The organism is Pseudoxanthomonas sp. PXM01, assembly GCF_014851815.1.
Lineage (GTDB): Bacteria > Pseudomonadota > Gammaproteobacteria > Xanthomonadales > Xanthomonadaceae > Pseudoxanthomonas_A.
The window spans coordinates 170057-227727 of record NZ_JACVAJ010000003.1 but is presented as its reverse complement, the minus strand read 5'-3'; the positions used below and the strand labels follow the sequence as shown (position 1 = coordinate 227727).

The 57671-nt window shown below is 67.6% G+C and carries 45 protein-coding genes, 1 pseudogene and 2 riboswitches (2 of these 48 running past the window's edge); of the genes and pseudogenes, 23 read left to right on the top strand and 23 right to left on the bottom strand.

Features of this window, described 5'->3' with window-relative positions:
* Nucleotides 1-243 carry the 5' portion of a hypothetical protein gene (locus IB230_RS17595; protein ID WP_192274166.1) on the bottom strand. The gene continues 198 nt to the left of window position 1, outside the view, so the window shows 243 of its 441 coding nt (coding positions 1-243); its start codon is at nucleotides 241-243; its stop codon lies beyond the left edge, outside the window.
* 1513 nt (nucleotides 244-1756) lie between these two features.
* On the opposite strand from IB230_RS17595, the gene IB230_RS17590 reads away from it, so the two are divergent.
* The 5 genes from IB230_RS17590 to IB230_RS17570 are packed head-to-tail and all read left to right on the top strand — an operon-like array spanning nucleotide 1757 to nucleotide 6890.
* Complete coding sequence (locus IB230_RS17590) at nucleotides 1757-2431, top strand: ABC transporter ATP-binding protein (protein WP_192274165.1); 675 nt, start codon at nucleotides 1757-1759, stop codon at nucleotides 2429-2431.
* On the top strand, nucleotides 2418-3392 hold the full coding sequence (locus tag IB230_RS17585) for an HlyD family efflux transporter periplasmic adaptor subunit (protein WP_192274164.1): 975 nt from the start codon (nucleotides 2418-2420) through the stop codon (nucleotides 3390-3392). The genes IB230_RS17590 and IB230_RS17585 overlap by 14 nt, the downstream gene beginning before the upstream one ends.
* On the top strand, nucleotides 3389-4360 hold the full coding sequence (locus IB230_RS17580; RefSeq protein ID WP_192274163.1) for an HlyD family secretion protein: 972 nt from the start codon (nucleotides 3389-3391) through the stop codon (nucleotides 4358-4360). The genes IB230_RS17585 and IB230_RS17580 overlap by 4 nt, the downstream gene beginning before the upstream one ends.
* A 5-nt stretch (nucleotides 4361-4365) precedes the next feature.
* Nucleotides 4366-5643: a hypothetical protein gene (locus tag IB230_RS17575; protein WP_192274162.1), complete on the top strand. Its 1278-nt coding sequence runs from the start codon at nucleotides 4366-4368 to the stop codon at nucleotides 5641-5643.
* Nucleotides 5640-6890, top strand: coding sequence for an ABC transporter permease (locus tag IB230_RS17570; RefSeq protein WP_192274161.1), 1251 nt, complete (start codon nucleotides 5640-5642; stop codon nucleotides 6888-6890). The genes IB230_RS17575 and IB230_RS17570 overlap by 4 nt, the downstream gene beginning before the upstream one ends.
* Nucleotides 6891-7131: 241 nt before the next feature.
* Here the strand turns inward: IB230_RS17570 and IB230_RS17565 are convergent, their stop codons facing one another.
* The 10 genes from IB230_RS17565 to IB230_RS17520 form a co-directional block, all read right to left on the bottom strand.
* A complete protein-coding gene (locus tag IB230_RS17565) occupies nucleotides 7132-7479 on the bottom strand; it encodes a hypothetical protein (RefSeq protein WP_192274160.1) in 348 nt (115 codons plus the stop codon).
* A 63-nt stretch (nucleotides 7480-7542) separates the two neighbouring features.
* Nucleotides 7543-7944 carry a hypothetical protein gene (locus IB230_RS17560; RefSeq protein ID WP_192274159.1) on the bottom strand — a complete coding sequence of 134 codons (402 nt, stop codon included), beginning with the start codon at nucleotides 7942-7944 and terminating at the stop codon, nucleotides 7543-7545.
* A gap of 13 nt (nucleotides 7945-7957) precedes the next feature.
* Nucleotides 7958-8515, bottom strand: a complete 558-nt coding sequence (locus tag IB230_RS17555; protein WP_192274158.1) for a dihydrofolate reductase family protein — start codon at nucleotides 8513-8515, stop codon at nucleotides 7958-7960.
* Between the two features lie 53 nt (nucleotides 8516-8568).
* Nucleotides 8569-9000, bottom strand: a complete 432-nt coding sequence (locus IB230_RS17550; RefSeq protein ID WP_192274157.1) for an antibiotic biosynthesis monooxygenase family protein — start codon at nucleotides 8998-9000, stop codon at nucleotides 8569-8571.
* Nucleotides 8982-9365, bottom strand: a complete 384-nt coding sequence (locus tag IB230_RS17545; protein ID WP_192274156.1) for a GFA family protein — start codon at nucleotides 9363-9365, stop codon at nucleotides 8982-8984. Before IB230_RS17545 ends, IB230_RS17550 begins: the two co-directional genes overlap by 19 nt.
* A gap of 97 nt (nucleotides 9366-9462) precedes the next feature.
* Nucleotides 9463-9888 (bottom strand): hypothetical protein, encoded by a 426-nt coding sequence (locus IB230_RS17540; protein WP_192274155.1) that lies wholly within the window; start codon nucleotides 9886-9888, stop codon nucleotides 9463-9465.
* Nucleotides 9889-9962: 74 nt separating this feature from the next.
* Nucleotides 9963-10397: a hypothetical protein gene (locus IB230_RS17535; RefSeq protein WP_192274154.1), complete on the bottom strand. Its 435-nt coding sequence runs from the start codon at nucleotides 10395-10397 to the stop codon at nucleotides 9963-9965.
* A gap of 130 nt (nucleotides 10398-10527) precedes the next feature.
* The gene (locus IB230_RS17530) at nucleotides 10528-11010 is read right to left on the bottom strand and encodes an MgtC/SapB family protein (RefSeq protein WP_192274153.1); all 483 of its coding nucleotides are present in this window, start codon (nucleotides 11008-11010) and stop codon (nucleotides 10528-10530) included.
* A gap of 58 nt (nucleotides 11011-11068) precedes the next feature.
* The gene (locus IB230_RS17525; RefSeq protein ID WP_192274152.1) at nucleotides 11069-11908 is read right to left on the bottom strand and encodes a PhzF family phenazine biosynthesis isomerase; all 840 of its coding nucleotides are present in this window, start codon (nucleotides 11906-11908) and stop codon (nucleotides 11069-11071) included.
* Nucleotides 11905-12582, bottom strand: coding sequence for a hypothetical protein (locus IB230_RS17520; RefSeq protein ID WP_192274151.1), 678 nt, complete (start codon nucleotides 12580-12582; stop codon nucleotides 11905-11907). The genes IB230_RS17525 and IB230_RS17520 overlap by 4 nt, the downstream gene beginning before the upstream one ends.
* A 72-nt stretch (nucleotides 12583-12654) precedes the next feature.
* On the opposite strand from IB230_RS17520, the gene IB230_RS17515 reads away from it, so the two are divergent.
* On the top strand, nucleotides 12655-14094 hold the full coding sequence (locus tag IB230_RS17515) for a PLP-dependent aminotransferase family protein (RefSeq protein WP_225589653.1): 1440 nt from the start codon (nucleotides 12655-12657) through the stop codon (nucleotides 14092-14094).
* A 10-nt stretch (nucleotides 14095-14104) separates the two neighbouring features.
* Here the strand turns inward: IB230_RS17515 and IB230_RS17510 are convergent, their stop codons facing one another.
* Both IB230_RS17510 and IB230_RS17505 read right to left on the bottom strand, forming a co-directional pair.
* The gene (locus tag IB230_RS17510) at nucleotides 14105-15256 is read right to left on the bottom strand and encodes a hypothetical protein (protein WP_192274149.1); all 1152 of its coding nucleotides are present in this window, start codon (nucleotides 15254-15256) and stop codon (nucleotides 14105-14107) included.
* Nucleotides 15257-15327: 71 nt separating this feature from the next.
* Nucleotides 15328-16242 carry an AEC family transporter gene (locus IB230_RS17505; RefSeq protein WP_062358186.1) on the bottom strand — a complete coding sequence of 305 codons (915 nt, stop codon included), beginning with the start codon at nucleotides 16240-16242 and terminating at the stop codon, nucleotides 15328-15330.
* Between the two features lie 129 nt (nucleotides 16243-16371).
* On the opposite strand from IB230_RS17505, the gene IB230_RS17500 reads away from it, so the two are divergent.
* The 5 genes from IB230_RS17500 (at nucleotide 16372) to IB230_RS17480 (ending at nucleotide 20318) form a co-directional block, all read left to right on the top strand.
* Nucleotides 16372-17031: an alpha/beta fold hydrolase gene (locus tag IB230_RS17500; protein ID WP_192274148.1), complete on the top strand. Its 660-nt coding sequence runs from the start codon at nucleotides 16372-16374 to the stop codon at nucleotides 17029-17031.
* A gap of 17 nt (nucleotides 17032-17048) precedes the next feature.
* Nucleotides 17049-18182 (top strand): cell division protein ZapE, encoded by a 1134-nt coding sequence (zapE, locus tag IB230_RS17495; protein ID WP_192274441.1) that lies wholly within the window; start codon nucleotides 17049-17051, stop codon nucleotides 18180-18182.
* 4 nt (nucleotides 18183-18186) lie between these two features.
* Nucleotides 18187-18978 (top strand): NAD-dependent deacylase, encoded by a 792-nt coding sequence (locus tag IB230_RS17490; protein WP_343227357.1) that lies wholly within the window; start codon nucleotides 18187-18189, stop codon nucleotides 18976-18978.
* Between the two features lie 26 nt (nucleotides 18979-19004).
* Nucleotides 19005-19571, top strand: coding sequence for a hypothetical protein (locus IB230_RS17485; protein WP_192274147.1), 567 nt, complete (start codon nucleotides 19005-19007; stop codon nucleotides 19569-19571).
* Between the two features lie 75 nt (nucleotides 19572-19646).
* Nucleotides 19647-20318, top strand: coding sequence for a hypothetical protein (locus IB230_RS17480; RefSeq protein WP_192274146.1), 672 nt, complete (start codon nucleotides 19647-19649; stop codon nucleotides 20316-20318).
* 130 nt (nucleotides 20319-20448) lie between these two features.
* On the opposite strand, the gene IB230_RS17475 is transcribed toward IB230_RS17480, so the two are convergent.
* The gene (locus IB230_RS17475; protein WP_192274145.1) at nucleotides 20449-21363 is read right to left on the bottom strand and encodes an alpha/beta hydrolase; all 915 of its coding nucleotides are present in this window, start codon (nucleotides 21361-21363) and stop codon (nucleotides 20449-20451) included.
* A gap of 186 nt (nucleotides 21364-21549) precedes the next feature.
* On the opposite strand from IB230_RS17475, the gene IB230_RS17470 reads away from it, so the two are divergent.
* Complete coding sequence (locus IB230_RS17470) at nucleotides 21550-22863, top strand: VOC family protein (RefSeq protein ID WP_225589651.1); 1314 nt, start codon at nucleotides 21550-21552, stop codon at nucleotides 22861-22863.
* Between the two features lie 130 nt (nucleotides 22864-22993).
* Here the strand turns inward: IB230_RS17470 and IB230_RS17465 are convergent, their stop codons facing one another.
* Nucleotides 22994-23770: a DOPA 4,5-dioxygenase family protein gene (locus IB230_RS17465; RefSeq protein ID WP_192274144.1), complete on the bottom strand. Its 777-nt coding sequence runs from the start codon at nucleotides 23768-23770 to the stop codon at nucleotides 22994-22996.
* Between the two features lie 225 nt (nucleotides 23771-23995).
* Nucleotides 23996-24219, top strand: a riboswitch (cobalamin riboswitch).
* Nucleotides 24220-24493: 274 nt separating this feature from the next.
* On the opposite strand from IB230_RS17465, the gene IB230_RS17460 reads away from it, so the two are divergent.
* Nucleotides 24494-26830, top strand: coding sequence for a ribonucleoside-diphosphate reductase subunit alpha (locus tag IB230_RS17460; RefSeq protein WP_192274439.1), 2337 nt, complete (start codon nucleotides 24494-24496; stop codon nucleotides 26828-26830).
* A gap of 319 nt (nucleotides 26831-27149) precedes the next feature.
* On the top strand, nucleotides 27150-28169 hold the full coding sequence (locus IB230_RS17455; RefSeq protein ID WP_192274143.1) for a ribonucleotide-diphosphate reductase subunit beta: 1020 nt from the start codon (nucleotides 27150-27152) through the stop codon (nucleotides 28167-28169).
* A 183-nt stretch (nucleotides 28170-28352) separates the two neighbouring features.
* On the opposite strand, the gene IB230_RS17450 is transcribed toward IB230_RS17455, so the two are convergent.
* Entirely contained in the window at nucleotides 28353-30398 is a 2046-nt protein-coding gene (locus IB230_RS17450) for a S9 family peptidase (protein WP_192274142.1), read from the bottom strand.
* A 257-nt stretch (nucleotides 30399-30655) separates the two neighbouring features.
* On the opposite strand from IB230_RS17450, the gene IB230_RS17445 reads away from it, so the two are divergent.
* Nucleotides 30656-31063, top strand: a complete 408-nt coding sequence (locus tag IB230_RS17445) for an acyl-CoA thioesterase (RefSeq protein WP_192274141.1) — start codon at nucleotides 30656-30658, stop codon at nucleotides 31061-31063.
* 119 nt (nucleotides 31064-31182) lie between these two features.
* Here the strand turns inward: IB230_RS17445 and pncA are convergent, their stop codons facing one another.
* The 4 genes from pncA to IB230_RS17425 form a co-directional block, all read right to left on the bottom strand.
* Nucleotides 31183-31815, bottom strand: coding sequence for a bifunctional nicotinamidase/pyrazinamidase (gene pncA, locus IB230_RS17440; RefSeq protein WP_192274140.1), 633 nt, complete (start codon nucleotides 31813-31815; stop codon nucleotides 31183-31185).
* Nucleotides 31816-31914: 99 nt separating this feature from the next.
* Complete coding sequence (metE, locus tag IB230_RS17435) at nucleotides 31915-34206, bottom strand: 5-methyltetrahydropteroyltriglutamate--homocysteine S-methyltransferase (RefSeq protein ID WP_192274139.1); 2292 nt, start codon at nucleotides 34204-34206, stop codon at nucleotides 31915-31917.
* 197 nt (nucleotides 34207-34403) lie between these two features.
* Nucleotides 34404-34640: riboswitch (cobalamin riboswitch) on the bottom strand.
* A 73-nt stretch (nucleotides 34641-34713) separates the two neighbouring features.
* Complete coding sequence (locus tag IB230_RS17430; protein ID WP_192274138.1) at nucleotides 34714-38928, bottom strand: DUF11 domain-containing protein; 4215 nt, start codon at nucleotides 38926-38928, stop codon at nucleotides 34714-34716.
* A gap of 792 nt (nucleotides 38929-39720) precedes the next feature.
* The gene (locus IB230_RS17425) at nucleotides 39721-45486 is read right to left on the bottom strand and encodes a GEVED domain-containing protein (RefSeq protein WP_192274137.1); all 5766 of its coding nucleotides are present in this window, start codon (nucleotides 45484-45486) and stop codon (nucleotides 39721-39723) included.
* A 508-nt stretch (nucleotides 45487-45994) separates the two neighbouring features.
* Here IB230_RS17425 and IB230_RS17420 point away from each other — a divergent pair.
* Nucleotides 45995-47257 carry a serine hydrolase domain-containing protein gene (locus IB230_RS17420; protein ID WP_192274136.1) on the top strand — a complete coding sequence of 421 codons (1263 nt, stop codon included), beginning with the start codon at nucleotides 45995-45997 and terminating at the stop codon, nucleotides 47255-47257.
* On the opposite strand, the pseudogene IB230_RS19955 reads toward IB230_RS17420, so the two are convergent.
* Nucleotides 47258-48314: pseudogene (locus IB230_RS19955) on the bottom strand (linear amide C-N hydrolase).
* Nucleotides 48315-48403: 89 nt separating this feature from the next.
* Between IB230_RS19955 and IB230_RS17410 the strand changes: the two are divergent.
* Together IB230_RS17410 and purU are read left to right on the top strand one after the other, a co-directional pair.
* Complete coding sequence (locus IB230_RS17410; protein ID WP_192274135.1) at nucleotides 48404-48721, top strand: hypothetical protein; 318 nt, start codon at nucleotides 48404-48406, stop codon at nucleotides 48719-48721.
* 16 nt (nucleotides 48722-48737) lie between these two features.
* On the top strand, nucleotides 48738-49589 hold the full coding sequence (gene purU / locus IB230_RS17405) for a formyltetrahydrofolate deformylase (RefSeq protein ID WP_192274134.1): 852 nt from the start codon (nucleotides 48738-48740) through the stop codon (nucleotides 49587-49589).
* Between the two features lie 154 nt (nucleotides 49590-49743).
* Here the strand turns inward: purU and IB230_RS17400 are convergent, their stop codons facing one another.
* The gene (locus IB230_RS17400) at nucleotides 49744-51081 is read right to left on the bottom strand and encodes an APC family permease (protein WP_192274133.1); all 1338 of its coding nucleotides are present in this window, start codon (nucleotides 51079-51081) and stop codon (nucleotides 49744-49746) included.
* A gap of 150 nt (nucleotides 51082-51231) precedes the next feature.
* Here IB230_RS17400 and IB230_RS17395 point away from each other — a divergent pair, with 150 nt between their 5' ends.
* Entirely contained in the window at nucleotides 51232-52536 is a 1305-nt protein-coding gene (locus IB230_RS17395; RefSeq protein WP_192274132.1) for an amidohydrolase, read from the top strand.
* 97 nt (nucleotides 52537-52633) lie between these two features.
* Here the strand turns inward: IB230_RS17395 and IB230_RS17390 are convergent, their stop codons facing one another.
* Nucleotides 52634-53422 carry a TSUP family transporter gene (locus tag IB230_RS17390; RefSeq protein WP_192274131.1) on the bottom strand — a complete coding sequence of 263 codons (789 nt, stop codon included), beginning with the start codon at nucleotides 53420-53422 and terminating at the stop codon, nucleotides 52634-52636.
* Between the two features lie 93 nt (nucleotides 53423-53515).
* On the opposite strand from IB230_RS17390, the gene IB230_RS17385 reads away from it, so the two are divergent.
* From IB230_RS17385 to IB230_RS17370, 4 genes are all read left to right on the top strand, one after another.
* A complete protein-coding gene (locus IB230_RS17385; protein ID WP_192274130.1) occupies nucleotides 53516-54397 on the top strand; it encodes a DUF6624 domain-containing protein in 882 nt (293 codons plus the stop codon).
* Between the two features lie 43 nt (nucleotides 54398-54440).
* Complete coding sequence (locus IB230_RS17380; protein ID WP_192274129.1) at nucleotides 54441-55766, top strand: M20 family metallopeptidase; 1326 nt, start codon at nucleotides 54441-54443, stop codon at nucleotides 55764-55766.
* 247 nt (nucleotides 55767-56013) lie between these two features.
* Nucleotides 56014-57327, top strand: a complete 1314-nt coding sequence (locus IB230_RS17375; protein WP_192274128.1) for a serine/threonine-protein kinase — start codon at nucleotides 56014-56016, stop codon at nucleotides 57325-57327.
* Between the two features lie 101 nt (nucleotides 57328-57428).
* Nucleotides 57429-57671, top strand: partial view of a hypothetical protein gene (locus tag IB230_RS17370; RefSeq protein ID WP_192274127.1) — the 5' end (the start) only. The gene runs 1230 nt beyond the window's last position; 243 of the gene's 1473 nt are visible here — the first part of the coding sequence; it begins with the start codon at nucleotides 57429-57431; its stop codon lies off the right edge, out of view.

Genomic DNA, 57671 nt, shown 5'->3' with positions numbered 1-57671 from the left:
TACTAGCCTGGTCCGGTCGGATAGACAGCGGGTAAAAAGCTTGGCAGCGATGTCCTTCTCGGATGCATCGAAGCAATCAAGATCCCATCTATCGAAACCCACGCAGTAACGGCCATCTACCAGCAAGATGGAGACATCAAAGCCTTCGATGGATGTGGCTGGAACGATAATTCCATCGGGATGTTCCCGGACCGCGACAGACATCTCGGCCAGGCCCTCCCTCAATTGTTCGATCACCGTCATCCTGGGCCCTAACGCCTGAATTAAGCCAACTCGCGAAGCGGGTTCGGCTTGAATGAATTGTTAGCCCGCATCACCGCCACCAACGACGCTCCGGCGGATAGTCGGCCTTGGCCTCTGCATCTGCAGGTCCGTGACACTTTATATCCCAAGCCTCTTGGAGAGTCAGGATGCGGACTCCGCACATGCGAAGGTCACAGGATCGCGGCTGTGACCCGTCAATAAGCGATATGCCCCACACCTGCCCATCTTCCGCGCCCAGGCAAAGGCATGGGTGATACGCGCAGTCCTCATAGATCTCGCCCGGCGAGATGATGAGATCTCCAAATTCGTTGCGCTCCGACATGCGGCCTAACGCCTGAGTTAAGCCGGCCCGCCCGGGCCAACTGTCCGATCAATGCCGTAACGATGCGGGCTCGGCTTGAATGAATTGCTAGGCTGCTGCCTCACCTGTCCAACGCACGATGAGTCCAGTAGCCCGAAGCTCTTGAACCAAGGCAGCAGGATCAATGCCGATCTTGCCAAGTTTGTTTGTCCTGAAGCTGATGCCTCCAGGCGAATTGAGGATTGCATGTGACAACTCAGCGCTATCCTCGCGCCCAAACCCAGACCTGATAAGGGCGCCCTCAATGTCCCCGACTACGCCACTGGCAAGTTCGATTGTCATGTAAGCCATGATGCCCGCCTCAGCAGCCTAACGCCTGAGTTAAGCCGACCCGCGAAGCGGGTTCGGCTTGAATGAATTGTTAGGCCTGCACCTCGGGCTGAATCGGCGGCTCACGCCAAAACTGACCCTCAGTGGTGACCTTGCAGTGATAGCAGCCGGAATGTAGCCCATCTTGGTTGTACCAGCGATGCCAGCCGCCGCGTCTCTCGCAGTCGGAAGCTTTGGGAAAGAGGTCTGAAACCAAGCCGGGCATATGGACACGTAGCCAGGTCCGTAGCCGATGCGGATGACCGGCATCCCAAAAATCTTCCGGCATTTGGTGATTGGCAGAGTTGATAGACATTCCAATCCCTGGATGCTGCTGTGCAGGCCTAACGCCTAATAGACCCCAAACAGGGGTGATAACGCGGATGTTCACTTTCCACCCCACACCCGTCAAGTCAGCTCGGGCATTGCGGGGCAAGGGTCTTGCGGTGGTCGCCGGACTGAAGGCCGGCGAGCGTCATATGCATTCTTGTCATGCGCGTTAGCACCGCAGGTCACGGCGATAACGCGCTTGTGCGTACGAACGTCATCCTCCCCCGGCTGGCGGCTCCGTCTCCTGCACGACGGGTCCGCGGCGCGGTGATCGGGCGAAGCGGGCGGCGAGCCGCCCACGCGGCGCATCGCGTTCGTGGCTCGGCGTGCCGTGTCATGGGCATGACGTGGCGCGGTTGCAACCTCGCGCGTGCATCTGGGATGCTCGCCGTCCGGCCATCAGGACGGTCGACCCGCACCCGCATCGCCCTCCATGGGGGAACCTTGGCGGATCGCGGTGGTCGACAGGTACGAAGGAACGAAGGGGACACGATGATCGAGTTGCAGGGCGTGCAGCGCCACTACGCCATGAGCGGGCAGACCGTGCGCGCACTGGCGGGGGTGGACCTGCACATCGGCCAGGGCGAGTTCGTCGCCATCACCGGCGCGTCGGGCTCGGGCAAGTCCAGCCTGCTGAACATCCTCGGCTGTCTGGACCGTCCCAGCACCGGCACCTACCTGTTCGAAGGCCGCGACGTGGCCACCTTCGACGATGAAGCCAGCAGCGACCTGCGCAACCGGCGCATCGGCTTCGTGTTCCAGAGCTTCCACCTGCTGCCGCGGCTGACCGTGCTGGAGAACGTCATGCTGCCGCTGCGCTTCCACCGCCAGCCGCCGCCGGGCACGCACGACCGCGCGGTGGCCCTGCTCGACCGCGTCGGCCTGGGCGAGCGCCGCGACCACCGACCCAGCGAACTGTCCGGCGGCCAGATGCAGCGCGCCGCGATCGCCCGCGCCCTGCTGCTGCAGCCGGCGCTGCTGCTGGCCGACGAACCGACCGGCAACCTCGATTCCAAGAGCGCCGCCGACGTGCTGGCGCTGATCGACGAAGTGCATGCCGGCGGCCAGACCGTGGTGCTGGTCACCCATGACAACGACATCGCCGCGCGTGCGCCCCGCCAGGTGAAGCTGCGCGACGGCAAGGTGGAATTCGATGCCCTCCAGTAAGACCTACGCGATCGCCCTGGTGCTGGCGGCCGTTGCGCCCGCGCAGGCCGTGGTGCTGACCGGCGAAGTGCGCGCCATCGATGCGCAGCAGATCCTCACCCCGCAGTCGAACAGCGCACCGGTGGTCATCCGCTATTACGTGCCCGAGGGCGAACGGGTGAAGAAGGGCGAGGTGGTGCTGCGCATCGACCCCGGCCAGTCCGCCAGCCGCATCCCCGACCTGGAAGCGCAGATCGAACAGGGCCGCGCCAAGGACGCCAAGGAAGTCGCCGAACTGCAGGTCAAGGCGGTCACCGCCGAGATGGCGCTGGTCGATGCCGAGGCCGAACTGGCCACGGCGAAACTCGACGCCACCATTCCGCCGGACCTGATTTCCGGCCTGGACTACGACCGCTACCAGGGCGAGCTGGACCGCACGACGCGCGAGGTCGCATTGAAGCGCAAGGACCTGGACGCCGCGCGCACCGCCGTGCAGCGGCGCATCCACGATGGCCGCCTGCAGATCGACAAGCTGGTGCTGCAGCGTGATTACCATGCCGCGCTGGTGCGCACGTCGGAAGTGGTCGCCGACCGCGACGGCGTGGTGGTGCATGGCTTCAACAACAACTGGATCGGCGGGCGCATCGACGAGGGCTCGTCCACCATGCCGGGCAGCAAGGCCGGCGAGGTGGTCAGCAGCGGACGCATGAACGTGCGCGCGTGGGCACTGGAGCCCGACCGCCGCGGCCTGGGGATCGGGCAGCCGGTGGAGCTGGCATTCGATGCGGTGCCGGGGAAGAAGATCGGCGGGCGCATCGCCTTCATTTCCGGCGCACCCGACCGCCGTCCCGAGTGGGGCGAAGGCCGCTACTTCACCGTCGACATCACGCCGGACGATCACGCGCTGGCCCTCATGCCGGGCATGAGCGTGCGCGTGATCGCGAAGCCGGCGGCCGCGCCGGCGCAGGGGAAGGCACCATGACGTTGCGCGTGTCCATTCTTTCGCTCGCGCTGGTCGCCGCCATGCCACTGGCGCATGCCGCCACCCTGCGCGTCGACGGCGAGGTGTATGCCCAGCGCAGCGCACAGCTCGTGCCGCCGGCGGTGGACCGCATGTGGCAGTTCAACCTGACCCAGCTCGCACCCGACGGCAGCACGGTGAAGAAGGGCGACATCGTGGTCGCCTTCGACACCAACGACCTGGTGCGCCAGCTGGCGGAGAACCAGAGCCTGCTGCAGGAGAAGAAGCGCGAACTGGAGAACCTGACCCTGGACGTGGCCGAACGCGAGCGCAGTCAGCAGCTGGCGACCGCCGAGGCCGAGGCCGAACGCGACAAGGCCGGCCGCAAGACGCAGCAGCCGCGCGATCTGATCGCCGCGCTGGAGTACGACAAGCTGGTGGAGGACCGCCGCCGCACCGAGCGTCGCGCCCTGCTCGCGCAGCAGGCCGAGCGCGCCGCCACCGAACAGCGCCGCGCAGAACTGCAGCTGGTCAACGCGGAGCTGCAGCAGGCGCAGGCCGATGTCACCCGCCTGCAGGCGTCGATCGCCGCCCTCAGCCTGGCGGCGCCGCGCGACGGCGTGATCATGCACAAGAGCAACTGGAACGGCGAGAAGTTCGATGTCGGTTCGCAGGTGTGGCGCGGCCAGACCGTGGCCGAGATCCCCGACCCCGCCACGCTGGCGGTGCGCGCGCAATTGCCCGAGCGCGACCTGCAGCGGGTGAAGCAAGGCGTGCGCGCGCGCATCGTGGTGGAAGGCGGCGGCGGCAGCGCGTACCACGGCAGGGTGGCCGGGGTGGGCCGCGCCGTGCGCAGCAAGTCGCAGGTGCAGCCGGTGCCGGTGCTCGACCTGGAGATCCGCCTGGACGACGCGAAGGCGAAGCTTCGTCCCGGCCAGGCCGTGCGCGTGGAACTGACCGTGCCCGATATCGCCGGAGGTGCGAAATGAAGCGCATGACACGACGCGCCGTCGTGCTGGCGCTGGCCATGACGCTGGCCGCCTGCGGCAGCGACGAGATGCCGGTCGCCAGCGAGACCGTGGCGCAGGGCCCGCTGACGATCAGCGTGCGCGGCGAGGGCGAGCTGCGTTCGGCCAAGCCCACGCCGTTGACCGTACCGGGCAAGAACTGGGCGCAGCGGCAGGTGGTGGAGATGGTGCCGGAAGGCAGCCTGGTGAAGAAGGGCGACGTGCTGGCGCGCTTCGTCTCGCCGGAGGGCGAACAGCAACTGGCGCAGGCGATGATCGACCTGCAGCGCAACGCGCTCGCGCGCGCCGCGAAGGAAAGCGGGCTGGAATCCACCCGGGGCCGCGTGGAGGTCGACCTGTCGCGGGTGGCCGTGCAGCTTGGCATCGCGCAACGCTATGCCGACGCCGACCTCAGCACCGTCGCGCGCAACCAGGTGCTGGATGCGGTCGAGGACAAGGAATACCTGCAGGTGCGGCAAGGGGTGCTGCAGTGGCAGCGCGACCAGTCCGGCGTGCGCGGTGGCGCCGAACTGGCGGTGCTGGACGCGCAGCGCGCCACCTTCGACATGACGGCGAAGACGCGGCGGGACGACATGGACGCGCTGGAGCTGCGCGCACCGAACGACGGCGTGCTGCTGCTGGCGGCCAACTGGTCGGGCGACAAGCCGATGGTCGGCGCCAACCTGCGCGCCGGTTTCGAGTTCGGCAGCCTGCCCGACACGTCGGCGATGGAGGTCGAGATCGACCTGCCGCAGATCGAGGCGCAGGGCGTGCAGGCCGGCGATGCGGTGGTGCTGCATCCGCTCGGCCGCCCGGACCAGCGCATCGACAGCAAGCTCTCGTGGGTGGCCAGCGCGGCGAAGGTGCGCAACCGCGAGAGCCCGGTGAAGTTCCTGTCGATGCGCGCGCCAGTGCCGGCCGCCGCGATCGAACGCTACCGGCTCATCCCGGGCCAGCGCTTCGCGGCGTCGGTGGTGCTGCTCGACGCGAAGGACGCGATGGCGGTGCCGAATGTCGCCATCGAACAGCGCGACGACCGCCATTGGGTGCAGGTGAAGCAGGGCGGCGACTATGTCGCACGCGAGGTGACGCTGGGCGTGCGTGGCACGGCACGCTCGCAGGTGGTGAAGGGCCTGAAGCCCGGCGACCAGGTACGGCTGTCGCAAGTCGAGGTACCCGCGCCCGGTGACGATGCCGACGACAAGGACAAGACCGACGCCGAAGGCCGCGAAGCCGACGCCGCCGCTGAAGGAAAGAGTGCATGACCGGCCTGTTCAACCGCCTGCCCACCGTCTGGCGCGAAGCGGTGGAGGAACTGTGGCGCCGTCGCCTGCGCACGCTGCTGACGCTGCTCGGCATGATCTTCGGGGTGGGCGCGATCGTGGCGATGCAGGCGGTCGGTGAAGGCAGCCGGCGCGAAGCGCTGCGGCTGGTCGAAGGCCTCGGCCTGCACAACCTGATCGCCGAGGCCAAGCCGCAGGACGAGGACACCATGAAGGAGACGCGCGAGCGCAGCCTGGGCCTGACCGTCGCCGACGCGGACGCCGCGCTCAGCGTGGTGCCCGGCGCCGAGCGCCATGCCGCCGAGAAACAGGTGCGCACACACACCGTCTTCAGCGACAGCGGCCGCAGCGATGCGCAGGCGAGTGGCGTGAGCGCCAGCTGGTTCGACCTGTCGTCGCTGAAGATCGCCCAGGGCCGCGCGTTCACCGCCGACGACGAAGCCGCGCTGGCGGCGGTCGCGGTGCTCGGCCACCAGGCCGCGGCGGACCTGTTCCCGAAGGGCGATGCCATCGGCGGGCTGATCAAGGTCAACCATGTGTGGCTGGAAGTGGTCGGCGTGCTGACCGACCGCGACCTGGGCCAGGACGATTTCGAAGGCGTGCAGCTGGGCTCGGAGAGCAACCGCATCTACGCACCCCTGGCCAGCGTGCGCGCGCGCTTCCGCTTCCAGCCGCAGGAAGACGAGGTGGACCGCTTCCTCCTGCGCCTCGACGATCCGCAGCGGCTCGCCGCTGGCGCCGGCGTGCTGTCGGCGGTGCTGGACCAGCGCCACGCCGGCATGGCGGACTACCAGCTGATCGTGCCGCAGCAGTTGTTCCAGCAGCACCAGCAGACGCAGCGCATCTTCCAGGTGGTGATGGGCGCGATCGCCGGCGTCAGCCTACTGGTCGGCGGCATCGGCATCATGAACATCATGCTGGCCAACGTGCTGGAGCGCCGCCGCGAGATCGGCCTGCTGCGCGCGCTCGGTGCGCGCCGCCGCGACGTGATCGCGCAGTTCCTGCGCGAGGCCACCGTCATCTGCATCGCCGGTGCGGTGCTGGGCCTGGTGTTCGGCGGCGTGCTGGCCTACCTGATCGCCACGTTCGCCGGCTGGCAGGTCGCGTGGGCCCCGCTGCCGATCCTGCTGTCGGCCGGTTTCTGCGCCGTGGTCGGCCTCGGCTTCGGCGTGTATCCCGCGCGACAGGCCGCGCAGCTCGATCCCATCGCAGCGCTGCGGCACGACTGAGCCTCAGGCCAACATCGATGCCTTCGTAGGATGGGTGGAACCGTAGGCGGCTTTCAACGGCGTAGCCGGTCTACCCATCGTCTTGGAGCTGCGCTTCTCAGCGATCTGCCAGAGGCAAGTTGATCCCATCAACTCCTAGACATGGCGCATTGATGGAAAGCCGATGGGTATCGCCTTCGGCTCCACCCATCCTACGGGTTGCGCTTGTCCGTGCGACGGCGCTCGAGCCTCGTGAGCGGCATCAATCGCGCGCGGGCTCGGCGGTGATGGTAGACACGCGGTCGGCCAGGGCGATGATCTCCTCGGCGGTCATGCCCGACACCTTGTCCTTGATCCCGGTGATGCCGAGGGTCTGCAACGCCGGATCGCGCGCCGCATCGTGGGCCGAGTGCGTGCCGGCCAGGTTGATCTTGAGCATGGCCAACGCGAGCTTCTGCTTCTGCTCGGGCGAGGCCTCCTCGTGCATGGCCTTCCAGCTCGCCTCGGCGGTGGCGTCCGTGGACGCATCGAGCCGCAGCGGCTCCTTCGCGCCCACCGACGAGATGGCGAGCAGGCCGGCAAGCGCGGCCCATCCAAAACGGTGTTTCATCCTGTTCCTCCTTGAGTGACCCTCGTTGGCCTCGCAAGCGTAGCAGCCCGCGGGAGCGGATCTTCATTTCAACGTCCAGGCTTCGGGGAAGGAGGTGGCATGCACGGGGCAATCCTTGTGCGACGCCACTTCCCAATAGCCGTCCAGGGACGCCAGTCCGTCCTGTGGTCCGCGCTGCGTGATGGGACGGAGGTGGAAGGTACCGCAAGCATCGGTGGTGACGCGCATGCCGCCGTCCGCCATGGGTGTGCATCGGGCACCGATCTCAACCGACGGTTGGCCGTACGCCGGATCAATTTCGAGCACACACTGGTCAGATGTGCGGTCCACGGAGATAGACCCTCTCGGTCCCTCCGGATGATCCGCGCGGCACCCGCATAGAAGTAGCAGCGCGACGATCGCGACCGGCTTCGTGCGCACCGGCACGCGGTTGGACGCCGGGTTGAATGCGGCGTCTGGCGACATGCTTCTCTCCGACTCAGCGCGCACGCCGATAGTGCATCGCCACCGCGCCGCAATGCAGGGGCGTCGCAGAGACGAGTTCGAGCCGTCGCGCGCCCGGCAATCCTCCCGGGTACAGCGTCGGGCCACGGCCGGCGATCCTGGGGTGGACGAGGAAGCGGTACTCGTCGATCAGGTCGAGCCGGTCCAGTGCGTTGGCCAGCAGACCGCTCCCGAGCAGTACGCCGTCCGGCGTCGCGTCCTTGAGCGCCTGCACGCCGCTGCGCAGATCGCCGGCGATGCGGTGGCTGTTCGACCACGGGAAGTCCGCGCGCGTCGACGACACCACGTACTTCGGTTTGTCCTGCAGCTTGTCCGCCCATTCGCGCAGGGCCGGCGGCGCATCCACCTCGCCACGGGCGACCGCCGGCCAGTAGCGTTCCATCATCTCGTAGGTGACGCGGCCCCACAGCATCGCGCCGTGCTCGTCCATCAGCCGGGTGAAGAACGCATGCGTCTCATCGTCCGCGATGCCTGCTTCGTGGTCGACGCAGCCATCGAGGGTGAGGTTGAGACTGAAGGTCAGGATGCCCATGGCGTGCTTCGTTCCGGAGGCTCGTGGTTACGCGATGCGGCACGACGCCGGGATCACCTCGATGATGCGTTGGCTCGCAACGCGGACACCGGCACCAGCTGGTCCTCGATGGGATCGAGCGGTATCTCGGGGAGGAACTCGATGATGCATTCCATCATGTCCGCATGCGCCGAAGGATGTACGGAGGGCAGCGCGAAGGCGTCCGACCGCGCCTGCGCGCTTTCCCATTGCGCATACGCATACCAGATGCCGTCGGCGCCCTTGTGCAAGCGCGATCCCAGACCGCCGCGCTGCGAGCGGATCAGCGATGTCAGCGTGGACCAGGCCGCGATGTACTTCGCTTCCTTGTCGGGATGCACCCTCGCCCGGTAAATCACGCAGAACCCCAATCCATCAATCATTCGTGAAATTCCTTGAGACGGGAGGCGCACCGGTGTCCGGGTGGAATCGACCGGTGTTACGGCGATCAATCGATGAACGTCCATGTATCCGCACCATCGAAGCGCCTCACGACCAGGGCCTCCACGAGGCCCGGATCGAAGTTGCGCAGATTCACGCCATGCCGTGCGCTTGGCGTCGGATCCAGCGGCTCCCAGTGGGTGACGATCCCGCAGGTCCTGCAGCGGACGTTGCGCAGGGTACGATCCCCCCAGACGTAGTTCTCGGTGTTCCCGGGATGGCCTTGAATCGTGACGGTGCCGAACTCGTAGAACGCCCAGATCCCTCCCGTGCGACGGCACAGCGAGCAATTGCACGTCAGTACCTCCACCGGCACGGCGGGGAGCGTGAGGCGGACGGCGCCGCAATGGCAGGCGCCTTCGAGTGAGGGCGCTGAAGATTCGTGGCTCATGGCCGGCATCCTGGTGTGTGCCTCCGGGCAGGGCCCCCGTCGAACCTTGAAGCGGATCGGTTCGGCGAGAACGACGTGCCAGGAGCGAGAACACGGGTCACTTGGCAGGCGGCGGCGGTGCTTCCGCCAGCGTTCCCGTGCTGTAGTGGCCGCCCGCGGCTGCGCAGTCGACATCGCGCGCCGGCTCCCACTTGATGGCGGTACCGGTCACGACCGGCCTCACGAACCGCCAGGGCCAGAAGCCGAAACGCTGCGAGCCGTTGTAGTGGATGACGGCATCGGCACCCGCTGCCTTGGCATCGGCGATGACCATGGGAAGGATGTCGTTGACGCTGCCATAGCTGCCCTTCCCGTACTTCAGCTTCCTGAGCGTGGTGTAGGTGTGGTCAGCGGGCGGCGTACCGGTGAACAGACAGATACCGCCGCCCTGGCTTTGCGGCTCAGGCGCAGGATCGGCGGTCTGGGCGTTGCAAAGTTGCGAGGCGCAGACGAGCGCGACGCCGATCATCGTTTTTACGAGCATGGTGGAATCCCCTTTCCGTTGGTGTTTCTGCGTTGATGAAACGGCACACGACGCGTCACTCCCCTGACGACGGTTCAAGCCGCGCCGCGAAGCGGCGTCGGCTTGAATGAATTGCTCGGCTCGCGGCCGATGAGCCTGAGCGCCACTCGCCTCACGGCCGACGTGGTGTGGACCATCGCCAGAAGTGCGTACAACAGCGCCTTCTGTCCACGCCGACGGATCACGAAGACATGCATGTGCAGGTTGTGGCGCTTGCGGACAAATCCACCGCTGTGGATGATCACGAATGAGTGGGCATTACCCGTGACGCTGTCCGACAACTCGTGCGCCTGGGCCATGAAGAAGCCCATGACCGAATGATCGATGCTGGGATGATCCGGATCGGACGGCTCGTGGCAGAGCACAAAGCAGTGCTTGCACAACGGCATTGCATAGGAAACGAGGAAGCACTCTCGCTCGGAATATCCCGCCGGGACAGTGATCTTCCTGCGTCTCACGAGAAGGTTCATGGGTGCGCCTGACCCTTGGTGGACCCCGATACAGGGCGACAACGTGGATGTTCATCGCCGCCCAATAGCGCGTCAAGACACAAAAACATGCGGGTGGCCGCTTCCGCGGCGTGATTCCACTGCCCCAACGTCAACCTGCGGCGTCTTCGTTCCCGGACCCACCCCGCGACACGCGCCGCTCCATCCACGCCAGCACGGACAGCACCGCGAGCGTCAGCAGCGTGGCAAGCAGGGCCAACCAACCGTGGCCGAAACCGACGGCTACGCCGATCACGGCCACCATCAGCAGCGAAGCGGCGGTGGTGATGCCGGCGACGCCGCGGCCGCGCTGGGCGATCATCGTGCCGGCGCCGATGAAGGCCACGCCGGCGATCACCGCTTCCACCAGGCGGAAGGGATCGATCTGCACGCGCTCTTCGTTGTGCTGCGCCTGCGCCAGCATCATTTCACCCATGCCGGTGAGCATGGCGGCTGCCGCCGCGACGAGCGTATGGGTACGGAACCCGGCGGGCCGGTCCTTGATTTCGCGCTCCAGACCGATAACGCCGCCCAGCAGCATCGCGAACCCGATGCGCGCGACCACCGACACCTGCGCTTCCCAACCATCGAACATGGCACGACCCTCCTGCATCGATGCTTCCATCGGGGCAGTCAAGGCGGTGCGAAGGCGGTCAACCCGCGCCGATCTCCACTGCCGTCCCGCTCACCCGCACGCCGTCGCTCACGTCGACCGGCACGGCCACGTTCAACAGGCTGGGGCGGCCAAGGTCGTGGCCCTGGTGGATGACGAAGGCGCGCGTGGCGGGCAGTGCGTCGTGTGCCGCGAGATACGCGCCCAGCGCGGCGGCCGCGGCACCGGTCGCGGGATCTTCCACCACGCCGCCCGGCGGGAAGGGATTGCGCGCGTGCAGGGTCTGCGCGTCCTCGCGCCAGACCAGGTTGACCGTGGTCCAGCCGCGCGCCTTCATCAGTGCAGCGAGCGCATCGAAGTCGTAGTGCAGGTCGGCGAGGCGTGCGCGCGTGGCGGCGGCGATGACCGGATGCCAGGCGCCCGCATACGCGAGCCCCGGCGGCAGCTGGGGATCGAGTTCGTCGTGACGCCAGCCGAGCGTTGCCAGCAGTGCGCCGAGATCCGCCGCATCGATCGGTGCGGTGCGTGGCGGCACGCTGGTCAGCGTGGCGGTGAAGCCGGCATCGACCGTCACCGGCACGCGTCCGGCCTGCGCATGCAGCACGAAAGCGCCCGGACCCTGGTCGCGTGCCTGCGCCACCATCGCCGCGATCGTCGCGTGCCCGCAGAAGCTCACTTCCGCCAGCGGACTGAAGTAGCGCACGTCGAGTTCGCCATCGGCGCGCGGCAGCAGGAAGGCGGTTTCCGAGTAACCCAGATCGGCGGCGATGCGCTGCATGGCGGCGGCGTCGAGCCCACGCGCATCCAGCACCACGCCGGCGGGATTACCCCCTTCGGGATCGGGGGTGAACGCGCTGTAGCGCAGGATCGCGGGGGTCATGATGTTTCTCCGACCACCGCGGTGGGCGGATCCAGGCGCACCACCAGATAGCGCAGGAAGAACTGCGTCAGTGGCCCCACGCCGAAGGCGAACACCAGCGTGCCCACGCCCGCCACGCCACCGAGCAGCACGCCGATGACCAGCACGGTGACTTCGATCAGCGTGCGGATGCGGCGGATCGACCAGCCGGTGCGGCGGGCCAGTCCGGTCATCAGGCCATCGCGCGGACCCGGTCCGAGTTGCGCGCCGATGTACATGGCGGTGGCGACCGCGCACAGCACCACGCCGGCCACCAGGTAGGCACAACGCAACGCCAGACCTTCCGGCGTATCGAGCAGGGCCAGATTGAGATCGGCGAACGGACCCAGCAGCAGCGTATTGGCGACGGTGCCCAGGCCCGGCATCTGCCGCAGCGGAATCCATGCCAGCAGTACGGCCACCGCCGTGAGCACCATCACCATGCCGAACGACAGCGGCACGTGATGCGAGACGCCCAGGTGGAAGACATCCCACGGCGACGCGCCGACGGCGCCTTCGATCATCAGCGCAATGGCCAGGCCGTACAGCCAGAGTCCGACGAGGAGGCGCAGCAGGCGTTCCGGCAGGCGGCCGGCCTTCAATTGCGCGAGGGGGCCGAGGTTGGCGAGTCCGGTGGGAGTGGTGGGCGGTTTCATGGGGCCACCATCCTCCGGATTGGCCCTTTCCACTAGAGCCAATCGTGACATAGTGGCCCCATGGAACGCGCATTGGCCCCTGACCGTCTCGCCACGCTGGTCGGCGACTTCCCCCGCACACCCGCCTACCGTGGCCTGCGCGAGGCCCTGCAGGAACTCATCGGCGACGGCCGGATTCCGTTGGGCATCCGCCTGCCCAGCGAGCGCGCCGTCACCCAGGCGCTGGGCGTGTCGCGCAACACCGTCACGCGCGCGTACGCGGACCTGGTCGCGGCCGGCTTCGCCACCGCCCGCCAGGGCGCGGGCACGTATGCGGCCGTACCGGTCGACCGGCGGCGCGCGCATGACCATGCCCTGCATGCGGTCGGCAAGGCGCATGCGATGGAGGGCGTGATCGACCTCAACTGCGCCGCCGGCGGCGCCACGCCGGGGGTTGCCGCCGCCTATGCGCGCGCAATGACCGCCCTGCCCGCCTATCTGGCCAGCGACGGCTACCTGCCGTCGGGCCTGCCGGCGCTGCGCGGACTGGTCGCGGCCGACTACGCGCGCCGTGGCCTGCCCACCGCGCCGGAACAGATCGTGATCACGTCGGGCGCGCTGTCGGCCATCGCCATCGTCGCGCGTGCGCTGTCGCGTCCGGGCGACCGCGTGATGATCGAATCGCCGGTGTACTCCAACGCGATCGAAGCGCTGCGCCTCGGCGGCGCGCGGCTGGTCAGCGCGCCGATGGCCGATCCGCTCGGCGACGAGGGCTGGGACGTGGCCGCGATCGAGGCGACGCTGCGGCAGACGGCGCCACGCCTGGCTTACCTGATTCCCGATTTCCAGAACCCCACCGGATTCCTGATGCACGACGCGCAGCGCGCCCGCTATGCCGCGGCCCTGCACGCGACGCGCACCACCGCGATCATCGACGAGACGCTGCAGTCGACCTGCCTGACAGACGCGCCGATGCCCGCGCCGTTCGCGGCGCATTCGCCCGGCGCCTATACCGTCGGCGGCGCATCGAAGCTGTGCTGGGGCGGCCTGCGCGTGGGCTGGATCCGCGCACCGCGCGACGCCGTCGACCGCATCGTCGCGGCGCGTGTGCAGATGGACCTGGGCAGCTCGCTGTTCGACCAGCTGGTGGTCGCGGAAATGCTCGGCACCGACAGCTTCCTCGCCGTGCGCCGCGAACAGCTGAGGCAGCGACGCGACGCGCTGGCACAGGCGCTGCGCGAACACCTCCCGGACTGGCGCTTCCGCCTGCCCGATGGCGGCCTGACGCTGTGGGTGCGGATGCCGCACGGCAGCGCCACGCAACTGGCCGCCGATATGGAGCGGCAGGGCATCTACCTGGCGCCCGGCCCGGTCTTCAGCGTGGAAGGCGGCGCCGACAGCTGGCTGCGGATTCCCTACGCCAAGCCGGAGGAGCAGCTGGTGCAGGCGGTGCGGGCGATGGCGGCGACGTGGTCTGAACGCCCGCAGGACGCGGGCATGCAGCAGCGACGCTCGAAGCGGCTGATCGCCTGACGGTGACCCGTCAGCGCGTCGCGGCCGGGGTTCCGGTGAGCGCCGCGCGGTACTGCGGATCGTCCGGCTGCCAACCCGCGGGCGGCAGGACGGCGATGCCGTTGGCTTCCAACTGGCGCTGCATGGCAGCCAGTTCGCCATCGCGCAGGAACACGTCGATGTAGTCCTCCGGCATCCGCCGCGTAGCCGCCGGACGCTGGTACAGCTGCATGGTGCTTTCGTGGACCCAGGCGAAACGGCGCAGGCGTTCGCGTGCGACGTCGCGCTCGGCATCGGTGTCGGCCCATTCCACCAGGCGTGGCAGCGAGATGGCGCGGAACAACAGCGTCGACGTGTCATCCGCCAGCAGCGTGTAGAGCCGCTTGCATGCAGACAGGGTGGGGGCCGGCAATCGACCGACCTGCGCACGGCACCGCTGCGTGATGGGATGCAAGGCCGGAATGGCGATGGCGGCATTCATCGCCATCACCACGGCATCGGGCATGTCGTGCGGCGTGGCCGCGCGCCCCAGCATGAAGTCCTCGCCGATCGCCGCTGCCAAGGCAGGATCGAGCGGCGGCATCGGGATCTGTCGCAGCGTCTCGGCCATCAGCAGGCCCGTCTCGTTGGCACGGGAACGGTATCGCGTCGCGCGGGTCGCAGCCTGCCAGTACCGCTCGGCCGACACGGTGTCGTTACGCTGGACGGCATCGGCGTAACGGGTGAGCAACGGTTCGGCATTGCCGGGGTCGGCCGCGATCACGCGCTCCAGCAGCACCTCGCGGTCGCAACCCGCGTCCGTCTTTGCGCAGGCGTTGAGCAGCGCCCAGTCCACCAGCGGATCGTCGCCGCGACTGGCCGAGTACGCGGCCTGAATCCATCCGCGCGCCAATTGCCAGGGAGCCGCCGCCGGCCGGCCCGCTTCGTCGTACTGCATCGGCCACAACCAGCCCGCGACGAGCAGATCGCGCGGCGTGCCGCGCGCCGCAACGGACCGCAGATGCGTCTCGACATTCGCGCGCCACGCGTCATGCCAGGCCTTGCTGGCCGCCGCGAGCTGCGGATCAGATTCGACCCGGCCCGGCACCTCCGGTGGCGGACCCTCCTGCGCGAGTGCCGGCAATGACACGGATACGGATGCCAACAACGTCAGCCACAGACCCACCCTGCCCGCCTTGCGCATTGCCCACTCCTGTCGGGAAACGAGGTCGCACGTTCGCATGAAGCCGTCTCGCGCGCCAACTTCGGCGTGTATCACCCCAACCGCTGCACCACCCACGCCCACATCGGCAGCGTGACCAGCGACAGCAGGATGCCGTAGCCGACCAGCGCGGCGGCCAGGCGCGGGGCGAGTTGGTGCGAGATCGCCAGCGCGGCGGCGGTGATCATGGTGGGCATGGCAGACTCCAGCACGTTCGCCTGCAGCATCTCGCCGCGCATGCCGAACGCGAGCGACAGCGGCACCGCGAGGGCCGGCATCACCAGCAGGCGCAGCAGCAGGCCGACCGCGAGCGGCTTCAGCTCGTCGCGCGGCAACTTCAACTGCAGGGTCAGGCCCACGGCCAGCATCACCAGCGGCAACATGGCATCGGCCAGTTTCTGCAGGGCGGAGGCGATCCACGCTGGCGGCTGCTCCGGCATCAGCGTCAGGCCGAACAGCAGCGCCCACACCGGCGGGAACTTCAGGATGCGCAGGACGATCTCGCGCGCCGTAGGCGGTGCATCGCCGCCGTAGCGCGCCAGCACGTACAGCCCGAACGTCGACAGCAGGATGAAGGTGCCGAACTGGTCGTAGACCACGGCGTACGGCAGCGCGTGCTCGCCCAGCAGCGCGCGCACCATCGGGTAGCCGATGAAGCTGCTGTTGCACAGCGCCACGCACAGCAGCAGCACGGCATGCTCGTCGCGACGGAACTTGAACATGCGCGTCGCCAGCGCGACCAGCGCGACGGTGGCCACGGTCAGCAGCCACGGCGTGACGACCACGCCCATCAACGAGGTGTCCAGGCGCAGGCGCGGCACGTAGGTCAGCATCGCCGCCGGCAGGCAGACGTACAGCACGACGCGGTTGATGACGTCGCCCGCGTTGTCGGGGAAGGCGCGCAGGCGGGCGAACGCCATGCCGAGCGCCAGCATGGCCAGGATCAGGGCGAAGGCATCGAATGCCATGGTGCAGCGGGATACGACGTGGGGACCGCAGGATCGCATACCCGGCCGCGCGATGCGCTTGGGCTTTCGTCGGTAGCGCGTTCCACGGCGGTGGGGAACACGTCGTGGCGCAGGGCTTATCATGGCCGCATGACGAACCCCGCTTTCCCGACGGCCTCCGGCCCGATCACCCTCGAGGGCCCCGACGGCGCACTCGAGGCCCACATCGACTGGCCGGAAGACGGCGAACCGGTGGCACCCGTCACCGCGGTGGTCTGCCACCCGCTGCCCACCGAGGGCGGCACGATGCACAACAAGGTCGTGGTGATGGCTGCGCGCAGCCTGCGCGAACTCGGCGCTGTGACGGTGCGCTTCAACTTCCGCGGCACCGGTGCGTCCGATGGCCTGTTCGACCACGGCGACGGCGAGGCCGACGATCTGCGCGCCGTGGTGCAGTGGGTACGCGAACAGCGTCCCGGCACGCATCTGTGGCTGGCCGGCTTCAGCTTCGGTGCGTACGTGTCGCTGCGCGCCAGCGCCGACCTGCAGCCGGACGCGCTGGTCTCGATCGCACCGCCGGCCGGTCGCTGGGACTTCGCCGCGATCACGCCACCGACGTGCCCGTGGCTCGTGATCCAGGGCGAGCAGGACGAGATCGTCGAGCCCCAGGCCGTGTACGACTGGATCGATACGCTGAAGCAGCCGCCGGAACTGATCCGCATGCCGGAGACCAGCCACTTCTTCCACCGCAAGCTGATGGACCTGCGCGGCGCCATCAAGCATGCGATGAAAGGCTACGTGCCGGCGTGATGGCGGACGACGCACGCATCACGGCGCCTACGCCGTCGCAGGTCTACGCGCGCGGCGCGGCGCAGGGGCAATGGCAGGACGATCCGGCGCAGCATCCCGCGCTGGCGCAGCTGGACCGCATCCACGCCGCACTGCTGGCGGAGCCGGCATCGACCGGGCTGTTCGGCCGCCTGTTTGCCAAACCACCGGAAACGGTGAAGGGCCTGTACTACTGGGGCGAGGTCGGGCGCGGCAAGACCTTCCTGGTGGACCTGTTCTACGACACCCTGCCGCTGCCGACGTATTCGGTCTCGCAGAACAAGGCGCATGGCGAAGGCGGCGGCAAGTACCGCACGCACTTCCACCGCTTCATGCGCGGCGTGCACGAACGCCTGCGTGAACATGCCGGCGAGAGCGATCCGCTGGCGAAGATCGTGCGCGGGGTGCGCGGCAAGCTGCGCGTGCTGGTGCTGGACGAGTTCTTCGTCACCGACATCGGCGATGCGATGCTGCTGGCGCGCCTGCTGGACCGCATGTTCGCCGAAGGCATCAGCCTGGTGACGACATCGAACACCGCGCCGGAGAACCTGTACAAGGACGGCCTGCAGCGCGCGGGCTTCCTGCCGGCCATCGACCTGCTGCAGCAGCATTGCGTGGTGCTGCGCTCGGACGGGCAGGAGGACTACCGCCTGCGCGCCCTGACGCGTTCGCCGGTCTACCGCACGCCGCTGGATGGCGAATCCGACCGTTGGCTGGCCTCGCGCTGGTGCGAACTGACCGGCGGCGAAGCGGCGCATGCGGGCAACATCGAGATCGACAGCCGCAAGATTCCCGTGCGTGGCCGCGGCAAGAGCATCGCCTGGTTCGATTTCGCCGCGTTGTGCGAAGGCCCGCGGGGTACGACGGACTACATCGAGATCGCGCACGAGTTCAACACGGTGCTGCTGGGTGGCATCCCGACCTTCGACCGCATGAACGAGGATGCCGCGCGGCGCTTCGTCAACCTGATCGACGAGCTCTACGACCGCCACGTCAACCTGGTCTGCACGTCGGCCGCCGCGCCGACCGCGCTGTATACCGGCACGCGACTGCAGGGCGCGTTCGAACGTACGGCCTCGCGCCTGATCGAGATGCAGAGCGCCGAATACCTGGCCACGCCGCACAAGGCCTGAGCGCGTGGACACCGTGCCCGCCGCGATCGCCGACGTGCTGCAGCGGACGATCGCAAGCGGCGGCCGCCTCTGCGTGCTGACCGGCGCCGGCATGTCGGCCGAGAGCGGCATTCCCACCTTCCGCGGCACCCACGACAGCCTGTGGTCGCGCTTCGACCCGATGCGGCTGGCGACGGCCGAGGCATGGCGCGAGGATCCCGCGCTGGTCTGGGGCTGGTACCGCTGGCGCATGCAGCTGGTTCGCGACGCGCAACCGAACGCCGGTCATCGTGCGCTGGCGGACCTCGCGCAGCGCGTATCGCTGTCGCTGGTCACCCAGAACGTCGACGACCTGCACGAACGCGCCGGCAGCGCGGTCGATGCGCACGTGCACGGCAGCCTGTTCGCACTGCGCTGCTTCGCCTGCAGCCGCGCGCACGATGGTCCGCTCGACGATTACGTGGACGGTCTGCCGCGGGTCGAACCGATGCGTTGCGATGCGTGCGGTGATCGCATCCGTCCCGGCGTGGTGTGGTTCGGCGAAGCGCTGCCGGACGATGCGTGGGACGCCGCGACCGAAGCCGCCACGCGCTGCGCGCTGATGCTGGTGGTGGGTACGTCCGGGCTGGTCTATCCGGCTGCCGGTCTGCCCGCGCTGGCGCGTCGTCATGGCGCAACCGTGGTGGAGATAAATCCGGAACCGACGGCGTTGTCGGCGGAGGCCGACCATGTCTGGCGTGCGACGGCGGCCGAAGCGCTTCCCCGTCTCGCAGCGCGGCTCCCCTCGATTGACGTCACGTCATCGCAGCGACGATAGTCGACAGCGATACGGAGGGCGACGCCATGATCCGGTGGACCGCGGGCATCCTGTGGGGAATCTCGCTTGCGTGCGTCCCGATGGCGGTGCATGCCTGCTCTTACCCCGAGCCTCCGACGTTCCGGTCCGCGCTCAAGCGCGCCACGGCGGTGTTCGTCTTCCGCCTCGACGAAACCCGCTATCGCGAGGCGGGCTCGACGGCCCGCAGGGTATGGGCGGAAGGAAAGATCACGCCCGTGCAGCACCTCTTCGGCGACGCATCGCGTTACAGACACCTGACGTTCCACAGCACCTGGTGTGGCGGACTCAGTCTGGTGGTTGGACACCATTACCTGATCGCCACCGATGCGAAGGGCGACACGATCGCACTGGCGCCGGCGGATGCGTCCCTGCTGGACCTCGACGGCTTCTACGACCCTCGCAACCCGAAGGAGAACTTGCGCCGTCCGGAGATCCTTCCGGTCATCCAGGCCCTCTACGGCGTAAAGCCGCTCCCGGACAGCTATCCCCCGGCGTGGATTGCCGGCCGTACCGACGGGACGCCGCCTCCGCCTCCACCGCCCGGCAACCAGGCGGGTGGACCGGGTCGCTGACGGCATAGGGCGCTCACGCAACCGCTTCACGTGCGGTTTGCCAGACTCCAGGCAACCGTCGCGGAGGAGCCCGCCATGAAACCCATCGTCCGGATTCCGCTGTTCGCCATCCTCGCAGCAGCCCTGTTCGCCGGCTGCGAGCGCGCACCGGAGCAGGAAGACGTCGAAGCCGCCACGCGGAACGCGGCGGAGATCGCCGATCCCGCGCCACCCGTCACCGGACGCGAAGCGCCGCAATTCCAGTTCTCGGATGACGAGATCGGCCTTGCGCTCGCGCCGACGGCAGGCTTCACGCTGAAGCGCGACCTCACCCGCGACTACCTGTCCGCCGGCGCATGGAAGACGTTTGCCGAACCCGACATGCGCGGCGAACCACTGGTCGCGCTGGTGCTGGACGGCTCGGACAAGATCACCGCCGCCGAGCTGCGCATCGGTACCAGCACCGACAGCCATGCGGTGGTGACATGCCTGGATCCGCCGGAAGGCGCGACGACGGAAGCGCCGGACGAAGTCCGCATCGATGGCCAGCCGTTCACCCACTTCCGCGTCGGCGACGCGGCGATGAGCCACTACCAGTCGGTCGACGCCTACCGCCATGTGCGCAACGAACGCTGCATCGCCATCGACCTGCTGGTCGCCGGCACGCGCCCGGAGGTCTACGACCCGCCGGCCACGCCACCGTTCGACGAAGCGACCGCGCGTGCGCGTTTGCAGGAAGCGCTGGGGGCGGTGCGGATCACGCGCTGAGGCGTTGCCCACCCTCCCCCGCCGCGGGAGAGAGGGGGAGCGCGATGTGGGGTTCTTGTGGGAGCGACGTAAGTCGCGATCGGCGATCGGTAAAGCCCCATCGCGACTTACGTCGCTCCCACGCCGAGTGCTACTTCAGCTGACGCTGCACGAACGCATCTACCGCCTCGGTATACGCCGACGGCAACCCGAGAGTGCGATTCACCTCGCCATGCGACAGGTCCTCGGGCAGCACGTCCATCGCCACACTCAGCGTCTTCGCCTTCTCGGCCATCGCCCGTCCCTGCGGGCAGGCGTCCTTGCGCCGCGAGGAGCAGACGAACAGCATCGGCACCGCGTCGCGGGTGAGCTGGTGGTAAGGCGAAGCGGCGATCCAGTCGTTGCGGTCTTTGCCGAATGCACGCTGGTAGACGCCGGGTAGCGGCGGGCGCTGCATGGTCTGCGGGACGTCGAGCGCACCGCTGTCCAGCGACACCACGCCACGCGGCTTCGTCGCGCCGGCCTCGCGCCACAGCGTGGACGACGCACCGACCAGCGCGGCGAGATGCGCGCCGGCGGAATGACCCATCAACAGTACGCGCGAGGCATCGCCGTTCCACTCGGGTGCGCGCTTCTGCACCGTCGCCAGCGCGCGGGCGATATCGCGCGCCTGGTCGAGCGGGGCGGTGTCCGGCCGCAGGCGGTAGTTGGTGGAGACCAGGATGTAACCCTTCGGCAGCCAGTACGCGGCCTTGTTCTCGACCACGCCCGGGTTGTCCTTGTTGCCGTTGGCCCAGCCGCCGCCGTGGACGAACAGCAGGATTGGCGCGTTCTTCGGCTGTGCCGGCAGGTAGACGTCGAAGCGCTGCCGCGGATCATCGCCATAGGCGACATCGCGGATCGCACGTGCGCCGGCGGGCAGCGTGGGCGCGCGCGCGGCCGGCTGGCGCGAAGCCTCGCGCCTGTCCTGCAGGCGTTCGCGGAAGGTCTGTGCGGCCAACGGCGGCAGCGTGGCGAGCAGCACGCAGGCCAGCAGGCCGGTGCGGAACAGCAGGGTCGGCGTCATGGGGTCACCTCGGACGGGACAACGCGCCATCCCCGGCCGGGTTGACGACGCCCGACCCACCGGCTGGCCCGCGTCTGCGCAGACGGCGACAATACGCACCCCCGGCGGCCCCACGCCGCCTGCCTGCCGACCCCCATGACCGCCTTCGTTACGCCCGACCGCATCCGCAGCCTGTTTGCCTAGGCCATGTCCGACATGTACCGCACCGAGGTGCCGCTGTACGGCGACCTGATCGAGCTGGTCGGCGAGATCAACGACGCGACCCTGCAGCGTGATCCCGCGTTGGCGGCACGACTGGCGCGCAACGCGGAAACGGAACGGCTGGACTTGGAGCGCCATGGCGCCATCCGCGTCGGCACGCCAGCCGAGCTGGCGATGCTGGGTCGCGTGTTCGCGCTGATGGGCATGCACCCGGTCGGCTATTACGACCTGACCGTCGCCGGCGTGCCGGTGCACGCGACGGCGTTCCGCCCGCTGACGGAAGCCGCACTGGCCGCCAACCCGTTCCGCATCTTCACTTCGCTGCTGCGGCTGGAACTGATCGCCGATGCCGCGCTGCGTGCGGAAGCGGAAGCGATCCTCGCCAGGCGCGACATCTTCACCGCCGGCGCGCGGGCGCTGGTGGACCAGGCCGAACGCGATGGCGGATTGAACGAGGTGGATGCGCAGCGCTTCGTCGCCGAGGTGCTGGAGACCTTCCGCTGGCACGGCGATGCCACGGTCGCGCTGGAGACGTACCGCGCGCTGCTCGGCCTGCACCGCCTGGTCGCCGACGTGGTCAGCTTCCGCGGCCCGCACATCAATCACCTGACTCCGCGCACGCTGGACATCGATGCCGCGCAGGCGGCGATGCTGGCGCGCGGCATCCAGGCCAAGGCGCAGATCGAAGGCCCGCCGCGCCGCGCGGTGCCGATCCTGCTCCGGCAGACCAGCTTCAAGGCGCTGGAAGAGGAAGTCGCCTTCCCCGATGCCACCGGCACGCTGGTGCCCGGCAGCCACAGCGCGCGCTTCGGCGAGATCGAACAGCGCGGCCTGGCGCTGACGCCGGCCGGCCGCGATCTGTACGACCGCCTGCTGGCGGAGGTGCGACAGGCGGGCGGTGCGGGCAACACGTCGGCGGACTACCCGCAGCGGCTGGCGGCGGCGTTCGCGGCCTTCCCGGACGACGAAGCGACGCTGCGTCGCGAGGGCCTGGGCTACTTCCGCTATCGCCTGACGGAGAGCGGCGCGGCCTTGCCGGCGGCCGAGCGCGCGGCGATGACGCCCGACGCCCTGGTCGATGCCGGCCACGCCGTCGTCGACCCCATCGTCTACGAGGACTTCCTGCCGGTCAGCGCCGCGGGCATCTTCCAGTCCAACCTGGGCGGCGGCGAACAGCGCGCCTACGACGCGCACGCCAACCAGGAGGCCTTCGAAGCGGCTCTGGGCAAGACCATCCACGACCCGTTCGCGCTGTACGCGCAGGCGCAGGACGCCTCGATCGCGGCGCTGCAACGCTGACATAGGGCGGGCCTTGGCCCGCCGTCGCCCTGCTGGACCTCGCGACGCGGCCTGGAGAGCGGCGGTGTCGCCGCATCTCCACGGCACTCGACGCATGTGATGGTGGGCAAAGGCCCACCCTGCGGCGGGCTCACGTCTCCAGTGGCACCGTCGGAATGATGTTCGGGTTGATCTGCTCCACATCGCCGCCGCCGCCGTCGACGAAGCGTCGCCACGCGTAGGCGTTGACCGACTGCGAGCGATTGACCCACAGCGCATAGTGCAGGTGGTCCGAACGCGGATCACCGGTGTTCGGATGGATCAGGATGGTCAGGCCCAGGCTGTTGAGCTGCAGCCACGGCACCACGATCGGCAACAGGTCGGGGGTGAACCCGTAATAGAACGAGGGCGTCACGTGCGGGCCGCGCGGCTCCAGGTTCCAGTCGCCCAGCTCCACCGGGAAGCGTTCGACCGTCCAGCGCCGGATCAACGCTGCCTTTTCGTAGCTGTCCTCGTCGAAGTAGATGTGGGCGTGGTAACTGCGGATGGCGGTGTAGGGCCGCGGCGACGTCGGCAGCACCTGTTCGTCCGGGCGCACGCCCGGCGGACGCGGCGTGGGCTGCGCGGCCGTCGCCGTGCCCCACGGACTCGTGCCCGGCCCCGCGATGGGCAGCAGCACGCCGCCTGCAGACACGCGGGCGCCAGCTCCCCCTGCGTTCACGACCTGCGGGGTCCGCGAAGGGGCAGCGGCCATCGTCGTGGCGGCGGCGGTCGCCAGCCCGGCGCCGGCCAGCAGTGCACGGCGGCGCGCCGGAGACAGCAATTCTGCCCAGTCGCGGTCCGCCACGGGATCGATGACACGGGCGACCACGTCGCGCGGCGTGTGGTCCAGGTCGATGGCGGGGAGGTCGTCGTGATCGTGGGACATCGGCAGTGCGTTGAAAGGGCGATGCCCCACTCTAGGACCGCCGGACTGCCGTGCGCGCACGCGCCTTAGAGGCATTGCTCATCTCGGCATGGCCGACGGCGATGACGGTTTCGCGGCTCAGGCGTCTCGAGTCGCTCGCTCGGCGCCTCGTACTCCGTGAAACCCGCACCGCGCCGGCACCCGCTGTTCCACACAACATTTGGTGTTGACGCTTCCGATACCCCCCACTATCTTGTGGCCGTCGGTTCCGGTGGCCGCAAGCCACGGGATTAAAACGGGAAGCCGGTGACGCGCTCGCGCCACTCCGGCACTGCCCCGCAGCGGTAATTGGGAACGAACCCGCCACACAGCACTGAGGCCCCACGCCTCGGGAAGCGGCGGACGTAGGAAGAAGGCTTCGCCCTTCGCGCCCATGAGTCCGAAGACCTGCCGACAGCCGCGCGTAGCACACCGCGCGGTGCCGGCCGCGGAATCTCCGGGGGGAGAGGGCTGGTGACGCAGGGGACGCCGGCCTTCGGTCCGTACGATCTCGCTCCCTGCGACGCCGCTTCCCCACTGTGATCCTCCATCCGGCCTTGCGCAGCCCCGCGAGGGACGGGCCGCCGCGTGCACCACGCATGGAGGATTCTCGTGACCCAGATCGACACCGCCGTCGCCGACGCCGGCACCACCCCGTCCCAGAAGGACGCGTTCGCCCTGACCCCGCCGCCCACCGCCACCGCGATGAGCGTGACCAAGCGCAATGGCGGCCGCGAGCCGGTGGACCTCAACAAGATCGTGCGCGCGGTGCAGCGCAACTGCGAAGGCCTGCACGCCATCGACCCGATGCGCGTGGCCACCCGCACCATCTCCGGCCTGTACGACGGCGCCACCACGCGCGAGCTGGACGAACTGTCGATCCGCACCGCCGCGCTGCTGACCGGCGAAGAGCCCGAATACAGCCGCCTGGCCGCGCGCCTGCTGGCCGGCTACATCACCAAGGAAGTCACCGGCCAGGAGATCCATGCGTTCTCGCAGTCGGTCACCCGCGGCCACGAGGTCGGCCTGATCAACGAACGCCTGCTGAACTTCGTGCAGACCAACGCGCGCAAGCTCAACGATGCGCTGGACGCCTCGCTCGACCTGCACTTCGACTACTTCGGCCTGCGCACACTGTACGACCGCTACCTGCTGCGCCACCCGCACACCCGCAAGGTCATCGAGACGCCGCAGCAGTTCTTCCTGCGCATCGCCTGCGCGCTGAGCGAGGACGTGCCGGAAGCGCTGGCGCTGTACCGCCGCATGGGCAACCTGGACTACCTGCCCAGCTCGCCGACGCTGTTCAACAGCGGCACCACCCACGAGCAGCTTTCCTCGTGCTTCCTGCTGGACTCGCCGCAGGACACGCTGGAATCGATCTACGCCAAGTACGGCGACATCGCCCAGCTGAGCAAGTTCAGCGGCGGCATCGGCGTGAGCTACACCCGCGTGCGTTCGCGCGGCTCGCTGATCAAGTCGACCAACGGCCACAGCAACGGCATCGTGCCGTGGCTGAAGACGCTGGATTCCTCGGTCGCCGCGGTCAACCAGGGCGGCAAGCGCAAGGGCGCGGCCTGCGTGTACCTGGAAACCTGGCACGCCGACATCGAGGACTTCCTGGAGCTGCGCGACAACACCGGTGATGAAGCGCGCCGCACGCACAACCTCAACCTGGCCAACTGGGTGCCGGACCTGTTCATGAAGCGCGTCGAAGCCGACCAGGAATGGTCGCTGTTCGATCCGCGCGTGACGCCGGAGCTGACCGACCTGTACGGCGCCGCGTTCGAGCTGGCCTACACGCAGGCCGAGACGCAGGGCAAGGCGATGAAGACCATCTCCGCCCGCAAGCTGTACGGCCGGATGATGCGCACGCTGGCCGAAACCGGCAACGGCTGGATGACGTTCAAGGACAAGTGCAACGCCGCCAGCAACCAGACCCTGCGCGCCGGCAACGTCATCCACCTGTCCAACCTGTGCACCGAGATCCTCGAGGTCACCTCGGCCGAAGAGACCGCGGTGTGCAACCTCGGCTCGATCAACCTCGGCCGCCACTTCGATGACGATGGCTGGTTCGATTTCGACAAGCTGGCCGAAACGGTCCGCCTGGCCGTGCGTCAGCTGGACCGCGTGATCGACCTGAACTTTTATCCGATCGAGACCGCGCGCCGTGGCAACCTGCGCTGGCGCCCGGTCGGCCTGGGCTGCATGGGCCTGCAGGACGTGTTCTTCAAGCTGCGCCTGCCGTTCGACAGTGCCGAGGCGCGTGCGCTGTCGGCGAAGATCGCCGAGACCATCTACTTCCACGCGCTGGAAACCTCGGTGGAGCTGGCGCAGGAGCGCGGCCGCCATCCGTCGTTCGCCGATACTCGTGCGGCGAACGGCGAGCTGCAGTTCGACGCCTGGAACATCACCCCGGAGAACGCCGAGCGCTGGGACGCGCTGCGCGAGCGCATCAAGGAGCACGGCCTGCGCAACTCGTTGCTGATCGCCATCGCGCCGACCGCGACCATCGCCTCGATCGCCGGCTGCTACGAATGCGTCGAGCCGCAGGTGTCCAATCTGTTCAAGCGCGAGACGCTGTCGGGCGACTTCCTGCAGGTCAACCGCTACCTGGTGGACGAGCTGAAGAAGCTGGGCCTGTGGACGCCGGAAACGCGCGACGCGATCAAGCTGTCCGAAGGCTCGGTGCAGGGTCTGGCGCAGGTGCCGGATACGTTGCAGCAGATCTACCGCACCGCGTGGGAACTGCCGATGCGTTCGCTGATCGACATGGCCGCCGGCCGTGGCGCCTTCATCGACCAGTCGGCGTCGCTCAACCTGTTCATGGAAAGCCCGAACATCGGCGCGATGTCGTCCATGTACATGTACGCGTGGAAGCAGGGCATCAAGACCACGTACTACCTGCGTTCGCGCCCGGCCACCAAGATCGCCAAGACCACGGTCAGCACGGTCGCCGCGACCGAGCCGAAGCGCGAGTACACCCCGACCGAAGCCATCGCCTGCTCGCTGGAGAATCCGGAAGCCTGCGAGGCCTGCCAGTAACCGCACCCCTGCGTCGGCTCCGGCCGACGGACCCTGGAACAGGAACATGGATGTTCCCGGCGCATGGAGGCGCCAGCTTCTTTATCGAGCCCCTCTCCCACCGGGAGAGGGGTTGGGGGCGCCCTGATAGCCGTTGCGACTCAATGATGTTGAGCGAGCCGCAGCGAGTCATGAAGGGCGGCCACCGGCTGTTCACCACTTCCACTCGCTGTGGCTCGCTTTGCAATACAAGTACCGGATAAGCGACTGCGGCACCCCTCATCCGCCCTTCGGGCACCTTCTCCCGGCGGGAGAAGGGGAACCACGAGAACACCGCACCATGTCCGCACAACCCAAGCAGATGCTGCTCGACCCCGGCTTTGAACTGACGCTGCGCCCGATGCGCTATCCGCAGTTCTACGACATGTATCGCGACGCCATCAAGAACACGTGGACGGTGGAGGAGATCAACTTCCAGATCGACATCACCGACCTGCATTCGAAGATGACGCCGGCCGACCGCCACCTGATCCACCGGCTGGTCGCCTTCTTCGCCACCGGCGACTCCATCGTGTCGAACAATCTGGTGTTGAATCTCTACCAGCACCTCAACGCGCCGGAAGCGCGCATGTACCTGTCGCGGCAGCTGTACGAGGAAGCGCTGCACGTGCAGTTCTACCTGACCCTGCTGGACAACTACCTGCCCGACCCGTCGGAACGCTTCAAGGCGTTCGCCGCGGTGGAGAACATCCCGGCGATCAAGAAGAAGGCCGACTTCTGCTTCAAGTGGATCGACAGCATCCAGGATCTCCGCCGCATCGAGACGCGCGAGCAGCGCCGCCAGTTCCTGCTCAACCAGATATGCTTCGCGGCGTGCATCGAGGGCCTGTTCTTCTTCGCCGCGTTCGCCTACGTGTACTTCTTCCGCTCGCGCGGCCTGCTGCCGGGCCTGGCCAGCGGCACCAACTGGGTGTTCCGCGACGAGAGCTGCCACATGGAGTTCGCGTTCGAGTGCGTGCGCACCGTGCGCGAGGAAGAACCCGACCTGTTCGACGACCGCATGCAGCAGCAGGTCTACGACATGCTGGAAGAAGCCATCGAGTGCGAGGTGCAGTTCGCCGAAGACGTGCTGTCGGGCGGCGTGGCCGGCATCTCGACCCGCGACATGCGCCAGTACCTGCAGCATTGCGCCGACCAGCATTTCGCCAAGCTCGGCATGCCCAAGCGCTACGACGTGCGCAACCCGCTGCCCTTCATGGAGCTGCAGGACGTGCAGGAGCTGACCAACTTCTTCGAGCGCCGCGTCTCGGCCTACCAGCTGGGCGTGCAGGGCGAAGTCGGCTTCGACCACGCGTTCTGATTCGTGCCCCTACTGTAGGAGCGACGTAAGTCGCGACCGCAGCAATGAAGACCTGATGGTGTTGCATCGCCACGGATTGCATCGGTGGCAAGCGTTTCGACATCGAGGGCCCGCCAGACAGGCGGGCCCTTCGTTCGTGCGGTCGCGACTTACGTCGCTCCTACAACCGCCGCACGATCGAGGCTACTTCGCCTTGTGCCGGTTGAAGAAGTCGACCGGCGCCAGCACCGATTGCAGCCACTGGCTGGGCCGGCCCATGCCGTGGCCGGCGCCGGGCAGGCGGACCATCTCGGTCTCCACGCCGCGCAGCTTCAGCGCGCCGAACATCTGCTCGGTCTGGCTCATCGGTGTGCGGTAATCCTGTTCGCCGGTGATCAGCATCGTGGGTGTCTTCACCTGACCGGCCAGGCTGTAGGGCGAGCGCTGGAAGTACAGATCGGGCTTGTCCCACGGCGCGGCGCCCATCCAGTGCTTCATGAAGAAGGCCGGCAGGTCGGCGGTGGTGACCTGGTCGGTCCAGTCCACCACTGGCCGCAGCGCTACCGCCGCACGGAACTTGTCCGGCTCCTTGCCGATGCCCCACAACGTCAGCACGCCACCGCCGGAACCGCCGCCGATGAAGAGATTCCTGCGGTCGACATAGGGACGCTTCGCCACCTCGTCCACGATCGACATCAGGTCGTCGTGGTCCTGGCCCGGGTAGGCGTTGGTGATCGCATTGGCGAACGCGTCGCCGTAGCCGATCGAGCCGCGTGGATTGGCGAACACCACGATGTAACCCGCCGCCGCGTACAGGCTGTGGGTGATCGAGAAGAACGGGCCGTAGTCGGTGTTCGGTCCGCCATGGATGTCCAGGATCAGCGGATAGCGTTTGCCCGCGCTGAAATCGGGCGGGAACGCGATCCAGCCCTGCACCGGCAAACCGCCGGCGCGGCTGGCTACCGTCACTTCCTCGATCCGTGCGGACGTCTTGCCATCGGCCCACGCACGATTGAAGTCGATCGCGCCGCTTTCGCCGTGGCCGCGGCTCACACCCAGGCCGGCGGGGCGGTCGGTGAAGCTGGTCGTATAGGCGAACGTGCCCTGCGCGGCCGAGAACTGGCCGCCCGACGACGGCAGGTAGAGGCGCGTACCGCCGACGAGGTGCACGGCCTCGGTGCGCGCGCCGGTCGTGGCATCGATGGTGGCGATGCGCTGCACGCCGCGGTCGTAGTACAGCGTGTGGAGGGCCGCACTGTCTTCACGCCATGCGATGCCGGCCACCGGACGATCCAGGTCGGCCGCCAGCGCGTCGACGCGCGCACCGGGCGTGGGTGTGGTCGTCCACAACCGCGGCATGTCGTAAAACGTGGTGGACGCCTCGCTGCCCACGAAGGCGATGCGGAGGCCATCGGGCGAGACTTCCGGCGCGTACTCGCTGCCGGCGCGCGAGGTCAGCCGCTGCTTCGCTGCCTTGCCGGCGACGTCGTAGAGATACAGGTCGCTTTCGAGCGGACCGTTGATCGGATCGGCGGTGTAGCTGCCGACCACGTGCCTGCCGTCCGCCATCCAGGCAATGCCCGTTCTGTCGATCTGGTGGGTGTCGCCCTGGGTCATGCGGGTGACCGCGGCGGTCGTCACGTCCACCGCATACAGATGGTTCGCGCCGGGCTTGCTCTCGCCGGCGCCGTCGAAGCGCCAGAACAGGTCGGTGATGATCTTGGCGTCGGCCGCCGCTTCGGCGCCCTTCGGCTTCTCTGGCATGCCGGGGATAGAAACGGGCTTGGCTTCTTCCCTGCCAGTGAAAGCAATGCGCGAACCATCGGGCGACCAGCGCAGCGTGCCGGGCGCCAGCTCGCCTGTCGTCACCGGCTGGCCCACGCCGTCGGCCAGCGTCATCACGAACACCTGCGGCTTGTCGATGAACGTCGCGACGTAGGCGATGCGGCGACCATCGGGCGAGAACACGGCATCGCGCGGACCCACGTCGCGCGCCACCAGCAGGCGCTTGTCGACGATCGCGCCGTGGTCGTCCAGATGGGCAAGCCACAGTTCGCCGGTGCGGCGGTCCTGCGCGCGGTCGAACGCGGCGCGGGTGAACAGCACGCGCTGGCCGTCCGGTGCGACGACCGGGTTGGTCACCATCGAAAGCGCGTAAATGTCTTCGGCCTTGACGGGCTCCTTGGCGGAGACGGACACGGACGACACGGCGAAGGTCGCGACGAGCGCGGCAAGGGCGTAGGGCTTCATGGCTGAAGACTAACCGTGGGCGAGCAAACCGCGCAACGCGGGATCGGCAGTTGTAGGAGCGACGTGAGTCGCGACCGCACGTTCGAGCAACGTGGATATCGGATCGATCGGGGTATCGATGCGCGTTGCTCTTCTCCGCGCGGCCTTCCACTACGGGCACTTCGTTCTCGCGGTCGCGACTCACGTCGCTCCTACACCAACCCACAACGGCCTCCGCTATGCTCTTCCGCCAGGAACACGCACACCGGAGCACCCCCATGACCGATCTGCCCAACGCCGAAGCGCGGCCCACCGAGGCGCGCCTGCTGCACATGGTCTTTCCCGACCACACCAATCACCTGGGCACGCTGTTCGGCGGGCAGGCACTGGCGTGGATGGACATGTCGGCGTTCATCGCCGCCTCGCGCTACGCGCGCACCACCGTGGTCACCGCGCGCTCTGAGCAGGTGGACTTCAACCAGCCGATCCACAAGGGCGACCTGGTGGAAGTGGTGGCGCGCGTGGTCAAGGTCGGACGCAGCTCGATGAATGTCGATGTGGAAGTGATCACCGAAAACCTGCTGACCGGCGACCGCAAGATCTGCACGCGCGGGCATTTCGTGATGATCGCGCTGGATCCGCTGGGCCGGCCGACGCAGGCGCCGCCGCTACCCACGACGGCATAGGGCGGGCTCAAGCCCGCCGTCGCACGAATCAAGCCACGTGGAAACCCGATCGGGGACGCGCGCCTTTCGATGGTTGCCGTCGCGAGCGTCGGGATGGCAATGGCGGGCTTGAGCCCGCCCTACGGGTCTATCGCGATGCCTGCGGCTTCGAGGGCGGTTCTGGTCGGGGCATCGCCCGACGGGGTGACCGGCCGCGTGAGGTCCCACAGGAAACGCACGCGGAAGCCCGCTTCCACCGCATCCTGCGCCGACCACAGCACGCAGTAGTCGCGCGCCAGGCCGCACACATGCACCTCCTCGATGCCGCGCTCGCGCAGCCAGCCGGCCAGGCCGGTGGTGGGACGCGTGCCGTCCGGCCCGTGGTTCTCCCGAAAGGCGCTGTACGAATCCACCTGCGGCCGCGTGCCCTTGCGCAGGATCAGGTCGATCGGCGTCCAGTCCACGCCAGCCGCCAGCGCGGCGCCGGGCGCGCCCTGCACGCAGTGGTCCGGCCACAGCACCTGCGGCTGGCCATGCAACGGGATCGTGTCGAACGGCGCATGGCCGGGATGACTTGAGGCGAACGACGCATGCCCCGGTGGGTGCCAGTCCTGCGTCGCCACGACGGTGCTGTAACGACGCGACGCGAGCAGCGCGGCGATACCCGGCACGATGGCATCGCCGTCGCGGCACGCGAGCGCACCGCCCGGCATGAAATCGGGCTGCAGGTCGATGATCAGCAGGGCGATGGACGGAGCGAACGGCGTCGACATGGTGGCAGGAGAGATCCAGAGCGGCGACTCGCAGCCTAGCAGCCACCGCACTGGAATACCTTGCGTTCGCGCAAGGCATCGCGCGCCGAACCGCCTGCGCTACGCCGCGCGGACCAGCCCGCTCCGCATCGCCTGTGCGGCAGCGACCATCCGCGTCAGGGCCTCGCGCACTTCCGGCCAACCGCGCGTCTTCAGCCCGCAATCCGGATTCACCCAGATCTGCTCCGGCGCCAGCACCGCGCGCGCCTTCTCAAGCAGGTCGATCATCTCGCCCCCGGTGGGGATGCGCGGCGAATGGATGTCGTACACGCCCGGGCCGATCTCGTTGGGGTAGCGGAACTTTACGAACGCATCCAGCAGTTCCATGCGCGAGCGCGAGGTCTCGATGGAGATGACGTCGGCATCCATCGCCGCCACCGCGTCGATGATGTCGTTGAACTCGGAATAGCACATGTGGGTGTGCACCTGGGTGTCGTCGGCCACGCCCGCAGCGCTGATGCGAAAGCATTCCACTGCCCAGTGGAGGTAAGCCTGCCAATCGGTGCGACGCAGCGGCAGGCCTTCGCGAAGCGCAGGCTCGTCGATCTGGATGACGCGGATGCCAGCCGCTTCCAGGTCCAGCACCTCGTCGCGCAGGGCCAGCGCGATCTGCCGGCAGGTCTGCGCACGGGCCTGGTCGTCACGCACGAACGACCACTGCAGCACCGTCACCGGGCCGGTCAGCATGCCCTTCATCGGCCGGTCGGTCAGCGACTGCGCGTACTGCGACCAGCGCACCGTCATCGGTGCGGGGCGCGACACGTCGCCGTAGATCAGCGGCGGCTTCACGCAGCGCGAGCCGTAGCTCTGCACCCAGCCGTTCTTCGTGAAGGCGAAACCATCGAGCTGCTCGCCGAAGTACTCAACCATGTCGTTGCGCTCGAACTCGCCGTGCACCAGCACGTCGATGCCGATCTCTTCCTGGAAGCGCACGCAGCGTTCGGTCTCTTCGCGCAGGAAGGCGTCGTAGTCGGCGTCGGAGAGTTTGCCGCCCTTGTTGCGGGCGCGCGCTTCGCGCACTTCGAGGGTCTGCGGGAACGAGCCGATGGTGGTGGTGGGGAACTCGGGCAGTCCGAGCAGCGTGGCCTGCGCGATGCGGCGTTGCGGATACGGCGAGTCGCGGTCGATGTCGGCCGCGTCCGGCGACGCCAGCCGCGCAGCAACCTCGGGACGGTGCACGCGTGCGGACTGGCGACGCGACTCGATGCGGTCGCGTGCGATCGCCAGGCCGGCGTCCGCCGCGCGCGGATCGCGCAAGGCATCGGCAAGCAGGCGCAGTTCCTCGAGCTTCTGTCGCGCGAACGCCAGCCACGACTTCAGGTCGGACGGCAGCGCCTTCTCGCCGGACACGTCGACCGGCACATGCAGCAGCGAGCACGACGGCGACAGCCACAGGGCGTTATCGCCGACATGCCCCTGCGCGTACTTCGCCAAGATCAGCGCGTTGTCGAGGTTCGTGCGCCAGATGTTGCGGCCATCGACCAGGCCGGCCGACAGCACGCGGCCCTTCGGCAGTTGCTTGAGCACTTCGTCCAGCTGTTCCTTCCCGCGCACCAGGTCGACGTGCAGGCCATCCACCGGCAGCGCACAGACCAAGGGCAGGTTGTCGCCGAGGCGGCCGAAGTAGGTCGCCAGCAGCAGCGACGGTCGTACGCCCTTCGCCAACGTGCTGTACGCGCGCAGGTAGACGGCGCGTGCCGTGTCATCGAGATCCAGCACCAGGCAGGGTTCGTCGATCTGCACCCAGTCCGCACCCGCGGCATGCAGCTTCGCCAACAGGTCCGCGTAAACCGGCAACAGTGCGTCGAGCAGCGCAAGACGGTCGCTGCCATCGACGCTCTTCGCCAGCAGCAGGAAGCTCACCGGCCCCAGCAGCACCGGACGCGCGGCGTGGCCGGCGGCGCGCGCTTCCAGGAACTCCGCCACCGGCTTGTCGCCACGCAGGCGGAACGCCTGGCCGGCGTGCAGTTCCGGCACCAGGTAGTGGTAGTTGGTGTCGAACCACTTGGTCATTTCCAGCGCGCGCAGGTCGGTGCCGTCGCGTTGCACGCCGCGTGCGAGCGCAAAGTAGCCGGCCAGCGGATCGGCATCGGCCAGTGCGCGGTAGGCATCGGGAATGGCATCGAACAGGAAGGCGGTGTCGAGCACGTGGTCGTACAGCGCGAAGTCGTTGCACGGCACGACGTCGGCGCCGGCGTCGCGTTGCAGTTGCCAATGGCGGTGGCGCAGATCGCGCGCAGTGTTTTGCAGATCGTCGGCGGTGGTGTCGCCGCGCCAGTAGCTTTCCAGGGCGGTCTTCAGTTCGCGCTTCGCGCCGATGCGCGGGAAGCCGAGGGTGGTAACGGTGGTCATGGTGCGTGTCCTCATGCGTGGCGGATGAGGAACGAAGGAACCGCGCGCCGGACCGGAGCCCGCCACGCCAGCGACCTTCGCCCCCGCGGGCGAGCCGGAGTGCCGAGGTCGGGCGCAGGAGGACGCATCCGGGCAGGCGCGCACGGACACGGGCTCCGGCCACCTCCCCTCGGAAGCTCCAGGTCAGTCGGAGGACGGTCGTGTCTTCCGGCCAGGGCAGGTCTTCGGGCTCATGGACGGGCGCGGGTGCGCTGGCCTACTTCCCGCCGCTTCCCGGTCCATGTGGGGACCAGTGCTGTTGGCGAGGTTCGTTTCCAAATACCGCTGCGGGGCAGCGCCGGAATGGGCCCATCGAACAGGCCGCACCGGCTTCCCTTTTAATTCCATCTCTTTATTCGGATAAAGAGATGGAAACCTTGGCGGTGCGAACGTTACGCCCGCGACGGGCGACGCGTCAAGCAGCGGGCAGACGCGCGTCTGCCGCGACGCGCGCCTCCAACCCTGCCCTCAAGGCGTTCCGCTGGCGGTGACGCTGCAGGTCAGGCCGAGCGTGACGACCCCCCCGCTCGGGAAGGTCGGGACCGGCAAGCCGGCCTGCAGGCCGGCGGCAGTCAGCGGGCTGGGACACGTGGTGCCGGGGGTCGCCGAACAGGTCGGGGCCGGCAAGCCGGCGGTGGTGCAGTCGAGTCCGGCCATGGCAGGATCCCGCACCGTCGCGCCATCGGCCGCCATCGGACCATGGTTGGTCACCACCAGGGTGAACTGCGCTTGCCCGCCGCTGACCACCGGATCCGCCGCCACCGTCTTCAGGATCGAGATGTCGGTGCTCCGGCGCAGGTTGGAGAACGTGCACGTCAGGTCGTCGCCCGCCGCCGGCGTCACGCCGAACGACGCGCCACTCCCGCTTGGCGCCTGGCCGCCGGACCGCGCATTGCTGCAGCTGTAGCTGGACACGTAGTGGGTGAGATCCGCGCCACCTGCCGCCGCTTCTGACAGGACATAAGCCGAACCCGGCGTCGCCGTGGCATGCGAAACCGTGCCGGCTGCCGTACTGCCGGTGCCTGTCGTGGTCAGCGGTGCCGGTGCGCCGGCGCCGGTCATCGACAGCGTGAACTGGTCCGCCGCCGCCGCGCGCCCGTCGGGCAATGCCTTCTGCAGGCGCAGGATCGCCGCGCGCGTATTGGTGAAGGTGCAGGTGATGTTGGATTCGAATCGCATGCGATCCGCGGGAATCGTCAATGTGCCGCCCGCGAGGCTGCCAAAGCTGCCGGTGTTGCCGTTGCGGCTGCTGTTGGCGTCCGTGCACTGGGCCGGCGAGAGGATCCAGCTGGCAGGGATGGCTTCGCTGAGGGTGACCGGCTGCGTGCCCTGGCTGTTGCTGCTGATCGGATGCGCGTAGTAGTGGCGCGCGGAGCTGACAGGCGTGCCTGTCGCGGCGGTGGTCAACGTGATGGGTGACGCCGCAGCGGTGCTGTCCCAGTTGTTGATGTTGGTGGTGGTGAAATCGAAGCTACCCACGCCACCTTCGGTGACCTTGCTCACCGTGACGCACGAAGGAATCGCCACCAGACCGAAGCCGATGTTGTCGCCGGGCTTGATGTTGGTGGCCGTCAACGTGAGCGTGCTCACCAGCGCATTGGCATTGCCGCGCAGGAAAACCGACTGCCGCCAGGTCCGCTCGACGCCCGACTGGTAGGCCGTGCTGTCCATCGTGACCACGCCGCTCGCCGGCGTGTACCTTGCGAGCGTCGCCAATGCGCCTGTCTGGTGTGCCACAAACTGACCCGACGTGGCGCCGCCCGACAGTGAAAGCGTCAACGAAGGGTTGTAGGCCGGATCCTCACTGTTGTTGGGCATGGTCGCGTCCCACGTGCCGATGTCGTAGATCGCCAGTCCGATCCGATGCGCGGGAATCGCCGGCGAGAACGTTACGGTCAGGCGGGTCGTGGTGTTGCTGTTGGTCAGCAGCCAGCGCCCCGGACCTGCTGGCGTCGTGTAGGCGCGCCCCGTGCTGTCGACGAAGCGGTTGATCGAGCCGCCCGCCGTCGAACCCGCGTCAAAGGTGATGTTCTGCAGCGAGGCGCTGGCATTGACACCACCCGGCCCGAACACGAACGAAGCGCCGCTCGCACCCGAGTGGCTGGTAATGCCGCAAGCAGCAGGCTGCCCAGCCACGCCAGTGTCGTCGTTGTGAATCCGGCAGACAGCATTGTCACCCGCCGCCAGGGTGATGCTGTTGCCGCTGACAGGCACGCCACCATTGATGGCGCAACTATAAGGCGTTGCGGAGTAGCCGGATGGAAACGCACTTTCCGACAGCGTATACGTGCCCGGATTCACCGCGACATTGGTCACCGCCGCCGATCCGGTCGTGCCACTGATGGGCGTCGGCCCTGCCGCCGAGAGCGTCCACGCGATCGGCGACTGTGTGCCGCCATCGTCGTTGGTCACGGTCTTGATCAACGTCAGCGCCGTGCGGGCTCCGTTGGTATCCGTGGCCGAGTTGTTGCCCGGCACGGGATCCGAGTTGCCCACATCCGGCGTCACGGTGGCCGTGTTGACCAGATTTCCCGTGAAATTCGTGGGCACGGCCATCGTCAGCGCGAATGTCGCGGTGCCGCCGACCGGCAGATCCACGCGGGTATCGATGGCGCCCGTGCCGCTCGCCGTGCGGCATGCTGCGCCATTCGCCGCAGCACACGTCCAACTGGCCGTGGTAATGCCGCTAGGCAACGCATCCTGCACGCGCGCGTTCTGCGCACCGAAGGGGCCATTGTTGCTGGCTACGATCGTGTACACCACGTTGGTACCCGGCGTGTACGTGGTGGCGCCATCGGTCTTGGTGATTGCCAGATCGGCGTTGAACGTGAGCGGCGGACCCACGGGGCACCGGGCGCCGTCGTTGGATGACGTGGTCGGAGAACCCGAGATGAGCGTGCGTGCTCCGGTGACCGTATCGAACCGGTAGAAGCCACCCGTATTGAGCACGCCGTACAGACCCAGGTTGTCGGCCCAGATCGCACCGACAATGCCGGTGGGTCCCGGGGTGCCGATGTTGGTCACGGTGCCATTGATGGGATGGATCGAGACCAATTGCCCCGTAGAACCCTCGATGCCATAGAACAAGCCGCCGATGTAATCGAAGTCCGCCACGTACAGGTTGCGGCTCAGCGTGATCAGCGTCGCCTGAAGCGTCGTCACGTCGATCCGATACATCCGGTTATCGTTCACGCCATCGGTGACATATAGCGCGTTGTCGCCTGCCGTGGTGAACGCGCCTGCAAAGTACGAAATGCTTGTCGGCGGCGCAGGCAGGCCGGTCACCAGACCCAGTTCGACGCGATTACCGGACGCATCGATGCGGTACAGGCGCCTGCCATCGTCGCCGGACAGGTTCCGCAATGCGTAGAGATAGTTGTCAGCCGGGTTGTAGGCCATCGCGTTGAGGGCCACGCTCGCGGTCCCCAGCGTCTGGTAGGTAAAAGGATTGCCCGAGCGGTTGATCGTATACAGCACCCCACCCGTCTGGGTGAGATACAGGGTGGCATCGCAGGTCAATGGAGTGGACGACGGTGCCGTGTTGGCGAAGGTGCAGGTCAGGTCATCGCCGGCCACGGGCGTGACGGAGAAGCTCGTGCCGCTGCCGCTCGGCGTCTGTCCGCCTGCGCGCGCATTGGTGCAGCTGTAGGTCGTCGTGTAGTTCGCCAGTACCGTGGAGCCCGCAGCCGATTCCGACAGGGTATAGCTGCTGCCCGCCGTCGCAGTTGCGTGCGTGACCGCACCCGTCGCGGTGCTGCCACTGCCGGTCGTCGTGACGGCGGCGGGTGCCCCCGCGCCGGCGATGGACAATGTGAACTGGTCCGACCCCACCGTACGCCCATTCGGCAGCGCCTTCTGCAGGCGAAGCGTCGTCCGCGCATTCGTGAACGTGCAGGTCAATGCCGCAGCTGGCCCGATGCTGCCGCCGGGGATCGTGTAGGTGCCGGACGCAAGACTGCCGACGGTCGTTCCCGCGGCGTTACTGCAGGTCGCATTTGTCAGACTCCACCCGGTCGGGAGACTGCTCTCGGCGATGGTGACCGCCGCCGCCGCATTGGCGATGCCGAAGGGCTGCACGCCGGCGGTGCCTGCGTTGCCGTCGACCTGTACAGGGGAATTCGCCGCTGACGTGGTTGCCGTGCCACCCGTATTCCGCGAGGTGTTGGTCAGGGTGAATCCGAAGGGACCACCGGACCCACCCAACGTGGTCTTGTTGAGGGTCAGCGTCGCATTGCAGGCAAGAAAGCCGGCGGCCGTGTAGGTGCCGGCATCGGAGGTGTCGTAGTAGCGCAGCACTACCCGGTCGATGCTGTAGCCGGCAAAGTCGAAATTGATCGTGCCGCGGCGATTGCCGATATCGACGGCCTGCGAGGTGAAACGGTTGCTTCCCGCATACGACACGACTGTGGCGCCGGTCGACGTATCGAGGGTGTAGATGCTGGTGCTCAAGGAAATCGGCGTCGAACTGCCGGCGGGATAGGCATCGACAATGACGTTGTCAGCCGCGTCGACGTCATGCAGGCTGAAGACGAGGCCGGACACCGGCAGGTACTGGCTCAGGTTCGCCGGGTTGCGAAACGCATAGATCGATTCGATGTAATTGCTAGTCGAATTGGCGTTGCCGCCATGCCCCAGTCGCACGCCGATCTGGCCAGCGACGTGCTGGTCATTGATCGCGTTCACACTGATGCTCGCGCTGCCGGCCGTGGTGTGCGTGAGCTGGAGCCGTGATGACCCGACCATCACGACGTTGTTGGTGACGACAGTCTGGCTTTGATTCTGGTCGTCGTAGGCCGCGAAAGGGTTGAAGCTGCCCGCCGGGCAGTTCTGAGCCTGGACCTGGCCGATTGTGCCGGCCAGCAGCAACCCTGCTGCGGCAAGCCCACGAGCTACACCAGGGATACGAGCGATGAATGGCGTGCCCGTGGACACGGATTCCGCCGACGTCTCAGCTATGCACTTCGCCATCACCGCAATCCTTTCCGGCAGCAGGCGGGAAGCCCGAAGTGAAGTGCGTGGGAGGACGTGCAGCCGTGGTGGTCTGAGCGGCGATCAAGCATGTGTTTTCCCCTGGAGACCGGCGCCTCCCGTTCCATACGGGAGCCCGCCGCCATGTCATCCCATTCCCTGGCGCGTCCCGCTGACGGGCGAAGTGCGCACCGCTGATAATGTGATATCGAAACTATGTAATCGCCCTTCAACTGAGGGGCAGGACATTCCGCTCATCTGAAAGTAATGACATTTACACGGCTGCCACCCACCCGTAGTGCCAGCCAGTGATGCTGGGCAACCTCCACATGCCGCCATGACGCAGCCGGTTATCGGGCGGAGGGGGCGGCTGGCATCCGGTTCGCCTTCACGGTGCGACATTGCCCGTCGGTACGGGGTGCTTCCTGGCGGCGGGGTCACAAATGAGAAGACCCCGCGATGCGGGGTCTTCCTTGCTACCGGAAAGGCGCAGGGCGCGAACCGGACCTACGGCAGGCCGCTGGCGGTCACATTGCAGGTGAATTGGATCGTGACGGTCCCTCCGTTAGGAAGCACGGGAATCGCGACGCCGGTCTGCAGGCCACTGGCCGTCGTCGAGGCGGGACACGTGGCACCGCCCGATGCCGAACAGGACGCCAGCGGCAACCCCGCGGCAGTGCAATCGAGTCCGGCCACGGCCGGATCCCTCACGACAGCGCCGGCGGCGGCGGCCGGCCCCCGGTTGGTCACCACCAAGGTGAACTGGACGCGCTCACCCGACCGCACCGGACTTGGCGTGGCGGTCTTTTCGATCTGCACGTCTGTCTGGTTGCTGTCATTGTTGTTGATCGTGCAGGTGGCGGTGTCGCCCGCAGCGAGCACGAGGCTGTTGCCCGAGACCGCGGCAGCACCGTTCTTGACGCAGTTGTAAGGACTGGCAACGTAGTGCAGCGGCGTCGCGCTTTCGGCCAGCGTGTACGTACCCGGGTTCACCGAGGCATTGGTCACTGCCGCGGTTCCCGTCGCGCCACTAATGTTGGTCGGGCCCGTTGCCGTCAACGTCCATGCGCTGGCCGCCTGCGTGCCGCCGTTGTCGTTGGTCACCGTCTTGACCAGGGTCAGCGTGGCGGGCCGGTCGTTGTTGTTGATTGTGCAGGTCGCGGTGTCGCCCGCGGCGAGCACGAGGCTGTTGCCCGAGACCGCGGCAGCACCGTTCTTGATGCAGCTGTACGGACTCGCGGTGTAACCGACGGGCGTCGCGCTCTCGGCCAACGCATACGTCCCCGGGTTCACCGAGGCGTTGGTCACCGCCGCGGTGCCGGTCGCGCCGCTGATGTTGGTCGGACCCGTTGCCGACAATGTCCATGCGCTCGCCGGCTGCGTGCCGCCGTTGTCGTTGATTACCGCTTTGATCAGAGTCAGCGTGGCTGGACGGTCATTGTTGGTGATCGTGCAGGTCGCGGTGTCGCCTGCAGCCAGCACGAGGCTGTTGCCCGACACCGCAGCAGCACCGTTCTTGACGCAGCTGTACAGACTCGCGGTGTAACCGGTCGGCGTCGCGCTCTCGGCCAGTGTGTACGTGCCCGGGTTCACCGAAGCATTGGTCACCGTCGCGGCGCCTGTTGTGCCGCTGATGTTGGTCGGACCGGTCGCCGTCAACGTCCACGCGTTCGGCAGCTGCGTGCCGTCGTTGTCGTTGACCACCGTCTTGAGCAGGGTCAGCGTGGCGCGTCCGCTGTTTGCGAAGGTGCAGGTGATGTCTGTCGCCGTGCTGCCGACCGTCAATGTTCCGCTGAGCGCATTCGCGGTATAGGCGAGCGCCGCTCCGGTTCCCGTGTTGCCGGTGCAGCTCAGCGACTTCGCATAGCTGGCTGCGTTGCCGGCAGTGAAGGCTTCGGTGATCGTGTAGGTGTGGCCCCTTTGCAGGCTGTAGCGGCCCGCTGCGGTATCGGTTTCAGTGGCGGTGTTCGCTACCGCATTGAGTGCGCCCGAGCCGATCGGTGACGGCGTGCCCGTCGCAGTAATTGTTGCGGCATCGTTGACCCTGGCGGTGACCCAGGACTTGGCGAGCGTGAGCTGCGGCGCGCGGGTGTCGGCATCGGTGGCGCTGTTGTTGCCGGATGTCGGGTCCGTCGTCCCTGCGCCGGGGGTGACGTTGGCCACGTTGGTCAACGTGCCGGTGAAGCTGGTGGGGACAGTGAACGTCAAGGTGTAGGTCGCGACGGCATTCACGGGCAGGTCCAGCCCCGTGTCGTTGATGGCATTGGTGCCGCTGGCGGCGCCGCAGACCGCATCACCGGAGGTACTGGCACACGTCCAGCTTGCCGTGGTGATACCCGTCGGCAGCGGGTCGCTGACGGTGAGGTTCTGCGCGCCGAACGGCCCGTTGTTGGTCACGACGATGGTGTAGGTTCGGCTCTCACCCGGCGCGTAGGTGTCGTCTGCCAGATCACTGGTGCCCTGTGTTGACGTATTGGTCTTGGTGATCGCCAGGTCGGCATTGAACGTGAGCGCCGGGCCCAGTGGGCACCGGGCGCCGTCGTTGGATGACGTGGGCGGAGAATCCGAGACCAGCGTGCGTGCCCCGGTGACCGTATCGAAACGGTAGAAGCCACCCGCATTGAGCACGCCATACAAACCCAGGCTGTCGGCCCAAACAGCGCCGACAGTGCCGATGGGGCCCGCAGTGCCGATGTTGGTGACGGTGCCATTGACGGGATGGATCGAGACCAGTTGCCCCGTAGAACCCTCGATGCCATAGAACAAGCCGCCGATGTAATCGAAGTCCGCTACGTACAGGTTGCGGCTGAGTGTGATCAGCGTCGCCTGCAGCGTCGTGACGTCGATCCGGTACATCTGGTTGCCGTTCGTTCCGTCTTGGACATACATCGCGTTGTCGCCTGCGGTGGTGAACGCGGCTGCAAAGTAAGAAATACCTGTCGGCAGTGCAGGCAGGCCATTCACCAGGCCCAATTCGACGCGGTTACCGGACGCATCGATGCGGTACAGGCGCCTGCCATCGTCGCCGGACAGGTTCCGCAATGCGTAGAGATAGTTGTCAGCCGGGTTGTAGGCCATCGCGTTGAGGGCCACGCTCGCGGTCCCCAGCGTCTGGTAAGTGAAGGGATTGCTTGAACGATTGATCGTGTACAGCACGCCTCCCGTTTGGGTGAGATAGAGGGTGGCATCACAGGTCAAGGGATTGGCTGGCCGCGCCGTATTGGCGAAGGTACAGGTCAGGTCATCGCCGGCCACGGGCGTGACGGTAAAGCTCGTCCCGCTGCCGCTCGGCGTCTGTCCGCCTGCGCGTGCATTGGTGCAGCTGTAGGTCGTCGTGTAGTTGGCCGGCAAAGTGGCCGGTGATCCCGCTGCGGTTTCGGACAGTGTATAGACACTGCCTGCGGTAGCACTGCTGTGGGTGACCGTGCCGTTCGCGGTGGTGCCCGTTCCGGTTGTGGTGACCGCGGCCGGCGCGCCGGTGCCCGTAATGGACAACGTGAACTGGTTGCCGGCAACGACGCGGCCATTCGGCAAGGACTTCTGGAGGCGAAGCGTTGCCTGCCGCGCGTTGGTGAACGTGCAGGTGACATCTGCATTCACTGCGGTCGCAGCCGCGTTCAACGTGACCGTACGCGTCGCAAGGTTGGGCGTGGCGCTGCCGCCGGCAGGAAGGCCGGTACAGCTGATGTCGGTGAGCTCGAATCCAGCAGGCGGTGTTGCCTCGGTAACGGTCGTGACTGTGCTCGCAGCGCTGAGGTATTGCGTCGTACCGCTCACCGCGGTTCCCGCCGTTACGGTGGTGATGGCCTGGGCAGTCAGTCCATTGCTGCCGGTGAAGTTGAAGGTGCCAACGCCGCCCACGCTGTTCTTGGCGATGGTCACGCGCGGCGCACGCTGGTTGGTGTCGGTCGCACTGTTGTTGGTGGTGACGCTGTCCGTATTGCCCGGCGCCACCGCAATCGTGGCCGTATTGGTCAACGCGCCACTGAAGGTGGTGGGCACAGCCATGGTGAGCGTGAACGTCGCTGTGCCGCCGACCGGCAGGTCCACGCGGGCATCGATGGCGCCCGTGCCGCTCGCCGTGCGGCATGCTGCGCCATTCGCGGCAACACACGTCCAGCTGGCCGTGGTGATGCCGCTTGGCAGCGCATCCTGCACGCGCGCGTTCTGCGCACCAAACGGGCCGTTGTTGCTGGCCACGATGGTGTACGCCACGTTGGTGCCCGGCGTGTACGTGTTCGCGCCGTCGGTCTTGGTGATCGCCGGATCGGCATTGAACGTGAGCGCCGGGCCCCCGGGGCACCGGGCACCGTCACTGGAGGCTGCAGCCGGAGAATCAGAGATCAGGGTGCGCGCGCCGGTGACCGTGTCGAAACGGTAGAAGCCGCCTTCATTGAGTAAGCCGTACAAGCCAAGGCTGTCAGCCCAGACAGCTGCGATGACGCCGGTGGGTCCCGCGGTGCCGATGTTGGTCACGGTGCCATTGGCGGGATGGATCGAGACCAGTTGCCCCGTGTTGGTTTCGATACCGTAGAACAAGCCGTTGGCGTAGTCGAAGTCTGCCACGTACAGGTTGCGGCTCAGCGTGATCTGCGTCGCCTGCATCGTCGTCACGTCGATCCGGTACATCCGGTTGTTGTTTACGCCATCGGTGACATACAGCGCGTTGTCGCCTGCCGTGGTGAACGCACCCGCAAAGTACGCGTTGCTGCCCCCCGGCACGGGGAGACCGCTCACCAGGCCCAGATCGACACGTGCACCGGACGCATCGATGCGATACAGCCGCCTCCCCTCATCAGTGGACTGGGTTCTGAGTGCATACAGATGGTTGTCGGCCGGGTTGTAGCCCATCGCATTGATGCCGAGCCCGCCCGATCCCAATGTGGGATAGGTAAACGGATTGGCTGAGCGGTTGATCGTGTGCAGCGCGCCACCCGTCTGCGTGAGATAGAGCGTGGCATCGCAGTTCAACGGGGTCGCAGCCTGCAAGGTGATGGCGTAGTCCTCCACCTCGCCGCTGTGCAGCACACCATTGGGATTCTGCACACCTGCAGTATCGAAACTGGCGCGCAGGCGCGCGAAGCTGGCACCGCCCGTGGTGCCGGCGGGCACTGTCCAACGCAGGTCGACGCTCGTCGCACCCGCGGCAAAGTCCGCGCAGGCGCGCTCGACAGGGCTGGTGTTGGTGAACGTGCCGCTGCGATTGAAGTCGATCCAGCCGCACACGCGTCCCGCACGCGACGTCCCGGCCAATGTCACCGACTGGCTATGGATCATGCCCGGCGTACTGACCACGGTGGTGAACGTGGTGCCGTCATCATTGCTGTCGCCGGTCGCCGTGGCATTGCCGATGGGACTGGGACGCACGCCGCCGGTGTTGAAGACCGACGTGTTGTCGGCGGTGACGGCCGCACCCAGCATCAGTCCTCCGACAAGATGACTGGCGGCAGCGGTGCCCGTGGGTTCGTAACTGGCGGGTGCATCACCAAAGTCTTCATCGGAAGTCACGGTAATGAGATAGCCATCGCCACTAGCCGTCGTAGCAGCCGGGAAATCCCATCGCGTCGCGGTGGTACGGCGCCGCGAGCCCATGTCGAAGGCGAGTTGCGACGTGGTGCCGGTCAGCGGCACCGTCCCGCAGCCGGCGCTGGCGCTCACGGTGCTCGAACAGGCGACGCTGGTGTTGCTTGCACTGAAACCTGCATGCCGGATGGTGCTTCCACCTTCGATGACCAGCGACGCAGAGCTTGGAGTGCCCAGCGAAACGCCGGGCGTGACCAGGGTCAGGGTCGCGCCATGATGGAAGATGGGATCATCGTCATCCGAGGGCAAGGTACTTCCTCCGAGGCGCGAGATGTGCAGGCGCGGGTTGCGGACCGGCACCAGATTTCCGGCACTATCGGTGAAGTCGATGGTGAGCCTGCCTAGGCCACTACAAGTCAGCGATGCCGAGTAGAGGGTTTGGCATTCGGAAATGTATGTGACCAGCGTCAGCGCATTGGTGCCGTTGGGCAACACCGGACTCGTGGTGATGCCACTGCCCGCGTTCATTGACGACGTGTCGCCGCCTTCATACACCGCTGTGGTACCGGTCGTGCCGGCCGTCAGTCGAACCCGGACACGCAGTCCCGATGCCGTGTCCTTGTAGGACTCTGTCGAACCGGACGACCCCGTCCAGTTGGAGCCCTGCGGCAGTTGCACTGCGCCTGCAACCAGGCTTGCAAGCAGCCCGCAGCCTGCAAGCGCGATGGCAATGATGATCCTGTGGCACATTTCCCCTCTCCCACTGCTGGCCACGCGTGTTCCCGCCAGAACGTCGCACCTTCCACGTACCGCCACAGCGGGCGGCGAAAGCTCGCCTTCCGGCATCGCTACGTCAGGACATGTCGGTGGGCTGGCAATGAAGAGGACGCCCACGGCAGGGCCACGCGAGGCGCGATATCGAAAGCGCGACGCACGGCACACTCGTGGCGATGCATGCACCTGCGACCTCCGAAAAGCACACGCAGCGTTCGCAACAGTGGCGTCATTGCGCCGAGCGCACCGTCGCGCGTGCAGCCTTCACGTATGTGACATATCCCGTCCGAGAAGACGGGCCGAACGTGCAGGTCAGTGCCGCAAGCCGGAGGCCACAGGCGCCCGGCGCAGCGACCGAGGCAGGCGAGACATTCCGAGTACGCGGGTCGGACCAGCGCAGTGGCCGCGGATACGGACCGCATGGAGGGGGTTCGGCGCTCTCGTTCGTCAAACTTCATACAGCCGACTTCCGGACCCGCCCTGCATGAGCCCTTCGCTGCCCTCCTCGCTCCCGCGCCGCCATTGGCTGAAAGCCGCCACGCTATCGACGCTCGCAATGACTGCCTGGCCTCAGGCCGCACACGCCGCGGCCTGCGACGACGACGCGAACTGGATCCCCCCCGACGACTTCCTCGCCGACCTGCCGCGCCTGATGCAGGCGTTGCGCGTGCCAGCCATCGGCATGGCGGTGGTCGAGCGCGGTGAGGTGGTGTGGGCGCGCAACCTTGGCGTGCTGAATGCGGAGACGCGGACACCGGTGGCGGACGACACGCTGTTCGAGGACGCCTCGCTGAGCAAACCGGTGTTCGCGTATCTCGTGTTGCAGCTTGCCGACCAGGGCGTGCTCGATCTCGATGCGCCGCTGGTGCGCTACCGGCGCATGGACTATCTCGCCGACCACCCTTGGGTGAACCTGGTCACCGCGCGCGATGTCCTGCGCCACTCCACCGGCATGCCGAACTGGCGCAAGGATCCGGCGAACGAGAAGCTCGTGCCCGTGGTGAAGCCGGGCACGCGCATCGACTATTCGGGTGAAGCGATCTTCTGGCTGCAGCTGGCGGTGGAAACGTTGACCGGCGAGAGCCTGGACGAAACGATGCAGCGCCTGCTGTTCGGCCCGGCCGGCATGCGCGACAGCAGCTATACGTGGAGCAAGGATCTTGCTGCCCGTTCCGTCTACGGCCATCGCGCGGTCGACGACGAGGAAACGGGCATGCCGCCGCAGATGCTGCGCGACACGTGGAATGCCGCGCAGACCGTCGCCGACCGCTGGGGAAAGCCGCTGTCGGCATGGCGCTACGAAGACGCGGTGCGCGCGTTACCCGAGGTCCAGGCGATCGCGCCGAAGGGGCTGGTGAACTGGGCCGGCGATATCCTCGCCAATGCCGCGGCCAGCCTCCGCACCACGCCGACCGATTACGCCCGCTTCATGGCGCTGATGGTGAGCCCGCGACGCGAACCGTGGCAGGTCACCGAGGCCACGCGCACGGCAATGCTGACGAAGCAGATCGACGTGCCCGGCCGCTGGACCGACAAGGGACTCGGCTGGAACCTGGAGGGGACGCCGCGCGGCCCGGTGTTCTACCACTCAGGCAGCAACGGCAACATCTTCAAGAACTTCGCGCTGGGCGACCTGCGCGGCCAGCGCGCGCTGGTGGCGCTGACCAACGCCGGCAGTGGCAACGTGCTGTACCGGCGTGTCGTGCGCGCCGCCACCGGGCACGACCTGCTGGCGTTCGACCTCTGACTACAGGCCCTGGAACACGAACGGCTGTGCGGGCTTGAAGTCCTTCACTGCGTTGCCGGCGAACACGTTGCGCTGGTCCGCGCCGAGATCCAGCTTCATCACCTTGCCGGTCTCCTTCGAGAAGTCGATGTCCTTCAGATCGACCCAGAAGGTGTTGGGCGTCAGCGCGGACTCGAAGAAGTACAGCTTGCGCTTGTGGTCGGCGACGGTGCGCCAGCGCGTGGAGGAGATGTTCGGCTCTTCCGGCGTGTTGATGCCGAACGGCACCGACGCATTGCGGATCACGCTGAAGACGCTGGCCAGCGCCTTCACCGGATCTTCGGCCTTCGGGATCGCGTTGACGTAGAACGAGGCCCGCGCGAAGCGGTCCGAGGCGCGATTGGTCCCGGGCAGCATCACCGTGCCGCCGATCTGCTTCCAGTACGCATTGAGCGCGAGCTGCTGGTCGAACACCGGCGAGTTGGTCATCACCTGGTACGCGCGGTCGTGGTGGATCACCTGCTTGCCGCCGATGTACTCGATGATGGCGCTGTCACCGCTGGCGTCGGACAGCGACAGGTGCAGCGTGGTCAGCCGGTCCTCGCCGGGCACCTTGTCGGACCACGGTGAAGGGCTGCCTGCGCAGCGCGTCGACGGCCTCCTTGACGCTGCCGTAGTTGTCCAGCGCGTACTGCGCCCACGCGGCGATGCTCAGGCCGGGACCGCGGCCGTCGTAGGCGGGATACTCGGATTCGACCAGCCACAGCACGTTGGCGACCAAGCCTGCTTCGTTCATGCCGTCGGTGGTGGAGATGTCGTAGCCGGTCGCGATGACGCTGCCGTACTTCGACGTCCAGCTCACCGAGTTCGGCCCGGCCTGCCCGCTGCGGGCCATCCCGCGCGGGAAGATCCACAGATTGGTCGCCACGTCGTTCTTCCAGTCCATCGAACGGGCGGTGATGACGTCGTCGTTGGCGCCCAGGTAGACCAGGCGGGTGCAGGCATCGGCAGGAGGCGCGGTCAGCGAGGACAACAGGGTGGCGGCAAGCGCGAGCGGCAGGACGAAGCGACGATCCATGGCGATCTCCGACGGCAGGGAAGAGGTGCCGGCGCGCGTTCCGCCGGCGAGTGTGCTAAACAGCGCTGCATCTGCACGGAGATACTGCCATGGCCTTCCCGCATCCGTTCTGCCGTTCGTCTTTCCGCTGCCTCGTCGTGATGGCCGCGCTCATGGCGTTGTCCGGTTGCGTCAGCACCCCCGGGCCACAGGTCGCGGGCAGCGGTCGCTGCAGCGATGCGGCTCTGGGCTGGGCGGTGGGTCAGCCGGCGGACGAAGCCACGCTCAAGCGCCTGTCGAGTGAGAGCGGCGCGGGGCTGGTCAATCCCATCGGCCCCACCACCGCCGTGAAGCACGACACGCGCAACGACCGCCTGCGCGTCTACATCGACGCGCAGAACCAGATCACCGCCGCCCGTTGCGAATAACCCCTCCGACATCCGAATGCGCCGCGACCACATCCTCACCCTCTCCTGCCCCGACACCACCGGCATCGTCTACCGCGTCACCGGCCTGCTGTACGAATCCGGCTGCAACATCCTCGACGCCCAGCAGTTCGGCGACGACGAATCGGGCCGGTTCTTCCTGCGCGTGCACTTCGACGTGCCCGGCGCGGCCGAGATCGATGTGCTGCAGGAAGGCTTCGCCTCGCTGGCGGAGATGTTCGGCATGGACTGGCAGATCCACGATGCCAGCCGCAAGGCACGCCTGATGGTGCTGGTCAGCAAGCAGGGCCACTGCCTCAACGACCTGCTGTTCCGTGTGCACAGCCGCCAGCTGCCGGTGGAGATCGCCTGCATCGCGTCCAACCACGCCGACTTCGCACCGCTGGCGCAGTCCTACGGCGTGGCCTTCCACCACCTGCCGGTGTCGGCGGGCAACCGGGTCGAGCAGGAGCGGCATATCGTCGACCTGGTCGAGCGCGAGCAGATCGATCTCGTCGTGCTGGCGCGCTACATGCAGATCCTATCGCCCGAGCTGTGCGACGCGCTGGCCGGCCGCGCCATCAACATCCACCACAGCTTCCTGCCCAGCTTCAAGGGCGCCAAGCCGTACCACCAGGCGCACCAGCGCGGGGTCAAGATCATCGGCGCCACGGCGCATTACGTGACCCGCGACCTCGACGAAGGCCCGATCATCGAACAGGACGTCGCCCGCGTGGATCATGCGATGACGCCGAAGGAACTGGTGCGCATGGGCAGCGACATCGAATCGCTGGTGCTTGCGCGCGCCGTGCGCCGCCATGTCGAACACCGCATCCTGTTGAACGGACACAGGACGGTGGTGTTCCGCTGATCCTTGCAGGAATGGGGGAAACAGGTGTGGGGATGTCAGGTCCCGGGATGTCAGGTGTGGGAGCGACGTAAGTCGCGAGCTCTTCTTGCAGCCTTGGGAAAAGCTTCGCGACTTACGTCGCTCCCACAACCAACTTTCCCACCGCTCCGGCAGCTCAGCTACCCACGCGCCGCCGCAGCCCGACCAGCACCGCATACACCACCGCCAGCACCACCACGGCCACGCCGATCGCCGTCCATTCGCGTGTGCTCAGCGTGGTGAGGATGGCGAGCATGCCCACCACCGCCAGCCCCGGCACCAGCGGACCGCCACGCAGCACGAACGGCTCGCCCCGCTCGCGCAGGTCGCTGCGCTGCGCGCGCCAGGCGGCGACGCAGACCATCACGTAGACCAGGCAGACCGCGCCGCCGGAGATCAGCACCAGCGCTTCGAAGTTGCCCAGCACCGCCAGCACGCAGGCGATGCCCGCATGCGCGGCCAGCGCCAGCAGCGGCACGCGATGCGTCGCGCTGACGCGACCAAAGGCCTGCGGCAGGTAGCCGTCGCGCCCCAGCGCAAACAGCAGCCGCGACGAGCCCAGCAGGTTGCCGAGCAGGAAGCCCGCCATAGAAATGCAGGCCGTCACCAGCAATGCGATCCGCGCCGGATCCCACAGCCGGCCTGCGGTTTCGGCGATCGGCACGCTGCTGCTGGCCAATGCCGGACCCAGCACACCCTGGCAGACGATCTGCAGGCCGAGGTACAGCAGCACCACCAGCAGGATCGCACTGAGCGCCGCGCGCGGCACGCTGCGCGAGGGGTCGCGCACTTCGCCACCCGGAATCAGCGCCGTCTCGACGCCGGAGTAGGCGAACACCACCATCACCATCGCCGCGCCCAGCGCACTCCATGACGGCACATCGGCGAAGGCGAAGCTGACCTGCGTGGTGTCGACAAAGGCGAGGCCCACGACCACCAGCAGGAACAGCGGCACCAGCTTCAGCGTGGCCAGCGCCATCACCGCCCGCGCGCCAAGCTTCACGCCGAACGCGTTGAGCGCGTAGATGGCGGCATACACGCCCAGCAGCAACAGCGCGCGCGGCAGTGGCGCATCGAAGACCGGCCACAGGCTGGCGGCCTGCAATGACAGCGCGGCTGCGACGCCGGCACTGGAGGCGACATTGCAGATCCACATCAGCGCGCCCGCGAGGAAGCCCGGGAGCGTGCCGAACACCGCACTGACGTAGGTGTAAGGGCCGCCGGTCGCAGAGGCACGGCTGCCGATCGCGGCGAAGCACAGCGCCACGGGTACCATCACCAGCGCACCGGCCAGCAGCGCCAGTGGCGCTGCGGCACCGACCTGCGACGACAGCGCCGCCGGCATCTTGAAGATGCCGCCGCCGACAATGATGTTGATGACCGCCGCCGCCAGCGCCAGGCTGCCGACCGCGCGCAGCAACGCGGCATCGCCCTGCAACGGGCGGGAGGAAGCGGGATCGGCGTCGCGGGTCATGGGCGTGCAGGCCTTTTCGTGGCCTGCGAGCCTGACACGCACGCGTATCGAATGCGAGCCGCGTGCACGCGTGCCCTCATGGTGATTCGCCATTGGACGCGCGCACCGCACGGGCTAGCATCGTGTTCCCCACCCGTTCCGGATGCCGCCATGCTTTGCGCCCACCGCCTGTTCGCCGCCCTGCTCGTCGCCACCGCCTCGCTGGCCGGCACGGACGCGCGGGCGCAGGACACCGCCTTCACTGCACTGGAGCAGGCGCAGCCGACGCTCGTGCAGTGGCGCCGCGACCTCCACCAGCATCCCGAACTGGGCGAGCAGGAAACGCGCACCGCGAAACTGGTCGCCGACCACCTGCGTTCGCTCGGCCTGAGCGTGCGCACCGGCGTCGGCAAGACCGGCGTGGTCGCGGTGCTGAAGGGCGCGAAGCCCGGCCCGCGCATCGCACTGCGTGCCGACATGGATGCACTGCCGGTCACCGAGCAGACGAACCTGCCGTTCGCATCCAAGGTCAAAGCCGAATACCGCGGCCAGCCAGTCGGCGTGATGCACGCCTGCGGCCATGATGCGCACGTCGCCATTCTGATGGGCGTGGCGCAGGCGCTGGTCGCGGCGAAGGACGACCTGCCGGGCGAAGTGATGTTCGTGTTCCAGCCGGCCGAGGAAGGCCCGCCGGTCGCAGGCGAGGTGTTCGGCGCGGCGCTGATGCTGCAGGAAGGCGTGTTCAAGGACTTCACCCCCGACGCCGTGTTCGGCCTGCATGTATGGGCCGGCCTGCCCGTCGGCACCGTCGGCTACCGCAGCGGTCCGCTGATGGCGGCGGCGGACGAATGGACGCTGGTGGTGCGCGGCAAGCAGACGCACGGCTCGCGGCCGTGGGATGGCGTGGACCCGATCACGCTGGGCGCGCAGATCCTGCTCGGCACGCAGAGCATGATCGCGCGGCAGGTGAACATCGCCGCCAACCCGGTCGTGCTGACCGCCGGCCAGTTCAACAGCGGCGTGCGCTTCAACATCATCCCCGATGAGGCGATGCTGGTCGGCACGCTGCGCACCTTCGAGCCGGCCGTACGCGAGGACGTGATCGCACGGTTCCGGCGGATTGCGACCGACTATGCGCATGCCAGCGAAGGCAACGCCGAACTGAAGGTGGTCAACAACGCGCCCGCGACGATCAACCAGCCGGCGCTGGCGCAGCGGGTGAGGCCGTCACTGGCGCGCGCGGTCGGCGAGGACAAGGTGATCGACGTAACGCCGGTGACCATCGCCGAGGACTTCTCGCAGTTCGCCAATACGGTGCCGGGCTTCTACTTCTTCGTCGGCTCGACCTCGGCCGGCATCGATCCCGCCACCGCGCCGATCAACCACTCGCCGCAGTTCCTGCTCGACGAACAGGCGCTGGAGACCGGTAGCAAGGCGATGCTGCAGGTGGCGTGGGATTACCTCCACACGCCTTGAGGGAGAATGGTTGTGGGAGCGACGTAAGTCGCGAGCTTTTCGTGTGGCCCGAGGAAGAGCATCGCGACTTACGTCGCTCCCACAACCACACCACGGGTCAGAACGACGCCACCCACACCCGCAACGGATGCTGCGGATCCGCCAGCAGGCGGATCGCCAGCGCGATGGAGACGGTCACCAGCAGCGGTTTGATGATGCGCGCGCCCTGCTTCATCGCGAAGCGCGAGCCGAGCTGTGCACCGAGGAACTGGCCCGCGCCCATCAGCAGGCCGACCTTCCACAGCACCGAACCGTGCAGCAGGAACACGACGAACGCGCCGAGGTTGGAGCCGAAGTTGAGGAACTTGGTGTGCGCGGTGGCCTTGAGGATGCCGAAACCCGCCAGCGCCACGAAGCCCAGCATCAGGAACGACCCGGTACCCGGCCCGAACACGCCGTCGTAGAAGCCGATCACCGGCACGAACGTCAGCGCGAACACCTGCGGGCGCATGCGCTGGTGCCGGTCCACATGGCCGATGTCCGGCTTCAGCCCGAAGTAGATGGCGATGCCGACCAGCAGGAACGGCAGCGCCCACTTCAGCCACTCGACCGGAATCACCGTCGCCAGCAGCGCGCCGCCCACCGCGCCCAGCGCGGCGGTGAGCACCATCGGCAACTGGCCCTTGAGATCGACGTGGCCATGCCGCGCGTACGCCCAGCTGGCCGAGCCGGAGCCGAACAGCGACTGCAGCTTGTTGGTGCCCAGCACCTGCAGCGGCGGAATGCCGGCCAGCAGCATCGCCGGGATGGTCACCATGCCGCCGCCACCGGCGATGGCATCGATGAAGCCCGCCAGCATCGCGGCGAGAAACAGCAGCAGGAGCACCTGCAGGGCGAGGTCGGGCATGGAAGAACGCTGTCGGGGGGCTGTCGTCCACGCCAATGGCGGGTGGAACGCGTGTGTATTCTAGGACCTCCTCCATCGCCAGGGACGACGACGATGCGTATCCCCCGCTTCCTGATCGCTTGCGCAGGCGTCTGCGCCATCGCCGCCACCCACGCCGCCGACCATCGCAGCGCGCTGGGCGCCTACAAGGCGAAGGACTACCCCGCCTGCGCGCGCCTGTACGGCCAGCAGGCCGATCGCACTCCGCCCGTGCGCGGTGCCGCCTACGACACCGCATGCTGCCTGGCGTTGGCAGGCGACAGCGAAGGCGCGCTTTCCCGCCTCGAAGCGACGCCTTCTGACCTGCTGCGCAGCCATATCGCCGACGACGCCGACCTAGTGTCCCTGCACGACGATCCGCGCTGGCAGGTGTTGCTGGCCCGCTACCGGGGCGACATGGCATCGCTGGTAAGCCGCCGCGACGACGCCCTGCTGGATGAACTCCAGCACCGCATCGACAAGGACCAGGAGGCCCGCAACCGGGCGATGCGGGACCCGGAGAATGCGGCCGTTGCCGCCACGCTGGGTGAGGTCGATCGCGACAACACCGCCTGGCTGAAAGCCTATCTGGCAGAACACGGATGGCCGGGCTACGACCTCGTCGGCAGGAGCGGCAGCCAGGGCTTCTTCCTGCTGGCCCAGCATGCCGACCAGGATCCGGCGTTCCAGGAACAGGTGCTGGTGATGCTGCATGACGCCGTTTCGCGTCAGCAGGCGTCCGGCATCCATCTGGCCTACCTGACCGACCGCGTACGCCTTGCCCAGGGCAAACCGCAGCTTTATGGAACGCAGTTCCACACGGTGGACGGAAAGCTGCAGCCTCAAGCGATCGAGGATGCCGAACACGTGGAGGCGCGTCGCGCCGCCCTTGGCATGGAATCGCTGGCCGAGTACACCGCCAACATCGAAGACATGTACGCGACACCGGCGAAGTAAGCGACTACTGTCTGCCTCTCCTTCCCTCCTGCCGGACGTCGCCATGCATAACCGACTGCTGCTTTCCGCCCTCACGCTGGCCATCGCATCGGTCGGCAGTCCGGTACGGGCGCAGGAGGCCGCGCCCGTCCAGCGAACCGAGGTCGCCGCCGCCGGCAAGGCCCTGCAGCAGCAGGTGGTCGACTGGCGCCGGCATTTCCATCAGTACCCGGAACTGTCGAACCGCGAGGAGCAGACGGCGAAACGCGTGGCCGAGGAACTGCGCAAGCTGGGGCTTCAGCCGCGCACGGGCATCGCGCACCATGGCGTCACCGCCGTCATCAAGGGCGGCAAGCCCGGCCCGCGCATCGCCCTGCGCGCCGACATGGATGCGCTGCCGGTGACCGAGCGCAACAGCCTGCCGTTCGCATCGAAGGCGACCGCGACCTATCGCGGCGAGACCGTCGGCGTGATGCACGCCTGTGGCCATGACGCGCATACCGGCATCCTGCTGGGCGTGGCGAAGTCGCTGGCGGCGATGAAGGACCAGTTGCCGGGTGAAGTACTGCTGGTGTTCCAGCCCGCCGAGGAAGGCGCGCCGGCCGGCGAGGAAGGCGGTGCGTCGCTGATGCTGGCCGAAGGCGTGTTCAAGGACTTCAAGCCGGAGGCGGTGTTCGGCCTGCATGTGTTCTCGTCGATCCCGGTCGGCCAGATCGGCGTGCGCCAGGGGCCGTTGATGGCGGCGTCGGATGCCTTCACGCTGAAGGTCATCGGCCGGCAGACGCATGGCTCGCGGCCGTGGGGCGGCATCGATCCGATCGTGGCGATGGCCGACATCATCGGCACCACCCAGACCATCGTCAGTCGTCGTACCGACATCTCGAAACTGCCGGCGGTGGTCAGCTTCGGCGCGATCAAGGGCGGCATCCGCTACAACATCATTCCCGACGACGTGGAAGTGGTCGGCACCATCCGCACCTTCGACGAGGGCATGCGGAAGAAGATCTTCGCCGACCTGAAGAACGTCGCCACGCATGTCGCCGCCGCGCATGGTGCGAAGGTGGAAGCGAGCGTGCCCGACAACGACGGCAACCCCGTCACCGTCAACAACCCCGAGTTGACCGCGCGGATGCTGCCCAGCCTGCAGGCCGTTGTCGGCGCCGACAACGTCATCACGCCGTCGCTGCAGATGGGGGCGGAGGACTTCTCGTTCTACGCGCGCGAAGTGCCCTCGATGTTCTTCTTCGTCGGCAGCACCGCCAAGGGCATCGATCCGGTCGCGGCGCCGAGCAACCACTCGCCGGAGTTCATGCTGGACGAAGGCGCGCTCGACGTCGGCCTGCGCGCGCTGCTGCAGGTGACGCTGGACTATCTGGGCGCCGAGCGTTGAATCGCCGGGGCGCCAGCCGGGCCTGCACCTCCGCTGCCTGACGCGCGCCGCCGCGCAGCCTCAACTCACTCTAGAGCCCGGGGATTGCTGCATGCCGGGCAGAAGACAACAATGCGGCGTCTGACACCGGAGGGTCCGGAGGAGGTCCGGTCATCGCCACCCCGCAGTCGAGCGCGTTTCCGCCTCTCATGGCGCATGCACGCCGGGTTCGCCGTGCGCTGACGGCCGGTGCCGCCGGGACGTCTCCGTGACTCCGGCCTACATCCGGGCCCTGGCGTTGTTCGACGACATCGTCGCGCTGGCGCCTGCACCGCGGGAACGCGCGCTGGCCGCATTGGCGGCCGAGGACGCCGCCGTGCACGACGCGCTGCAACGCCTGCTGGCGACCGACGACGACCTGGCCGGTAACGATGCGCCGGAACATGCACTGGACGGACTGACCGACCAGCTGTTCCAGCACGAGGCCAGCCCTGCCGGCACCGATCCGCGCGTGGGCCAACGGCTCGGCCCCTGGCGGATCGATGCGGTGATCGAGACCGGCGGGATGGGGACGGTCTACGAGGCCTGGCGCGACGACGGCCAGTACCGGCAACGCGTGGCCCTGAAATGCATGCGCCACGAACTGTCGTCACCAAGGCTGGTGGAGAGCTTCCTGCGCGAGCGGGAAGCGCTCGCATCGCTCGAGCACCCCGGGATCGCCGCGCTGATCGATGGCGGCATCGACGTCAGCGGGCGTCCGTGGTTCGCGATGCGCTACGTGGACGGCATGCCGATCGACCAATGGTGCGACCGGCACCGCGCCAGCGTGGAGCAGCGCATCGACTTGCTGGTACAGGCCTGCGATGCCCTGGCGTACGCCCACGCACGCTTGGTCCTGCACCAGGACATCAAGCCGACCAACCTGCTGGTGACGCCGGACGCGCAAGTGCAACTGCTGGACTTCGGCCTGACGGCATCGCTGGCGGTCGACACGCCGGCGCCCCGTGTGGCGATCTCCGAAGGCTACGCGCCACCGGAAGCCACGAGTGACGATCGTCCGACCGTCGCGTCGGACCTCTGGTCGCTCGGCATGGTGATGTATCGGCTGCTGTGCGATCGACTGCCCGTCACCGCCTCGCCCTGGTGGCTGATGAAGGAGGGCACCCCTCCTCGGGCGGCGTCGATGTCGCAGGTGGCCGGCGACATGCCCGCCGCGGCCGCATGCGTGCGCGGCCACCGCGACGGGCGCACGCTGGCGCACCGACTCGCCGGGGATCTGGATGCCATCGCACTGCGCTGCATCGCGCTCGATCCGGCGCAACGCTATGCATCGGCCATCGCCTTGCGCGACGACCTGCTCGCCTGGCGCCGGCGACGTCCCGTGCAGGCGCGGAACGGAGGCGTGCTGTATCGCGGCGGTCGCTTCGTCAGCCGGCATCGCATCGCGGTCGGGTTGGCCGGCCTGCTCCTGGTGACGTGTGTTGTCGGCGCGGGCGTCGCGGCCTGGCAGGTCGAGCGCAACGCGCGCGAGGCGGCCGCGACGCTGGCCCTGTCGGACGTGTTCGAGCAGACCTGGGCATAGCCACGCTGTCGGGACTGGGGGATACCGCGCTGACCTCGCGCGAACTGCTGCAGGATACGGAAGGGCGGATACGGGCCGTCGCCGGCGATCAGCATCCCGCCGTGCTGTCGCGTGGCCTGGCGATCCTCGCCCGCAACTACACGGTACTCGGCGACTATCCGCGCGGCACCGCGCTCGCACGCGAGGCGGCGGCGCTGACCGCGGGCGATCCGGTCGCGGATGCGCAGGACCAGGCCACGCTGGCGTCCCTGCTCAATCTGCAGGGCAAGCATGCGGAGGCACAGCAGGTAGCGCGGCTCGCGCTGGCGGCGCTGCCCGACGATGAGCGGCCTGTCAGGCTGCAA

Bases quoted from the DNA above. Each gene is read 5' to 3' on its own strand.
- IB230_RS17590 (WP_192274165.1), top strand. From the start codon at position 1,757: ATGATCGAGTTGCAGGGCGTGCAGCGCCACTACGCCATGAGCGGGCAG.
- IB230_RS17585 (WP_192274164.1), top strand. From the start codon at position 2,418: ATGCCCTCCAGTAAGACCTACGCGATCGCCCTGGTGCTGGCGGCCGTT.
- IB230_RS17580 (WP_192274163.1), top strand. From the start codon at position 3,389: ATGACGTTGCGCGTGTCCATTCTTTCGCTCGCGCTGGTCGCCGCCATG.
- IB230_RS17575 (WP_192274162.1), top strand. From the start codon at position 4,366: ATGACACGACGCGCCGTCGTGCTGGCGCTGGCCATGACGCTGGCCGCC.
- IB230_RS17570 (WP_192274161.1), top strand. From the start codon at position 5,640: ATGACCGGCCTGTTCAACCGCCTGCCCACCGTCTGGCGCGAAGCGGTG.
- IB230_RS17565 (WP_192274160.1), bottom strand. From the start codon at position 7,479: ATGAAACACCGTTTTGGATGGGCCGCGCTTGCCGGCCTGCTCGCCATC.
- IB230_RS17560 (WP_192274159.1), bottom strand. From the start codon at position 7,944: ATGTCGCCAGACGCCGCATTCAACCCGGCGTCCAACCGCGTGCCGGTG.
- IB230_RS17555 (WP_192274158.1), bottom strand. From the start codon at position 8,515: ATGGGCATCCTGACCTTCAGTCTCAACCTCACCCTCGATGGCTGCGTC.
- IB230_RS17550 (WP_192274157.1), bottom strand. From the start codon at position 9,000: ATGGACGTTCATCGATTGATCGCCGTAACACCGGTCGATTCCACCCGG.
- IB230_RS17545 (WP_192274156.1), bottom strand. From the start codon at position 9,365: ATGAGCCACGAATCTTCAGCGCCCTCACTCGAAGGCGCCTGCCATTGC.
- IB230_RS17540 (WP_192274155.1), bottom strand. From the start codon at position 9,888: ATGCTCGTAAAAACGATGATCGGCGTCGCGCTCGTCTGCGCCTCGCAA.
- IB230_RS17535 (WP_192274154.1), bottom strand. From the start codon at position 10,397: ATGAACCTTCTCGTGAGACGCAGGAAGATCACTGTCCCGGCGGGATAT.
- IB230_RS17530 (WP_192274153.1), bottom strand. From the start codon at position 11,010: ATGTTCGATGGTTGGGAAGCGCAGGTGTCGGTGGTCGCGCGCATCGGG.
- IB230_RS17525 (WP_192274152.1), bottom strand. From the start codon at position 11,908: ATGACCCCCGCGATCCTGCGCTACAGCGCGTTCACCCCCGATCCCGAA.
- IB230_RS17520 (WP_192274151.1), bottom strand. From the start codon at position 12,582: ATGAAACCGCCCACCACTCCCACCGGACTCGCCAACCTCGGCCCCCTC.
- IB230_RS17510 (WP_192274149.1), bottom strand. From the start codon at position 15,256: ATGCGCAAGGCGGGCAGGGTGGGTCTGTGGCTGACGTTGTTGGCATCC.
- IB230_RS17505 (WP_062358186.1), bottom strand. From the start codon at position 16,242: ATGGCATTCGATGCCTTCGCCCTGATCCTGGCCATGCTGGCGCTCGGC.
- IB230_RS17500 (WP_192274148.1), top strand. From the start codon at position 16,372: ATGACGAACCCCGCTTTCCCGACGGCCTCCGGCCCGATCACCCTCGAG.
- IB230_RS17485 (WP_192274147.1), top strand. From the start codon at position 19,005: ATGATCCGGTGGACCGCGGGCATCCTGTGGGGAATCTCGCTTGCGTGC.
- IB230_RS17480 (WP_192274146.1), top strand. From the start codon at position 19,647: ATGAAACCCATCGTCCGGATTCCGCTGTTCGCCATCCTCGCAGCAGCC.
- IB230_RS17475 (WP_192274145.1), bottom strand. From the start codon at position 21,363: ATGACGCCGACCCTGCTGTTCCGCACCGGCCTGCTGGCCTGCGTGCTG.
- IB230_RS17470 (WP_225589651.1), top strand. From the start codon at position 21,550: ATGTCCGACATGTACCGCACCGAGGTGCCGCTGTACGGCGACCTGATC.
- IB230_RS17465 (WP_192274144.1), bottom strand. From the start codon at position 23,770: ATGTCCCACGATCACGACGACCTCCCCGCCATCGACCTGGACCACACG.
- IB230_RS17460 (WP_192274439.1), top strand. From the start codon at position 24,494: ATGAGCGTGACCAAGCGCAATGGCGGCCGCGAGCCGGTGGACCTCAAC.
- IB230_RS17455 (WP_192274143.1), top strand. From the start codon at position 27,150: ATGTCCGCACAACCCAAGCAGATGCTGCTCGACCCCGGCTTTGAACTG.
- IB230_RS17450 (WP_192274142.1), bottom strand. From the start codon at position 30,398: ATGAAGCCCTACGCCCTTGCCGCGCTCGTCGCGACCTTCGCCGTGTCG.
- IB230_RS17445 (WP_192274141.1), top strand. From the start codon at position 30,656: ATGACCGATCTGCCCAACGCCGAAGCGCGGCCCACCGAGGCGCGCCTG.
- pncA (WP_192274140.1), bottom strand. From the start codon at position 31,815: ATGTCGACGCCGTTCGCTCCGTCCATCGCCCTGCTGATCATCGACCTG.
- metE (WP_192274139.1), bottom strand. From the start codon at position 34,206: ATGACCACCGTTACCACCCTCGGCTTCCCGCGCATCGGCGCGAAGCGC.
- IB230_RS17425 (WP_192274137.1), bottom strand. From the start codon at position 45,486: ATGTGCCACAGGATCATCATTGCCATCGCGCTTGCAGGCTGCGGGCTG.
- IB230_RS17420 (WP_192274136.1), top strand. From the start codon at position 45,995: ATGAGCCCTTCGCTGCCCTCCTCGCTCCCGCGCCGCCATTGGCTGAAA.
- IB230_RS17410 (WP_192274135.1), top strand. From the start codon at position 48,404: ATGGCCTTCCCGCATCCGTTCTGCCGTTCGTCTTTCCGCTGCCTCGTC.
- purU (WP_192274134.1), top strand. From the start codon at position 48,738: ATGCGCCGCGACCACATCCTCACCCTCTCCTGCCCCGACACCACCGGC.
- IB230_RS17400 (WP_192274133.1), bottom strand. From the start codon at position 51,081: ATGACCCGCGACGCCGATCCCGCTTCCTCCCGCCCGTTGCAGGGCGAT.
- IB230_RS17395 (WP_192274132.1), top strand. From the start codon at position 51,232: ATGCTTTGCGCCCACCGCCTGTTCGCCGCCCTGCTCGTCGCCACCGCC.
- IB230_RS17390 (WP_192274131.1), bottom strand. From the start codon at position 53,422: ATGCCCGACCTCGCCCTGCAGGTGCTCCTGCTGCTGTTTCTCGCCGCG.
- IB230_RS17385 (WP_192274130.1), top strand. From the start codon at position 53,516: ATGCGTATCCCCCGCTTCCTGATCGCTTGCGCAGGCGTCTGCGCCATC.
- IB230_RS17380 (WP_192274129.1), top strand. From the start codon at position 54,441: ATGCATAACCGACTGCTGCTTTCCGCCCTCACGCTGGCCATCGCATCG.